Here is a 55,700-nt window from a genome sequence, read left to right as displayed (position 1 = left end):
CAGCGCGGCGCCGACACCCTGGCGAGTGAAGGCCGGATCGATCCAGAAATCAGAGATCGTTTCGTCGAATTTCTCCCGCGCTCCCCAGCCGACAATCTGGCCGTTGAGTTCGGCCACCGTAATCGTCAGCCAGCTGTTGCGTGTAAAGTTCGTAAAGGCACTCCGCGCCGCATCGAGCAGCGCGTCCGTCTCGCCCATGGCCACCATCGCCTTTTGCCAGGCTCTGAGGCCGATCTCACTCAGAAGGTCCGCCTCGCCCTCGCGGGCATTGCGAATGTGGATCATGGAACCCCCGTTCAATGATCAAAGTAGAACACCGAATCGCCTGCTTTTCTATCGGTTTGCGCGGCTTACGCACCGTTTTTGCAGGCGCGTTGCGAATCTGGCGCGCTTGACGGCAACCTGTGCGTGGGTTAGGCAAACCTTATGTTGAATTCGTCTGAGACCCGCTAAGGGCCCTGCCCGCAAGCTGCTTGCGCGCATGGGCCAGAGAAAACGAAACCCCGCCGTTCGCCTTGAACGCCGGATCGTTTTTTTGTGCGCTTTCGAGCGCCAGACCGGATCAACACAACAATGGACATTTCACGCGCCGAACAGCGCATCCTGCACCTGCTCGCCCAGGGCGGCCGGATCGAACTCACCCGCGGCGAAGACCGCGTCATCGAGAAGCTTCAACTTTTCACCAGAGAAGGCTGGGTCTTCTCCGGCATCGACATCCTTACCTTCCGCAAGCTCAAGCAGAAACGGGCCATCCGCTCGCAGGGCGGTAAGCCCTACCGGATTACCGAGCGGGGACTGGTGCTGGTGAGGGCGGAGCAGGATAACAGGTAGGAAACCGGAGGCTGGCTCTTGAATGGGCCAGTCTTTTTACATTGCCCTCATTCCTGTGCTCGCCACAGGAATCCAGCAGCGCCATGTCCGTGGCGCATAAGACTCTTTATCACGGCGCAGACGCGCCGTGGCTGGATCTCTGTGACAAGCACAGAGATGAGGGAGCTACGAAGTTGCCAACTCAGCCTTCATCGCCGCCCACTCTTCAGCCAGCGTTCCTGTTCCGCGAGCCCGTCCGGTACGGCGGTACCAGTAGTCGGCGTTCCAGTCGTCGCCCTCGATGCGATGGCAGAGAGCATGGCCCCAGTCGAAGGGGCGCTGACCTTCGTGGGCCTGGCAGATGTTGTGAACATCGGTCCATTCGGCGCCCATGACAAAGCCCGCAGCCGCAAGGCGGTCGAGGGCTTCGATCAGATTTTCGAGATCAGTTTTGGACATGGCCACCTCTCCCCGTTGCCTATCTGAGATGCATTTCGAGCTTCACCATTTCAAGGTCTACTCCCAGGCTCGCATCGCGTTCAAAGCCGCGCCTGACGATCGAGAAGCCGGCTCGCTCATAGAGGCGGATGGCGCCGGTATTGGTGGCGCGGGTGTCAATCCTGACGATACGGTAGCCTTCACCGGATATGACGCTGACGAAATGCGCAATCAGCACTGCCCCGATGCCGCGACCCTGGAAGGCGGGATCGACCCAGAGGTCTGAAATGTAAGCGGGCGCATCTTCACGGGCAGCCCAGCCGACGACCTTGCCGCCAATCTCGGCAACCGCGACATCTCCTTTGGCTGACGCGGGATAATCGACGAAGGCCTTTCGGGCGGCTGCGACGATGCTGGAATCGGAGAATACTTCCTTTCCCTTTATGCTCGACAACCAAGCCGCAAAACCAACTTCGCCGACCACGATGTGGTCGGCGAAGGTCATTTTCCGAATTGTCAGGCCGCTTACCACCACTTGGCAGGCGAGAACTTGCCGGCTGCCTGTTCGATGACATGTGCAGTCTTGAAGAGGGTTTCCTCGTCGAAGGGCTTGCCGATCAGCTGCAGGCCGAGCGGCAGGCCCTTGTGGTCGAGACCGGCGGGAACGGCGATGCCCGGCAGGCCCGCCATGTTGACGGTGACCGTGAAGATGTCGTTCAGATACATCGCGACCGGATCGGCGGCGAGGTTTTCGTCGGCGACACCGAAGGCGGACGACGGCGTGGCCGGCGTCAGGATCGCATCGACGCCGGCATCGAAGACGATTTCGAAGTCGCGCTTGATCAACGTACGGACCTTCTGGGCCTTGATGTAATAGGCGTCGTAGTAACCGGCCGACAGCACGTAGGTGCCGATCATGATGCGGCGCTTGACTTCCTTGCCGAAGCCCGCAGCGCGGGTCTTCTCGTACATGTCGGCGATGTCCTTGCCGTCGACGCGCAGGCCGTAGCGGACGCCGTCGTAGCGGGCGAGGTTCGAGGAGGCCTCGGCGGGGGCGACGATGTAATAGGCCGGAAGCGCATATTTGGTGTGCGGCAGCGAGATGTTGACGATCTCGGCACCGGCATCCTTCAGCCAGGCAATGCCCTGCTGCCAGAGCGTTTCGATCTCCTCGGGCATGCCGTCGACGCGGTATTCGTTCGGAATGCCGATCTTCATGCCCTTCAGCGATTTGCCGAGTGCGGCTTCGTAATCCGGAACGGGCAGATCGACCGAGGTCGTGTCCTTGGAGTCGACCGAGGCCATCGACTTCAGGAGGATCGCCGCGTCGCGGACGTCGCGGGCGATCGGGCCAGCCTGGTCGAGCGAGGATGCGAAGGCGACCGTGCCCCAGCGCGAGCAGCGGCCGTAGGTCGGCTTGATGCCGACGGTGCCGGTGAAGGCTGCCGGCTGGCGGATCGAGCCGCCGGTATCGGTCGCAGTCGCACCGGCGCAGAGATGGGCGGCAACGGCAGCGGCAGAACCGCCCGAAGAGCCGCCCGGAACCAGCTGCTGGTTGGAGCCGGAGGCGCGCCAGGGGTTGATGACCGCGCCATAATGCGAGGTTTCGTTCGACGAGCCCATGGCAAACTCATCCATGTTCAGCTTGCCGAGCATGACGGCGCCGTCGTCCCAGAGGTTCTGGGTGACAGTCGATTCGTAGCGCGGTTCGAAGCCGTCGAGAATGTGGCTGCAGGCCTGGGTGTGGACGCCGACGGTGGCGAACAGATCCTTGATGCCGAGCGGGACGCCTTCGAGATCACCTGCCTGGCCGGCCGCGATGCGCTCATCGGACTTCTTTGCCATGACGCGGGCGAGATCGGGCGTGGTCTTGATATAGGCGTTCAGCGCGCCGTTCGCGGCATCGATCGCCGAGATATAGGCTTCGGTCAGTTCGGTGGCGGTGATCTCTTTGCCGCGCAGCTTCTCGCGGGCTTCGGCAATGGTCAGGCTAGTGAGTTCGCTCATGGTGTCTACTCGGATCGTTTTAATGGCAGCGGGGATCGGAAAAAGCGGCAGCGCTTATTCGACGACTTTCGGTACCAGGAAGAAATTGTGGTCGGTGACGGGAGCATTGGCGACGACGTCGTCGGCCTTATTGCCATCGGTCACCTGGTCGGTCCGCTTCTTCATCGCCATCGGCGTGACCGAGGTCATGGCCTCGACGCCTTCGACATTCACTTCGGACAGCTGTTCGACGAAGCCGAGAATGCCATTCAGCTCGCCGACCATGCGATTTGCCTCGTCTTCGGAGACGGCAATACGGGCAAGGCGCGCAACGCGCTTAACGGTGGCAAGATCGACGGACATGGCATACTCCGAAAGGGAAATTTCCCACTCGCTATAAAGACCATGTCCGCCTTGTGCAACGGGCTTTCGTCAGATCGAGAAGCTCTCGGAAGGCTTGATCGCCTTCACTTTCGTCTTCGAACCTTCCATGCCGGAGACGAACTTGTCGGCAGTCTGGTCGATGATCGGGAAGGTGCCGTAATGGCAGGGGATGGCGCTCTTGAAGTTGAAGTAGCGCTGGCAGGCAAGTGCCGCCACCGCACCGCCCATGGTGAAGCGGTCACCAACAGGGACGAGGCCGATATCCGGCTGGTGCAACTCGTTGATCAGCGCCATGTCGGAGAAGATATCGGTGTCGCCCATGGCGAAGATAGAGGCTTCGTCGTCGAAATGCAGCATCAGGCCGTTGGCGTTGCCGAGCGCATGGGCGATACCGTCTTCGGTGACCTGTGCGGAGGAATGCAGCGCATTGGTGAAGGTCGCGGAGAAGCCGCCGAGCGCAATCGTGCCGCCGGTATTGCCCATTTCGATCTTCGAGACGCCCTTGGCGGCAAGCCAGGAGGCGAGATCGGCATTGGCAAGAACCGTGGCGCCGGTTTCCTTGGCGAGCGCGATCGTGTCGCCGACATGGTCGCCATGGCCGTGGGTCAGCAGAATATGGGTGATGCCTGCCGACACATCCTTGATGTCCTGACCCTCGAACGAAGCATTGTAGGTCAGGAAGGGGTCGAGGAGGATTTTTGCCTTGCCGGTTTCGATGCGGAAGGCGGAGTGGCCGAGCCAGGTGATCTTCATGAAAAGCGTCCCTTGATTATGTGATGCAAAAGCGGGTCTCGATTGTTATGGACATAGCCGATATGGCTGCAAAGAAAAGCCGCCACAGGCTTCAATTTGTTTTGACGGGATGAAACGCCGATGACAGTGATGACGATCGAAGAGATGGCTGCGTTCCTGCAGCCCGGACAGGCGATCGCCGGGCTCGATCTCGGCACCAAGACCATCGGCCTTTCGATGTCCGATCTCGGACGGCGCTTCTCGACGCCACGTCCCGTCATCCGCCGCGAGAAGTTCACCATCGACGCCGAGGTGCTGCTGGCTTTTTCCGAGAAGGAAAAGGTTGCCGGCTTCGTCATCGGCCTGCCGATGAACATGGACGGTTCGGCCGGTCCGCGCGTGCAGGCAACGCGCGCCTTCGTGCGCAACATGGAGCAAAAGACCGCCCTGCCGTTCGTCTATTGGGACGAGCGGCTATCGACGGTCGCTGCCGAACGCGCTTTGCTGGAAATGGACGTGTCGCGCGCCAAGYGGGCCGAGCGGATCGATTCCGCTGCGGCGAGCTTCATTCTTCAGGGCGCCCTGGACAGGCTGTCGGCGCTTTCGAGAGCTGATGATTTCGACGCCTGACGGGCGGCCCACCAGGCGGCAATCTTCTTGCGCTTGCGGAACGCGATGATCGCCAGAACCACGAGACTGTCGACAGCAATGGCGCGGGCAACGAGCGGCGGAATGCTTTCCGGCGGCACGCCCAGAACCTGGCCATAGACTTCGAAGGTCAGGTCATGGACCTGACGGCTCAGCATGAAGATGCCGAAATTCATGTCGTAGTAGGAAAGCCAGTACCAGCCGCTCAGGAAAACGATCGGGCCCAACCAGAAGATCAGGAACCACTTCATGCGGCCTCCCCTCGATGACGCCAGGCGGCCGGACTTTCGAGACCGATAACCCAGGTCGACAATGCCATCACGCTCAGGACGACCGCGGGAACGGTGATATCAAGGGCGAGCACCGCGAAAAACATCATCGCGGCAACAAGCAACGCAGCTTTGGCGGCTCTGGTTCCCATCATGGGTCCTGACAGCTAATAATTTAACTGCCCGTACCCTGTCGCCTTAACGCCGGGGGCGCAACGTAAACCATTTGTTAAGGTTAACAGCCGGGCGCCCGCCTGTGGATGAGCCGGCCGCCCGTCAGCCGTAGACGCCGCGAACGATGCGCTTCAACGCCGTTGCCGCCTTGTCCCAGTCCTTTGCGGTCTTCAGCGCCAGCCCGGCGCACTGCCCGCCGGCCGAGGCGGAAAGGACGAGATGCTGGATCGCGGCGAAGAGAATCGCATTGGTGGCGACGGGATCGACTCCCTTCGGCGGGGTCAGCGAACCGCGCATGCGCTCCAGCCACTGCGCCAGCGCCTTGGAGCGGGCTTCCGAGAGACGCCTCACCTGCTCGGTATTTTCCGAAACTTCCCAGGCGACGATGCGGCGGACGAGCGGATCGTCGCGCAGCGCTTCGAGAAAGAGCAGCGACAGGCGCTCCATCAGATCGCCGTAGGTCAGCAGGAACATGCCGCCGGTGTCTTCGGGGATGCGATCCTTGACCCAGGTGCCGAGATCGGCGCCGATCGCCTCGACCAGTCCGTTGAGGCCGCCATAGTAGCGATAGATCAGCTGTTTGTCGCAGCCGGCGCGGCGGGCGACGGCGTTGATGCCGAAATTCTGAAACCCCTCTTCGGCCAGCAGAGCCTTGGCGGCCTTCAGAATTGTCTTTTCGGTCGCGCCGCGGTCGCGGATGCGCTTCTCGGGTTCGGCGGCAACGGGTGCCAAAACCATGGTGTCGTCAAGCATATCGAAGCCGATTCTGTTCTTGTCACTACAAGGTGAGTAACAACGGCACCCTGCCCCGGCAACGGACAAGGCCTTGATAGATTGTGGATAATCCCATGGTTTTCAGGAGATTGGTGAGACCGTGATGCAACGATCACGGCCTCTCTTCCCTCAGCCGGCCTCGGCCGTTCGCATTCGGGGGAATGTTGAGGCCGAGGACGATCGGTACGGTGATCGCGTAAACGGCGATCGCCGACAGCCAGATTGCGCCCGGCCATTGCCGCTGCACGACGAAATAGAAGCTGGAGAAGCCAAGCGGCGCGACCATCGACGAGAGGCTGACGACCGAGGCGAGCAGACCCTGGAACTGCCCCTGCTGTTCGCCGCTCACCATGCGTGTCGCCATGGACTGCAGCGACGGCACGCCGATGCCGCCCAACACGAAGACCGGCATGACGGCAAAGATCATCCACGGCTGCGTGGTGAAGGCCATGACAGCAAGGGCCAGCGAGGTGCCGGCAAGGCCAGTCAGGATGGTGACGCGCTCGCCGAGCAGCTTCACGGCAGGCCCCGGCAGGAACATCTGCGCCAGAGCCTGGCAGGCGCCATAGGTGCCGAGTGAGAGGCCGATCCACAGGCCGTTCCAGCCGAACACGTCATGTCCCCACAGAGCCCAGCAGGTGCCATAGACCTCGCCGACGCCGCTGAAAATGAAGAAGACAGTGATGATCGGCAGCAAGCCGCGCATCGAGATCAACCAGCGGAACGGGCGAAGCGGGTTGAGGGCGGCGAGATCGATCCGCTCACGGCTCGGTTTGCGCGACTCCGGAAGCACCAGCAGCGCCAGGAGCAGATTGCCGGCGTTGAGAACTGCGGCAGCTATGAACGGCAGCCTCAGCCAGTAATCGCCAAGGATGCCGCCAAGAACCGGGCCGACGATAAAGCCGATGCCGAAGGTGGCGTTGAACAATCCGAAACGGCGGGCACGTGTCTCCTCCGCAGAGACATCGGTGATGTAGGCGCTGGCGACCGAGATGTTGGCGCTTGTCAGCCCGGCGACGGCACGGCCAATCAGCAGCATCCACAGATGAGGCGCGAAGGCCAGTATCAGATAGTTGACGGCAGCGCCTGTCATCGAGATCAGCAGCACCGGCCGCCGCCCGAGCCTGTCGCTGAGAGCGCCGAGCACCGGCGCACAGATGAACTGCATCGCCGCATAGAGCGAGGTCATGATGCCGATATAGGCGGCGACATTGCCTGCATGCGTCACTTCCGCGATCAGCCGCGGAAGAATGGGGAAGATCAGACCGATCCCGACCGCGTCGAGACCGATGGTGGTGAAGATGACGACAAGTGCCTTGTTCATGGCAGGCTCCACTATACCGAGTTTGAAAATGTACTCAGTACATATGCCTTACGACCACAGGCTGTCAATGCAAATATATACTCAGTATACAAACTGCGCTACGATGCGGACATGAACGCGACTTTCGATTCCAATCAGCCTGACGACAGGCGATCCCGCAAACGCCTCGCTACACGGCGGGCCATCTCTCTTGCCGCCGACCGGCTGTTTCTCGAGCGGGGCTTCGATCATGTGACGGTCGACGACATCGCGGCTGCGGCCGATGTCGGCCGGATGACGGTGTTCAATCACTTCCCGCGCAAAGAGGACATGTTCTTCGACCGCGATGAGGAAGGGCGGGAGACGTTGCGCCATGCGTTGCAAAACCGCGATCCGTCCGTCCCGCCAGTCGAGGCCTTGCGCCTGCTTGCCCACCAGCTGGTGGCCGAACGGCGGCCCTATGTGGAATTTTCCAACCGCAGCCAGAGCTTTATTGCGACGGTCGAGCGCAGCGAGACGCTGAAAGCGCGTGCCCGGGCGATCCGCGACGAGCTGGCGCAGACTGTCGCTGCTGGACTGGCGGAGACTGTGGGGCGCGAGTTGTCCGATCCGGATGCCGATCTCGCCGCCAACCTGCTGCTGGCAACCTGGAGCGTCGCCTTCCTTCAGGCACATCGGGCATTCCGGCAGGACGGGAATTCAGAGAAGGCGACCGCCCTCTTCCTTGCCATGATCGATCGGGGAAGCACCGGCGTGAAAGCGGCTATGGCGGAAACGCCCTACGCCTGACGGCGCAAGTCTCCATCCGGAGACATCAGAGATATTGGCCGAACCAGATCGAGCGATCCGAGGGATCGACGAAGGGCTGGGCGAGGCGTTCGAAGCCGCGCGAGGCCCAGAAGCGCTGCCCGCCGATATTGCCCGCATTGGTGCCGAGATGAACACCTTTGACCCCGGCCTGGCGGGCCGACGTCATCCAGCGATCGAGAAGCCTGGTGCCAAGCCCCTGCCCCTGCAGCCGCGGCAGCATGTTCATATGGATATGGGCCGGGAACTCGGCGGCGCGCGCCGCGAAAGCGCGCTGCGGATTGTGGATGGTGAAACTGCGGCGCTGGTCGGCATTCCAGCCTTCCGGATCGCCTTGCGGCGCCGGATAGCGGGCGCGCAAGGCGGGCCACCATTCGCTTTCAAGACGGTCTTCGAACGCAGGCGTATCGTAGGGGCCGACGACATAGCCGGCGACGCCATCGGCATCCTCGACGACGAAGGACGTCTCCGGGCTCAGCGTCACGTAAGGCGCCGAATAGATGTGGCCGATCATCTTGCGATCGTGATAGAGCGCCGAGGCATCCTGCCCGGCCTCTCCCGTCAGCAATGAAATCTCGTAGATCGCCTCGAGGTCATCGGGGCGTGCGTTGCGGATCGTTGCCATCGGTCAGCTTGCCGGCGGATACAGCAGATCGACGATATAGCTCGCGTCGAAGCGGGCATCGAGCATGCCGTAGGTGGCGCGCCAGCCGCCTGCCAGGCGGGTCTCGATAAAGGCATCGGCGATGCGGCCTGCACCGAGGCGATAGAGCTCGGCGGCAGCGGCGGCAAGCGCCAGCTGCTCGATCAGCAGGCGGGCAGCGCCCTCGTCGCGCTCGCAAAGCGCCATGGCGGCGCGCAGCACGTCGATGGTCTTCTTGCCGGCCGGGCCGAGATCGCGGGCGAGACCGGCGAAGACAGTCTCGAACAGATCCTTGCCGCGCGAGAGAACCCTGAGAAGATCGAGCGCCATGACGTTGCCGGAGCCTTCCCAGATCGCATTGACCGGAGCTTCGCGGTAGTGCCGGGCGATCGGGCGCTCCTCGATGTAGCCGCTGCCGCCGATGCATTCCATCGCTTCATAGATCAGCGCTGGGGCAATCTTGCAGCACCAGTATTTGGCTACCGGCGTCATGACGCGGGCATAGGCTGCCTCTTCTGCGTTGTTGCGTGCCTTGTCGAAGGCATCGGCCAAACGGAAGGACAATGCCGTCGCGGCGGCGACGTCGAGCGCCATGTCGGCGAGAACGCGGGTCATGATCGGCTGGTGGACGAGCATCTTGCCGAAAACGCTGCGGCCGCGGGTGTGGTGGACGGCTTCGGCGAGCGAAGCCCGCATGATCCCCGAGGAGGCCAGCGCGCAATCGAGCCGCGTCAGCGTCACCATGTCGAGGATCGTACGGATGCCGGCATCGGGACCGCCGAGTAGGAAGCCGAACGTATCGTTGAACTCGACTTCCGAGGAGGCATTCGAACGATTGCCGACCTTGTCCTTCAGGCGCTGGAACTGCAGGCCGTTGGCCGAACCGTCCTCCAGCAGGCGCGGCACCAGGAAGCAGCCCATGCCGTCCTTGGTCTGCGCCAGCATGATGAAGGCGTCGCTCATCGGCGCCGACATGAACCACTTATGGCCCGAGAGACGGTAGATGCCTTCGCTGACCTTCTCCGCGGTCGTCTTGTTGGAGCGGACGTCGGTGCCGCCCTGTTTCTCGGTCATGCCCATGCCGATCGTCACGGCAGACTTCTGCATGGCGGGCTTGTTCGAGGAATCGTATTTGCGCGACAGGATCTTCGGCGCCCAGTCCTTCTGAACGGCAGGCGACGCCGAGAGAGCGGCCACGGAGGCGCTGGTCATCGTCAGCGGGCAGAGATGGCCGGATTCCAGCTGCGCCGTCAGATAGAAGCGCGCGGCGCGGATCTTGTGCGACTGGTCCTTGGCGTCGGCATCGGCCTGCGGATCCCAGACGGAAGAATGCAGGCCGACGGACATCGAGCGGCGCATCAGCGCGTGCCATGCCGGATGGAATTCGACGACATCGAGACGCTCGCCGCGCGGCCCATGCGTGCGCAGCTTCGGCACGCCCTCGTTCGCCATGCGGGCCAGTTCCTGCGCCTCCGGAGAGGTGACGTAGCGGCCCATGTTTTCCAGGTCTTCACGCGTGCCGCGCGGCAGACCCGCCGTCAGGTCGACGATCAGCGGATCGGAGCGGTAGGCGTTGATACCGGACCAGAGGCCTGGCTGGTTCAGCTCGGCGAGTTTTTCTTCAGCGGGAGTCATGAGTCGCTTCTATTGCATGAGCCAGATAAATGGAAACCGGAACTTGACGATTTCAACTCCAGCTCTAGCGGATTTGCGGCAAAATTGCATGGGGACACAGAGCTTTGCCCACAGCACAAGCTTGCAGCCGCGGACGGCACTCATTATAGACCCAGCGACACAGCAAGAGGCAGGTTCATGGTCTTTTTCCCCCACCGCCACCTCATCGGTATCAAAGGTCTCACCGAGCAGGATATCACCCTTCTCCTCGACAAGGCCGACGAGGCCGTCAAGATCAGCCGACAGAGAGAAAAGAAGACGTCGACGCTGAGAGGTCTGACGCAGATCAACCTCTTCTTCGAAGCATCGACACGTACGCAGGCCTCCTTCGAACTGGCCGGCAAACGCCTTGGCGCCGACGTCATGAACATGTCGGTCGGCAACTCGTCGGTGAAGAAGGGCGAAACCCTGATCGATACGGCGATGACGCTGAACGCGATGCGCCCCGATGTGCTGGTGATCCGCCATTCGAGCGCGGGTGCAGCCGCGCTCCTCGCACAGAAAGTCTCCTGCTCGGTCGTCAATGCCGGTGACGGACAGCATGAGCATCCGACCCAGGCACTGCTGGACGCGTTGACGATCCGCCGTGCCAAGGGCAAGCTGTCGCGCATCATCGTCGCGATCTGCGGCGACGTGCTGCATTCTCGCGTTGCCCGCTCCAACATCCTGCTTCTGAACGCCATGGGCGCCCGGGTGCGCGTCGTCGCTCCGGCAACGCTGCTTCCCGCCGGGATCGCCGACATGGGCGTCGAAGTCTTCCATTCGATGAAGGAAGGCCTGAAGGACGCAGACGTGGTGATGATGCTGCGCCTGCAGCGCGAGCGCATGTCCGGCGCCTTCGTGCCGTCGGTGCGTGAGTATTACCATTTCTACGGCCTCGATGCCGAAACGCTGAAATCAGCAAAGGAAGATGCCCTGGTCATGCATCCGGGGCCGATGAACCGCGGCGTTGAGATCGCCTCCGAGGTCGCCGACGGTCCGCAAAGCGTGATCGCCGAACAGGTCGAGATGGGTGTCGCCGTGCGCATGGCCGTGATGGAAACCCTGCTTGTTTCTCAGAATCAGGGGCCGCGGACCGAAGGAGTGGGCGCATGAGCAACCTCGTCCTCAACAATGTCCGCATCATCGATCCCTCACGCAATCTCGATGAAACGGGCACCATCGTCGTCAAGGACGGCGTGATCGTTGCCGCCGGCAAGGACGCGCTGAACCAGGGTGCACCCGCAGGCGCAGAGATCCGCGACTGCAACGGCCTCGTTGCCGTACCCGGCCTCGTCGATGCCCGCGTCCATATCGGCGAGCCGGGTGCCGAACATCGCGAGACGATTGCTTCCGCCAGCCGCGCCGCCGCAGCCGGTGGTGTCACCTCCATCATCATGATGCCGGATACCGACCCGGTGATCGACGACATCGCGCTGGTCGAATTCGTCAAGAAGACCGCCAAGGACAAGGCGCTCGTCAATGTCTATCCGGCAGCGGCGATCACCAAGCATCTGGTCGGTGAGGAAATGACCGAAATCGGCCTTCTCATGGAAGCCGGTGCCGTCGCGTTTACCGATGGCCGCTCCAGCATTCATGACACGCAGGTGCTGCGCCGGGTGATGACCTATGCCCGCGAATTCGGCGCCGTGATCTCCTGCGAGACCCGCGACAAATATCTCGGCGCGACAGGCGTCATGAACGAAGGCCTGTTCGCCAGCTGGCTCGGCCTCGGCGGCATTCCGAAGGAAGCCGAGCTGATCCCGCTCGAACGCGACCTGCGCATCGCCCAGCTAACCCGCGGCAACTATCACGCGGCGATGATCTCGGTGCCTGAGTCGGTCGAGGCGATCCAGCTTGCCAAGCGCCGCGGCGCGAAGGTCACCTGCGGCATCTCGATCAACAACCTGGCGCTCAACGAGAACGACATCGGCGAGTACCGCACCTTCTTCAAGCTCTACCCGCCGCTGCGCATCGAAGACGATCGCGTGGCGATGGTCGATGCGCTGGCGAAGGGCGAGATCGATATCATCGTCTCCTCGCATGATCCGCAGGATGTCGATACCAAGCGCCTGCCCTTCGGCGAAGCGGCCGACGGCGCCGTCGGGCTCGAAACCATGCTGGCGGCGGCGCTTCGCCTGCACCACAGCGGCCGCGTCAGCCTGATGCGGCTGATCGATGCGATGTCCACCCGCCCCGCACAGATTTTCGGCCTCGAAGCCGGAACGCTGAAGCCCGGCGCCAAGGCGGACATCACGCTGATCGATCTCGAAGAGCCTTGGCTCGTTTCGAAAGACATGCTTCTGTCGCGCTCGAAGAACACGCCTTTCGAGGATGCCCGTTTCTCGGGCCGGGCGGTTGCGACTTACGTGGGTGGAACGAAGGTGCATTCGCTGGACTGAGGAGGTAGCGGCATGAATGAGAACGAGAACGACAGTCATCATGCCGCCCCGATCCGGAAGCAGCGAGGCTCAAAGCACTATTCGTCGACCATCGTGCTGAGCACCGTATTCGTGACGCTCTGCACGCTGGCCGCGCTGCTGCTCGGTGGCGCGGAAATCTGGGTCTTCGAGAACGGTTAAGACAGCGGCTTCGGGACAAGGCCGTAGAATATAAGGTGGAGGGGACATGATTTCGGAACTCACCAACTGGCAGATCACTCTGCCCATGGCGCTTGCTGCAGCCGTTGCCGGCTATCTGCTCGGCTCCATTCCATTCGGCCTGATCCTGACGCGGGCAGCCGGTCTCGGTGACGTCCGCAATATCGGTTCGGGCAATATCGGCGCCACCAACGTGCTGCGCACCGGCAACAAGAAGCTTGCTGCGGCAACCCTGCTGCTCGACGCGCTGAAGGCAACAGTCGCAGCCTGGATCATGGCCTATGTCGCAGGGCCCGAAGCTAGCGCCATTGCCGGCCTCTTTGCCTTCCTCGGCCACCTCTTCCCGGTCTGGCTGGGCTTCAAGGGCGGCAAGGGTGTCGCAACCTATATCGGCACGCTGCTCGGCGTTGCGCCGCTCTTCGTTCTGTTGTTCGCCGCCGTCTGGCTGACCATGGCCTTCGTCTTCCGCTACTCGTCGCTGGCGGCGCTCACGGCGATGCTTGTCATTCCGGTTGCATTGTGGATATTTGGATACGAAAAGGTTGCAGCCGTCATGGCGATCATGTCGGTCATCTCCTATTACAAACACAAGGCCAACATCTCCCGGCTCATCGGCGGGACAGAAAGCAAGATCGGGGCGAAGGGGTAGGATGGACGTCGAAAGCGCAAGGCCAAAGGGAATTGCGCTTTCGGACCGGCAACGGATCGCCTGGCTTCGGCTGATCCGCTCCGACAATGTCGGGCCTGCCACCTTTCGAGGACTCATCAATCATTTCGGTTCCGCCGAGGCGGCACTTGCCGCCCTGCCCGAGCTTTCGGCCCGCGGCGGCGCCACGCGGGCGATCAGGATCGCCACCGAGGCCGAAGCGCATCGCGAGCTGGAAACGGCCCGCCGTTTCGGCGCCCGCTTCATCGGCATCGGCGAACCCGACTATCCGCAAGCCCTTCGCCAGATCGATGGCGCTCCGCCGCTGATTGCCGTCAAAGGCGACGTTTCCGTTCTGCATCGGCCGACAACCGGCATCGTCGGCTCGCGCAATGCCTCGATCAGCGGCGCGAAGTTTGCGGCGATGATCGCCAGGGATTGCGGCCGGGCGGGCTATGCCGTCGTATCCGGCCTTGCCCGCGGCATCGATACCGCCGCCCACCGCGCCAGTCTCGATACCGGCACCATGGCTGCTCTCGCTGGTGGTCTCGACCAGCCCTACCCGCCGGAGAATGTGCCGCTGCTCGATGAGATCTGCAGCGGCAACGGACTGGCGATCAGCGAAATGCCGTTCGGCTGGGAACCCCGCGCCCGTGACTTCCCGCGCCGCAACCGGCTGATCGCCGGCATCGCGCTTGGGCTCGTCGTCGTCGAGGCGGCAACGCGGTCGGGCTCGCTGATCACGGCCCGGCTGGCCGGAGAATTCGGGCGGCTGGTCTTTGCCGTGCCCGGCTCGCCGCTCGATCCGCGCTGCCAGGGCACCAACGGCCTGTTGAAAGACGGGGCGATGATCGTCACCTCGCCCGACGACGTGATCGAGGCGCTCGCGCCGCTTTCGCAGCTCGACCTGTTTTCGGCACCGGTGGCGGAGGAGCCCGCCGGCAACGAGCCGGGCCTGTCGCCGCCCGACGATTCCGAGCGGGCGCGGATCACCGATGCGCTCGGTCCGGCACCGGTCGAGGTTGACGACATCATCCGCCATACCGGACTTCCGGCGCCTTCGGTCTATCTGGTTCTGCTGGAGCTGGATATTGCCGGGCGGCTGCACCGGCATCCCGGCGGCATGGTCTCCCTTGCGATGGGAGACTGAGCGCACTACATGCGGTTGTGAAGTTCGCCGGCCTCAACATAGGCCATCTCGATCAGATAGCAGAGCATGCTGGCGTCTTCCTTTTCGGCAACCTGACGCAACTCCGCCAGCATCTGCCTAACAAAGGCGATGTTTTCGCGCGAAGCCGATTTGTCGGTTCTCTTGTTGAAACCCTTGGGCGACATGGACAGTCTCTGAATGACGGACGGCGGCTTGGGAGGGGCCTTGACCACACCTGAAAAACGATAACGCAATTATCTTAAATTGCAATACGTTTATAATCCCTCTCAGGTTGCATCGCGTTGCAAAACGTAAAATTGAAGTAAACCCCTTGACCGAAGCCATTTCCCTGTCCATGTCGGAGAACCGGCAATCTGCAAGCGGCAAGTATTGCGCTCATCCTCCCGCCGGACGCGGCAGTTTTTAGAGAATCATCATGAATGTAGTCGTGGTAGAATCGCCTGCGAAGGCAAAGACGATCAACAAGTATCTGGGTCCTGGATACAAGGTGCTCGCCTCCTTCGGTCACGTTCGCGATCTGCCTGCAAAGGACGGATCGGTTCTGCCCGATCAGGATTTCGAAATGCTTTGGGAGGTCGATGGAGCCTCGGCCAAGCGTATGAAGGATATTGCCGATGCGGTGAAATCCTCCGACGGCCTGTTCCTGGCAACCGACCCTGATCGCGAAGGCGAAGCGATTTCCTGGCATGTGCTCGACATGCTGAACAAGAAGAAGGTGCTCGGCGGAAAGACCGTCAAGCGCGTGGTCTTCAACGCAATCACCAAGAAGGCCGTGCTCGATGCAATGGCCGATCCGCGCGATATCGACGTGCCGCTGGTCGATGCCTATCTGGCGCGCCGTGCTCTCGATTATCTCGTCGGCTTCAACCTGTCGCCGGTCCTCTGGCGCAAGTTGCCGGGCGCCCGCTCGGCCGGGCGCGTGCAGTCGGTGGCTTTGCGCCTCGTCTGCGACCGTGAATCCGAGATCGAGCGCTTCATTTCGGAAGAATACTGGAACATCTCGGCGCTCTTGAAGACACCGCGCGGCGATGAGTTCGAAGCCAAGCTGGTTGCGGCCAATGGCAAGCGGTTGCAGCCGCGCGCCATCGGCAACGGCGAGGAAGCCGGCAAGCTGAAGGCATTGCTCGACGGCGCTTCGTATGTCGTCGGCAGCGTCGAGGCGAAGCCCGTCAAGCGCAATCCGTCGCCGCCGTTCACGACATCGACGCTGCAGCAGGCCGCTTCCTCGAAGCTCGGCTTCTCGGCATCGCGCACCATGCAGGTGGCGCAGAAGCTCTATGAAGGCGTCGACATCGGCGGCGAGACCGTCGGTCTCATTACCTATATGCGTACCGACGGCGTGCAGATGGCGCCTGAAGCGATCGATGCGGCGCGCAGCGCTATCCTCGATCAGTTCGGCAGCCGTTACGTTCCCGACAAGGCCCGCCTCTACTCCACCAAGGCGAAGAACGCCCAGGAAGCTCACGAAGCGATCCGGCCGACCGATTTCAACCGCACGCCTGACGAGGTGCGCAAGTACCTGGATGCCGACCAGATCAGGCTTTACGACCTGATCTGGAAGCGCGGCATCGCCAGCCAGATGGCCTCGGCCGAAATCGAGCGCACGACCGCCGAGATCACCGCCGACAAGGGCGGCGAAAAGGCCGGTCTTCGCGCCGTCGGCTCGGTGATCCGTTTCGACGGCTTCATCGCCGCCTATACGGATCAGAAGGAAGACGGCGAGCAGAGCGACGACAACGACGACGAAGATGGCCGCCTGCCCGAGATCAATGCCCGCGAAAGCCTCGCGAAGCAGAAGATCAATTCGACGCAGCACTTCACCGAACCGCCGCCGCGCTATTCCGAAGCCTCGCTGATCAAGAAGATGGAAGAGCTCGGCATCGGCCGCCCGTCCACCTATGCTGCAACGCTCGCCACGCTTCGCGACCGCGAATATGTGACGATCGACAAGCGCAAGCTGATCCCGCATTCGAAGGGACGGCTGGTGACAGCCTTCCTCGAAAGCTTCTTCACCAAATATGTCGAATACGATTTCACGGCCGATCTCGAAGAAAAGCTCGACCGCATCTCGGCAGGCGAGCTGAACTGGAAGCAGGTTCTGCGCGACTTCTGGCAGGATTTCTTTGCCCAGATCGAAGACACCAAGGAACTGCGCGTCACCAACGTGCTCGACTCGCTGAATGAATCGCTGGCGCCGCTGGTGTTTCCGAAGCGCGAGGACGGCAGCGATCCGCGCATCTGCCAGGTCTGCGGCACCGGCAACCTGTCGCTGAAGCTCGGCAAATACGGCGCCTTCGTCGGCTGCTCGAACTATCCGGAATGCAACTACACCCGCCAGCTCTCCTCGGAAAACAATGGCGAAGGCGAAGGCACGGCGCTGAACGAGCCGAAGAACCTCGGCACCGATCCGACGACCGGCGAAGAGCTGACGCTGCGCTCGGGCCGCTTCGGGCCTTATATCCAGCGTGGCGATGGCAAAGATGCGAAGCGCTCCTCGCTGCCGAAGGGATGGAAGCCTGAAGATATCGACTACGAGAAGGCCATGGCGCTGATCTCGCTGCCGCGCGATATCGGCAAGCATCCGGAAACCGGCAAGATGATCTCGTCGGGCATCGGCCGCTACGGACCGTTCCTGCTGCATGACGGCGGCTACGCGAACCTCGAAACCGTCGAGGACGTGTTCTCCGTCGGCCTCAACCGTGCCGTCACCGTGATTGCCGAAAAGGCCGCCAAGGGACCGGGCGGCCGCGGCCGTGGAACGCCGGCGGCGCTGAAGGAGCTCGGTGAGCATCCGGATGGCGGCGGTGCGATCACCGTGCGCGACGGCAAGTATGGCCCCTATGTCAATTGGGGCAAGGTCAACGCGACACTGCCGAAGGGCAAGGATCCGCAGGCGATCACCGTCGAGGAAGCCGTCGAGCTGATCACCGCCAAGGCCGGCAAGGCACCGGCTCCGAAGGGCAAGGCCAAGCCGAAGGCAGCCGCTGCCGAAGGCAAGGCAACCAAGACTGCCGCCAAGCCGAAGGCCGCAGCCAAGACCAAGGCTGCCGCGAAACCGAAAGCGGCGAAGGCCAAGGCGCCTGCCAAAGCGAAGAAGAGCTGAGTGTGAGCAAGATACCGCGCGAGAAGACAAGAGGCCCGGGCAAGCGTCCGGGCAAGGTTGGCCGTGCGGGCAGCGAAGCCCAACCTGAAGCAGTGGACATCGTCCACGGCGCCATGCCGTCGCGCGAAGTGATACTGCGCTTCATCGCCGACCATCCGCAGAAGGCATCGAAGCGCGAGATCGCCAAGGCGTTCGGCCTCAAGGGCAATACGCGCGTCGAACTCAAGCATCTGCTGCGTGACCTCGAGCAAGAGGGAATGCTGCAGAAGACCCGCAAGTCGCTGATCCGCCCGGGCGCATTGCCGCCGGTGACCGTTCTCGACATCACCACGCGCGACAAGGATGGCGAGCTGATAGGCCGCCCGGCAGAATGGCCCGATGATCAGGGCGTCGCGCCTGCCGTTGCCATCCGCCAGTCCTCACCTGCGGGACGCCAGGGCAAGGGCAAAGCGCCCGTTGCCGGCATGGGCGACCGGGTTCTCGCGAAAATCTTTCCGGCTGCCGATCGCGGCGGCCCCTCCTATACCGCCCGCATCATCAAGGTTCTCGACAAGCGCCGCGGCGCCAGCATGGGCGTGTTCCGCGCAGCACCCGGCGGCGCCGGACGCCTGCTGCCGATCGAGCGGCGCGGCGAGGAAATGGTGATCGACCCTGAATATACCGGCAGCGCCAAGGACGGCGACCTGGTCGAGGTCGAGATCGCAAGGCTCGGCCGCTTCGGCCTGCCGCGCGCCAAGGTTCTCTCGGTCGTCGGCTCCGTCGGATCCGAAAAGGCGATCTCGATGATCGCCATCCACGCCCAGGGCATTCCGCATGTCTTCCCGCAGGCCGTCATCGATGAGGCGGAGGCTGCCAAGCCTGCTTCGATGTCGCATCGCGAGGACTGGCGCGACGTTCCGCTGATCACCATCGACCCCGCCGATGCCAAGGATCACGACGACGCCGTCTATGCCGAGACCGACCCCTCGCCCGACAATGCCGATGGCGTCATCGTCACCGTCGCGATTGCCGACGTCTCCTATTATGTCCGGCCGAAATCGCAGCTCGACCGCGAGGCGCTGAAACGGGGCAATTCGGTCTATTTCCCGGATCGCGTCGTGCCGATGCTGCCGGAACGCATCTCCAACGATCTCTGCTCGCTGCGCGAGGGCGTCGATCGTCCGGCACTTGCGGTGCGCATGGTGTTTTCGAAGGAAGGCCGCAAGATCGGCCACACCTTCCACCGGATCATGATGAAGAGCGCGGCGAAGCTCTCCTACCAGCAGGCGCAGGCGGCGATCGACGGCAAGCCTGACGACAAGACCGGCCCGATGCTGGAGCCGATCCTGAAGCCGCTGTGGAACGCCTATGCGGTGATGACGCGCGGCCGGGAGCGGCGCCAGCCGCTCGAGCTCGACATGCCCGAGCGCAAGATCCTGCTGAAGGCAGACGGCACCGTCGACCGCGTCTTCGTGCCGCCGCGGCTCGACGCGCACAAACTCATCGAAGAGATGATGATCCAGGCCAACGTTTCGGCTGCCGAGACGCTGGAGAAGAAGAAGCAGGTTCTGATCTATCGCGTGCATGACGGCCCGACGCTTGCCAAACAGGAGATCCTGCGCGAGTTCCTGGCAACACTCGGCATTTCGCTTGCCAAGGGCGGCAACATGCGCGCCAACAATTTCAACGGTATCCTTGCGACGGCAGACGGCACGCCGCATCAGACGATGGTCAACGAAATGGTGCTGCGCTCGCAGAGCCAGGCGATCTACAGCCCCGAGAATATCGGGCATTTCGGCCTGAACCTGATGAAATATGCGCATTTCACCTCGCCGATCCGCCGCTACGCCGACCTGATCGTGCATCGCGCCCTGGTCGGCTCGCTGGGTTTCGGCGAAGGCGGGATCACGCCCGAGGAAGAAGCAGCACTCGACGATATCGCCGCCGAAATCTCAACCTTCGAGCGCCGGGCGATGGCTGCCGAACGCGAGACCGTCGACCGCCTGATCGCCCACCATCTTGCCGGCCGCGTCGGCGAGGAGTTCGAGGGACGGGTTTCGGGCGTGACCAAGTCAGGACTATTTGTCGCCCTGCCCGAGTATGGAGCTGACGGCTTCATCCCTATATCTACACTGGGCAGCGACTATTTCATCTACGACGAAGCGCATCAGGCGCTGTCGGGAGAGCGGACCGGGCTCGGCTACCGTCTCGGCGACACCGTCACTGTCAAGCTTGCCGAGGCTATTCCGCTGGCCGGCGCGCTGCGCTTCGAGATGGTCAGCGAAGGACGGGCGATGCCGACGGCGGTGCGCTCGTTCCACAAGTCCGGCCGCCGCGATAACATGCAGGCCCGCAAGAAGGCAGGCACGAGACCGCCGCGCGGGCGGCGCTAACGCCAGAGGAAGACTGCGATGACGACGCCTGCACCCGATCACCCGGTCCAATTCGGCGGCACAGACGCGACCGAACGTCCGCTGACGCGCTCGATCATCCGCGGCATGCTGAACAAATGCCCGAACTGCGGCAGCGGCAAGCTGTTCCGGGCGTTTCTGAAGCCGGTGGACAACTGCGCGGCCTGCGGCGAGGCCATGCATCATCACCGTTCCGACGACCTGCCGCCCTATCTGACGATCTTCGTCATCGGCCACGTCATTCTCGGCGGCTACATGCTGACCGATCTCGTCTGGCCGCTGCCGATGTGGCTGACCTTCGCCATCTGGGCGCCGGCGACGCTGCTCTCGGCGCTCCTCATCATCCAGCCGATCAAGGGCGGCGTCATCGGCCTGCAATGGGCGCTGCGGCTGCACGGGTTCGGCGGTCATAGCGACGACCACGACGTCTATGAGATTCCCGGCAGGGACAAGCCCTAGGGCGCGTTTCGAGGCACCTTCACCATCCAGACATAATTCGCTTGTATTGGGCAACGCTCATGCGCGTGGCGGGCTTTTTTGCCTGCCTGTGTCTTTGTCCGGCGAATAAAGTGGTGCGCGTTTTCTTGACTGATCTGATGTTCGACTATTCGATCTCTTGCCATCAGCGCCGGACTTCCCTTAAAGCTCTGCCCGTCACCTGGATTTGGCATGTCTGTGCCCTTCTGTGTGGCACGAGACGGGTGATTCGTTTCAGTCATTCAAGGATGGATATATGTCTCAGCCGAGAAACGGCACGCCAGGCGATGTTGAAGAAATCCATTGGCCGTCGCTCGTTGCCGCCGTCTCGTCGATCTCTGCCGTCGGCATAGCGATCGGCCTTGGCCTTCCGCTGCTCAGCATCATCCTCGAGAAGCGCGGTATTTCGTCGACGCTGATCGGACTGAACACCGCGATGGCCGGCGTTGCCGCCATGGCTGCCGCGCCGATCACGACGAAGCTGGCGCATAAATACGGCGTTGCCTCCACCATGCTGTGGGCCGTGGTGATCTCGGCACTCAGCGCCATCGGCTTCTATTACGCCCAGGACTTCTGGATGTGGTTCCCGTTGCGCTTCGCCTTTCATGGCGCGACGACAACGCTCTTCATCCTGTCCGAGTTCTGGATCAACGCCGCATCACCGCGATCGAAACGCGGCTTCGTGCTCGGCATCTACGCGACAGTGCTATCGCTTGGCTTTGCCGCCGGCCCCCTGCTCTTCTCGATCCTCGGCAGCGACGGCGTGCTTCCCTTTGCCGTCGGCGCCGTCGCCATCCTGCTTGCCGCGATCCCGATCTTCATCGCGCGCTACGAAAGCCCGGTGCTGGAAGAGAAGCCGGAACTGCATTTCATGCGCTACGTCTTCCTGGTGCCGACGGCGACCGCCGCCGTCTTCATCTTCGGGGCGGTGGAAGCCGGCGGCCTCTCGCTGTTTCCGATCTACGCCACCCGCGCCGCCTTTACCGAATCGCAGGCTGCCCTGCTGCTGACGGTGATGGGCATCGGCAACGTGATCTTCCAGATCCCCGTCGGCCTGCTGTCCGACAAAATGAAGGACAAGCGCCCCCTGCTCGCAGCTATGGCTTTCATGGGCTGTATCGGCTCGCTGATGCTGCCGCTGCTCGTGCATAGCTGGGTACTCATGGCAGGCGTCCTTCTCTTCTGGGGCGGCTGTGTGGCCGGCCTGTACACGGTCGGGCTCAACCATCTCGGCTCGCGGCTGACGGGCTCCGACCTCGCCGCCGCCAACGCCGCCTTCGTCTTCTGTTACGCCGTTGGCACCGTTGCCGGTCCGCAGGTGATCGGCGCGGCGATCGACGTTGCCGGCAATAACGGATTTGCCTGGGCAATCGCCGGCTTCTTCGGCATTTATGCCCTGCTTTCAGGCATAAGACTGCTTTTCATTCGAAAGCGAGGTTGACATTTCGGGCGAGATTCGTATTTTCGCGCCAGAATTTGCCGTGGAGCCCATCCGGCTTGCCACGGCATTCATTTTATTAAAGGCAGGACGACCATGGCTAAGGCTACCACAATCAAGATCAAGCTGCTGTCGACGGCCGACACCGGCTTCTTCTACGTCACGACGAAGAACAGCCGTACGATGACGGACAAGATGACCAAGACCAAGTACGACCCGATTGCTAAGAAGCATGTCGAGTTCAAGGAAACCAAGATCAAGTAATTCTTGATCCCTTGGTTTTGAAAAAGGCGCGCGCCCAACGGCTGCGCGCTTTTTTCGTTTTCCGGTCTACCGTCACGATAAATGTTAGCGCAAACAAAAACACCGCCCTACCGGTTTATCGGCAAGGGCGGTGTTTTTACGAAAGGGGGTCGGCCAGCAAGCAACGCGGCACGAGGAACCGCTTAAAGTTGCGAACTAGCCGACCGACCCCACGACCCAGGAGATGCGGCGGACCTGAGCATCATGGGGTATCTCGGCATCCCATGTTCGGGAGCGCTTTTCTTATGGCTCGATAATTTGCCCGAAAATGAAAGAAAATCAACAAATTCTTAATGATTAGATTTGTGAGCTTGTCCCTATGGTTAAAAGTCCAATTTTGGGGCAGGTGCGAAATGAACGAATCACGTTTCTTTACTTGATGAAGAAAAACGCGATCGAAGAACACCGGAAATATATATCAGTACAATTATCGCGCACTTCCGTTACGTTAGGTAGCCGATTTACGCTCACGCGAATAGTAGCACCACCACAACTCTTGGCGAAAAACGATTTATGCTTGACGCTGACTTTTGAGAACGATTCTATTCGTGAAAACGAACACAAATCCCCCTCAAATTGGACGATTGTATCGGCTCTCCATTTTTGGGGTCTTAGTTGAAAAACAGCATGCGATATGGCAGCGGCATCATTAAAATTTGTTAATCTTTCACCGCTGCCGGTGGAAAACTGGGAAAACCACCCGCTAAACAGGCCTGGTGTAGTCAGGCCGCCGCGGCGACGACTCGGTTGCGGCCGGTGTTCTTCGCTTCGTAAAGCGCGAGATCGGCCTGCTTCATCAGCTGATCAGGCGTCAATACGCTCGATTGGCGCGAAGCGATGCCGAACGAGGCCGTGACCTTTAGCTCCTCGCCTGCCGATTTCAACGTGAAGCCATTGTCTTCGATCGAAGCCCGCAGGCGCTCCGCCACGGCTGCCGCGACCTCCGGGGAAGTATCGGGCATGACGACGACGAATTCCTCGCCGCCATAGCGGCAGGCAAGATCGGCGCCGCGCACGGTCGAGCGGATGCGGTTGGCAAACTCCTTCAGGACTTCGTCGCCGGCATCATGCCCGTAGGTATCGTTGACCTGCTTGAATCGATCGATGTCGGTGATCAGCACCGAGAGCGGCTTGCCCCGCGCCATCGAGCGGTTGAAGAGCACGTTCAGGTGATTGTCGAGATAGCGGCGGTTATTCAGCCCAGTGAGTGCGTCGGTAACCGCGAGCTCGATCGTGTGCTTGACGCTGGCGCGCAGACGGTCGTTGAAGCGCTTGCGGCGGATCTGGGTCAGGCTGCGGGCGACAAGCTCGTTCGGATCGAGCGGACGGATGATGTAGTCGTTGACGCCGAGATCCAGCGCCCGGATGACCATATCGTCGGCGCCCTGCTCGGTGATGATCAGGATCGGCAGGAAGCGTGTGCGCTCCAGTGAGCGGAACTGAGAGCAGAGCCGCAGCGGATCGTAATCGTCGAAATTGGTGTTTACGATCACCAGCTCGAACGCATTTTCCGCCGCTTCGAAGAGAGCCGCCTGCGGATCTGAGATCGCCGTCACATCGGCGATCGGCTTCAGCGTCTTGATGATGCGTTCCTGCGAATTGGCGCGGCCATCGACAAGCAGGATCTGGCCTGCGTCCTCGGCACGTCCCTCGCCTGCCCGCAGCAGATCGTCCATGCCCATGGTCTGCGCCGTTTCGGCGCGGATGCGAAGCTCGTCGCTCAGCGTCTTCAGGCGCAGCAGGCTCTTGACCCGCGAGATCAGCTGTAGGTCGTTGACCGGCTTGGTCAGGAAATCGTCGGCACCGGCCTTCAGGCCGCGCACGCGGTCGGCTGGCTGATCGAGCGCGGTGACCATGACGACGGGAATATGCGAAGTCTTCGGATTAGCCTTCAGGCGCTCACAGACCTCGAAGCCGTTGAGACCGGGCATCATGACATCGAGAAGAATGATATCGACCTGGTTGCGATCGCAGATCGCCAGCGCCTCATAGCCATCGGCAGCGGTCAGCACGTCGAAATACTCGGCGACGAGCCGCGCTTCGAGCAGCTTCACGTTCGCCGGAATATCGTCAACAACCAGAATGCGCGCAGTCATGAGCTTCTTTCCGATGCACTAAGCATCGCCGAGATACGTCTTGATCGTTTCGATAAATTTGGGAACCGAGATCGGCTTGGACACATAAGCCTCACAGCCGCCCTGACGGATTCGCTCCTCATCGCCCTTCATCGCGAATGCGGTGACCGCGATCACGGGAATGACATGAAGTTCGTCGTCCTCTTTCAGCCACTTGGTCACCTCGAGACCGGAAACCTCCGGCAGCTGAATGTCCATGAGGATCAGATCCGGACGGTGTTTTCGAGCAAGATCAAGCGCTTCCATGCCGTTCCGGGTCTGGATGGTCGTATATCCCGAGGCCTCGATCAGGTCGCGAAAGAGCTTCATGTTGAGCTCATTATCTTCTACAATCATCACCTGTTTGGGCATGGCAAGCTCGTTCCTATGTTCCGTCCCTGCAAATGTCCGCCTGACAAGAAGCGACCTGCGAACGCGCGGCTCGACGAAACCGATAGCGGCAAGCTACCGGTATTTGGTTGAAAAAAAGGTAACTTACCCAGCGAAATGCAAAGCAACTTCAAGACCTCTAAACAACTGGCCAGGGATCCGCATGAAACGGCGATCGCCGTACTCGGCTGGCTTGCAAATGAACCCGACATGTTTTCGCGTTTTCTTGCGCTGACCGGCATTGAACCGGCCCAGGTGCGCAACGCGATCAACGATACGGCCTTCCTTTCCGGCATGCTCGACTTCGTCATGCAGCATGAGCCGACGGCCTTGGCTTTTTGCCAGGCGAGCGGCACGCCGCCAGAGGCGCTGACGGCTGCCTGGCAGCATTTCTCGTCGCCCGGTCTCGATTCGGGGCAGTATTGACTGTGGCCGCGATCGAGCACCTCGACACATCGCATGTGCGGCTCGCCGACCGGCCGCTTATCGTCTGCGACGTCGATGACGTCGTGCTGCAATTCATCGCGCCGTTCGAACGCTTTCTTGAGAGCGAGGGCTACCGGCTGGTACCGCGGTCGTTCAAGCTGCACGGAAACATCGAAACGCCGGACGGGACAGCGGCTGACGAAGTCACTGTCAGCCGGCTGATCGAAACCTTTTTCGAGCGGCAGGAAGAGTGGCAGGCGCCGCTTCTGCTTGCAGAGGAAACTCTGGCGCGCCTTTCCGGCACCGCCGACATCGTGCTCCTGACGGCCATGCCGCCCGTCTATCGCGACCAGCGCCGCAGATTGCTCGACCGCTTCGAGCTGCATTACCCGCTGCTCGCCTCGCTGCAGCCCAAGGGGCCGATCGTGAAGGCGCTGCACGGCGCCCGCGATGTGCCCGTTGCCTTTATCGACGACATGGTCCGCAACCTTCATTCCGTCCACGAACATGTCGAGGATTGCCTGCTGCTGCATCTGATGCCTGAGTCGGACATTCATCGCTTTGCGCCTTCGGCAATGGAAGGCATCGCCCGGGTGAAGGGCTGGGAGGAGGCATCTGTTCATATCGGCGAACACTTTGGCGCCTCCGGTGGCAGTGGCCGCGGCTGATCCGCTATCTTCATCGATCCAACGGCCCCAAAATGCCGTTTGTTATCCAACGCCACGGCGCTCCTCTGTCTTGAGACTCAAGAACTTAGAGCGTAATGTCGCGATGTTCAATATTTGTTCCCGTGATGACTTTGGCTGCACCTGACAAGACACCCGGCTTCTGTCGCGACTGCCTTGCCGAGCAGAAGGCGGAGACGCGCCGTTGCGTCAGCTGCGGAAGCCCGCGGCTTGTCCGGCACAAGGAGCTCTATGGCCTGACGCTGGCGCATATCGACTGCGACGCCTTTTATGCGGCGGTCGAAAAGCGTGACAATCCCGAACTCGCCGACAAGCCGGTGATCATCGGAGGCGGCAAGCGCGGCGTGGTTTCCACCGCCTGCTATATCGCCCGCATTCATGGCGTGCGCTCCGCCATGCCGATGTTCAAGGCACTGGAAGCCTGCCCGCAGGCGATCGTCATCCGGCCCGACATGGAGAAATATGTCAGGGTCGGCCGCGAGGTCAGGTCGATGATGCAGGAGTTGACGCCGCTGGTGCAGCCGTTATCGATCGACGAAGCCTTCCTGGAACTCGGCGGCACCGAGCGCCTGCACAACGATCCCCCTGCCCGGACGCTGGCGAAATTCGTACGGCGGGTGGAGAAGGAGATCGGCATCAGCGTGTCGGTCGGGCTTTCCTACTGCAAGTTCCTCGCCAAGGTTGCTTCCGACCTGCAAAAGCCCCGCGGCTTTTCGGTCATCGGGCGTGAAGAGGCCGTCGAGTTCCTGGCGCCGCGCCCGGTGACGACCATCTGGGGCGTCGGCAAGGCATTCGCGGCCACGCTCGAATCCGATGGCATCCGGACGATCGGTCAGCTGCAGCAGATGGAAGAGACGGACCTGATGCGCCGCTATGGCAGCATGGGTCAGCGCCTCGCCCGGCTCTCGCGCGGCATCGACGATCGCGAAGTGCATCTCAACGAGGCAGCGAAAAGCGTCTCGTCGGAAACCACCTTCTTCGAAGACATTTCCCGCCACGAGGATCTCGTGCCGATCCTGCGGAATCTCTCCGAGAAGGTGTCCTGGCGGCTGAAGAAGGATGACATCGCCGGCCATACCGTCGTGCTGAAGATGAAGACTGCGGATTTCAAGCTACGGACGCGCAACAGGCGGCTGGAAGACCCGACGCAGCTTGCCGACCGGATATTCCGCACCGGCGTTGAGCTGCTTGAACGGGAGACCGACGGCACTAAGTTTCGGCTGCTCGGCATCGGCGTCACCGATCTTTGCGATCCCGGCCGCGCCGATCCGCCCGATCTGATCGACGAGCAATCGAGCCGCCGCGCGGCTGCCGAAGCGGCGATGGACAAGCTGCGCGAAAAGTTCGGTAAGAACACCGTCGAGACAGGTTACACGTTCGGCAGCGGCAAGCGCGACCGCTAGGCGACGGCCATCGCGTTGATCTGCGCCAGCACGGCCGCCTTGTTCAGCGCCGCCTGTGCGTGATCGGGCGCCAGTTCGAGGGCTCGCGAATAGCTTTCCGCCGCATCCTCCAACCGGCCCATCCGGCGCAGAACATTGCCGCGATTGTTGAAGGCCGCGGCATAGGACGGCGAAAGGGCGATGGCGCGCTCATAGCTGGCGATCGCCGCAGCATCCTCGGACAGAGCGGCAAGAATGTTGCCACAGGTGCAATGGGCCGCCGCATTGCCAGGCCCGGCGGCCAGCGCCTCAAGGATCGACGACTTTGCGGCATCGAGGCGGCCCTGCTGCAACAGCACGAGCGCCAGCTGATGCAGGGCGGCAAAGTGCCCGGGCACCGCTTCGATGATGCGGCGATAGCCGGATTCGGCGCGCGCCAGGGCGCCCTGACGGTGATCTGTGATCGCGGTGCGCATCAGCGCCTCCAGCTCGATATCCGCAGCAGGCCGGCGCCGTGCCGCTTCGAGGCTTTCAGCCAGCGCCAGCGCCTGGGAATGAGAAGGATCGGTGGCGAGGATCTGGCGGCAGCAGAGATCGGCATTTTCGATATCGCCTTTCGCCGCCATCTGCGCGGCGCGGTAACAGGCCGCCTCCAGCGAGCGCGGGTCGAGACGATCGCCGATATTGCGCTCGGAGACCGTCATCACCCTGCGACGCTCCACCAGCTGCTGTTCGCCGCCGAAAGTGAACTTGTAGGCAAAATCTCCGGTACCGAAATCGTAGTTCCGGTAGCCGTTCTCGATTGCCCAGCGCAGGCAATAACAATGCAGCGTGAATCCCGGGCTATGAGAGGCCGCGTTGCTATCCCGGCTGCCGATGAAGCAGATCATCGTGTTCTTCTTGTGATCGAGATAGAGGACCTGCATGGCGACAGGCCTGTCTCCTTCCCAAAGCACAGGCACCAGAAGCGATCCGTCATCAAGCGAACCGGGCAACATCCTGCGGCAACCGGCAATGATCCCGGCGGCATAATCCGGCTGACGCACACCCCATTGCGCATTCCACATCGCATAGAAGGTCTCGAGATTCTGCTCGAATGTCTCGGCGGTCGTATGGGTGACGTGCAGCCCATGCTTTCCGCTCGCCAAATCGCGCAGGGCGACCCGGGCGTTGCGGCGCGCCTTGGCGCTGAGGCGGGTACTGAGGAATGTCTCGAAGTCATCCGCCAGCGGAATATACACATAGGCGTCGTGATCGATGCTTTCGCCGGCATCGGTGATATGGTCAGCCCGGACGACCTTTGCCGGCACGAATTCCTGGCGCGGGAAACTGCCGATCAGTGTGGAAAGACGCTGGTCCGACAGATAGATCTCATCGAGATTGAACCGGCGCCAGTTGAAAGTCTGCAGACAGGCTGCGAAAGCCGCCATCGCCTCGTCGGAACATTCGGGGCGGGAAAGAATGCCGCTGTAAACGGAGAAGGGCATGCCGGCCATATGGATGGCATTGAAGAAACCCTTCCCCGGCTCGAAATCCAGGCGGATCTGCAGCGGCAGGAATGCGATGCAATGCTCGTCCGTTTCCGTGCGCTTTGCCGCCAGGACATGCCAGTTGGCGCGCGTTTGCAAATAGCGCCGCATCCAGTTCCAGGACATGAAATAGTTCGATTCCGGATCGGCGTCATAGACCGCCTCCCAGTCGCCCTGCAATTTCTCGAGTTCGTCGAACGCAGACACAATATCGACGTGCATAGCCGGGCTCCTCAACCGCCACGGCGTCGAGATTTGCATACATTCGTGCCCACTACAATAAGCGGCCACTTGATCACGAGTGCGTGACGGCCGCCCCGGAGGCTCGCGATCAAGCCTTCCTTAAACTTCGTTGAATATTGTTCCCCTCGAGTATTGCGTATTGGTTGGGTAACATGTTCTCGCGTTTTGTTTTCGGCCTCGGCTTGCTGTCGGCAACCGCACTGGTGAACCCTGCTCTGGCAGCGGATGCCAGGACGCTGCAAATCATCGTCTCCAAGGACAAGCAGTCGCTTGCGGTCTATGACGGCACCGAGGTCGTGGCGACCTCGAAAGTCTCGACCGGCAAGCCCGGCCACACGACGCCGAGCGGCATCTTCTCGGTGCTCGAGAAGAAGAAATATCACGAGTCCAATCTCTATTCGGCAGCACCAATGCCGTGGATGCAGCGGCTGACATGGTCCGGCATAGCCCTGCACGAGTCGAATTCGGTGCCGCGCTATCCGGCCTCGCATGGCTGCGTGCGCATGCCCGCCGCCTTCGCCAAAGAGCTCTACAAGATGACGGATCTCAGCGTTCCTGTTATCATCAGCAATGCTGCCGTCGTGCCTGAACCGATCGACCACCCGTCGCTGTTCCGCCCGAATGCGCCGGAACCGGCATTGCTGCTCTCCGACGTCCAGCTGCGCCCATCCATCGGCAGCACCGACGGCGAGCCGGTTCAACTGGCGATGAACACGGTGTCTGCATCGCTGATCCCGCCAACGGCAGCGCCTGCTGAAAACCTTGAGCCGATCCGCATCCTGATCACCCGCCGCGCCCAGCGGGAATCGATCATCGACATCCAGACCTTCCTCAATCAGCTGGGCTTCAATGCCGGCAATCCGGATGGTTTGCTCGGCCCATCGACGGTGCAGGCGATCAATGCTTTCAAGGCCTTGCGCCCCACTGTGTTCAAGGGCGACCGAACGCTGACCAGCGATACTCTCCTAAGGGAAGTTTACGCTGCGGTAGGCAAAGGCGAGCCGCCGAATGGCGTGCTGATGATCCGCCAGGATTTCAAGCCTGTCTTCGAGGCTCCCGTTACCATCGAGAACCCGCAACTGGCGCTCGGAACGCATTTCTTCACGCTGCACAACGTGGATCAGGAAAACGGCACGGCCGACTGGCTGGGCTTGACGCTTGATAACAACCTGCCGTCACAGACGATGAAGCGCCTCGGCATCAAGACGCAGGAAGGCTCGATCATCATGGGCAGCCCGATCGCCAACGCGCTGTCGCGGATCCAGATCCCCGACGACACCAGGCGCAAGGTGGACATGATGCTGGCCGCCGGTTCGACGATGACGATTTCCGATACCGGCCTCGGCCCGGAGACCGGCGCCGGAACCGACTTCATCACCGTAACGCGCTAGACGAGCTCGACATCGACAATGCCGGGTGCTGCGCGCAGCGCCGCGGCGATCTCCGGCGTGATGCGGTATTTCTGCTGCAGCGCCACCTCGACCTCGCGCTTGCCATCCTCCTTGATTACGATGAAGGACACCAGCCCCTCGCCCTTGGCATTCAGGTGGGCGGCAACCGCCTTCAGGGGGCCGGAATCGCGGACATAGACGCGCAGCGTCTTCTGCATCTGCAGCGACTTTTCTTCCAGCGACTGGATGGTCTGGATCCGCAGTCCGATACCCTCGGGGCGCTCTTCGCCGATGGCGGTAATGACGAAGGATTTTCCGGATTCCAGTATATCGCGATACTGGTTCAGCATCTCGGAAAACAGCACGGCTTCGTATTGGCCAGACGAATCCGAGAAGACGATGATGCCCATCTTGTTGCCGGTGCGCGTCTTGCGCTCCTGCTTGGAGATCACCGTACCGGCCAAACGGCCATTGGCCGCCCCCTGCCTGACGGCTGCCGAGAAATCCGCAAAAGTCTGCACGCGCATCTTGTCCAGCAGGCTGTTGTAGCTGTCGAGCGGATGTGCCGTCAGATAGAAACCGAGAACCTGGAATTCCTTCAGCAGCCGCTCGGAAGCAAGCCAGGGCGAATAGGGCGGCAGGGCGATCTTTTCCGGGCCCGATGACAGCGCGCCACCGAAGATATCGGACTGGCCGCTCAGCTTGTTTTCCTGGGCACGCTGCGCATATCCGAGCACGCGGTCGAGACCTGCCGAGAGCTGCGCCCGGTCGAGATTGAAGCAATCGAAAGCGCCGGCATAAATCAGGCTTTCCAGCACGCGGCGGTTCACCTGACGCGGATCGATGCGCAGGCAGAAATCCTCGATGCTGGCAAAGGGCTTGTCGCCGCGCACCGAGACGATGTGTTCGACGGCGTTTTCGCCGACGCCCTTGAGCGCCGCCAGCGCGTAAAAGATACGCTCCTCGCCGGTTTCGAAATGCCGGAACGACGTCTGGACCGAGGGCGCGATGACGTCGATGCCGAGGCGCTTGGCATCCTGGCGGAAGTCGTTGACCTTGTCGGTGTTCGACATATCGAGCGTCATCGAGGCGGCGAGGAACTCGACCGGATAATGCGCCTTCATATAGGCCGTCTGGTAGGAGACGATGGCGTAAGCGGCGGCGTGCGACTTGTTGAAGCCGTAATTGGCGAACTTGGCGAGCAATTCGAAGATATTGTCGGCCTGCGGCTTCGACACGCCGTTCTTGACGGCACCGCTGACGAAGCGCTCGCGCTGCTGGTCCATCTCGGCCTTGATCTTCTTACCCATGGCGCGGCGCAGAAGATCGGCCTCTCCCAGCGAGTAGCCGGAAAGCACCTGAGCGATCTGCATGACCTGCTCCTGGTAGACGATAACGCCCTGGGTTTCCTTCAGCAGGTAGTCGATGGTCGGATGGATCGACTCGACCTCTTCCTCGCCATGCTTTCGGGCATTGTAGGTCGGGATGTTTTCCATCGGGCCCGGGCGGTAGAGCGCCACCAGCGCGATGATGTCCTCGATGCAGTCGGGTTTCATGCCGATCAGCGCCTTGCGCATGCCGGCACTTTCCACCTGGAACACGCCGACCGTTTCGCCGCGTGACAGCATCTCGTAGGTCTTCTTGTCATCGAGCGGGATCGAGGCGAGATCGACCTTGATGCCGCGCTTGGCGACGAAATCGACGGCGACCTTCAGAACGGTCAGCGTCTTCAGGCCGAGGAAGTCGAACTTCACCAGACCGGCCTGTTCCACCCACTTCATGTTGAACTGGGTGACCGGCATGTCGGAGCGCGGATCGCGATACATCGGCACCAGCTTCGACAGCGGACGGTCGCCGATGACGATACCGGCGGCGTGGGTCGAGGCGTGGCGGTAAAGGCCTTCGATCTTCTGGGCAATGTCGAGCAGACGGGCGACAACGGGTTCCTTGGCCGCCTCTTCCTGCAGCTTCGGCTCCTCTTCGATCGCCTTCGACAGCGGCGTCGGATTGGCCGGGTTGTTCGGCACCAGCTTGCAGATCTTGTCGACCTGGCCATAGGGCATTTCGAGCACGCGGCCGACGTCGCGAAGGGCGGCGCGCGCCTGCAGCGAACCGAAGGTGATGATCTGCGCCACCTGCTCGCGGCCGTATTTCTTCTGCACGTAGCGGATCACCTCTTCGCGGCGATCCTGGCAGAAGTCGATATCGAAGTCGGGCATCGATACGCGGTCGGGATTGAGGAAGCGTTCGAACAGCAGCGAGAAGCGCAGCGGATCGACGTCGGTAATCGTCAGGGCGTAGGCGACCAGCGAGCCCGCACCAGAACCGCGGCCCGGGCCGACCGGAATATCCTGCAGCTTGGCCCATTTGATGAAGTCGGCAACGATCAGGAAGTAGCCGGGAAACTTCATCTTCTCGATGACACTGAGCTCGAATTCGAGCCGGTCGCGATAGTCCTTTTCCTCGTAGCCCGGCGACATTCCGAGCGTCGCCAGACGCATATCGAGGCCCTCCACGGCCTGGCGGCGCAGTTCGCCGGATTCGGCACGATCAGCCTCGTCGGCGTCGTCGCTGGCACCGGTGAAGCGCGGCAGGATCGGCTTGCGGGTCTGCAGCACGAAGGAACAGCGGCGGGCGATCTCCAGCGTGCTTTCCAGCGCCTCCGGCAGATCGGCAAACAGCTTGGTCATCTCCGTCCGGCTCTTCAGATAGTGATCCGGAGTCAGTCGGAAGCGGCTGTCGTCGGAGACGATGGCGTTGTGCGCCACGGCCATCAGGGCGTCATGCGCGTCATAATCGTCGCGCGCCGGGAAGAAGGCTTCGTTGGTCGCCACCAGCGGGAGATCGTGCTCGTAGGCAAGGCCGATCATCTTCTGCTCGTGGCGCTTGTCGTAGGTGCCGTGGCGCTGCAACTCGACATAGAGCCGGTCGCCAAACAACGCCTTGAGACGCAACAGGCGCGAAACCGCCGGCGCCATATGCCCCTGCTTCAGTGCCATATCGATGGGGCCGCCAAGCGAACCGGTGAGCGCGATCAGACCCTCGGTTCCGGCCTCCTCGAGCCAGGAGGCGCGGACGTGGACCGCCTGGTTGTCTTCGCCGCCGAGATAGGCGCGGCTCACCAGATCGACGAGACGCTCGTAACCGGCAGCTGTTGCCGCCAGCACGACGATCGCAGGCAGTTTGCCCATCATCTGCTGGCCGCCGCGTTTTTCAACTTCCAGCCCGTCTTCCATATCGACGGAGATCTGGCAGCCGATGATCGGCTGCAGCCCCTCGTCCATCGCCTTCTGGGCGAACTCGAGGGCGACGAAGAGATTGTTGGTATCGGTGATGGCAATCGCCGGCTGGCTGTCGCCCGAAGCCTTGTAGAGGATCTTCTTCAGCGGCAGCGCACCCTCGAGCAGCGAATAGGCCGAGTGTACGCGCAGATGAACGAAACCCGGCGTCCCGCCGATAAATCCGCCCTCTGCATCCGCCATGACACGTCCCTTCAATCGCCCGTATGAATCGGTGCCATTGTCGGTCCTGGCCGTGGAGATGTCCAGAAGAAGTCCCTGCCCGGAACCGCATGGCAGCCATGCGGTCCCCTGAAAAATTACATCGCCATCAGGATCAGAGAGAAGCTGGCAACAAACATTGCGATGGAGGTGAATGCTGCGACGTCACGGATCATGTCAGTCATTTGGCTCTCCTTTACTCGTTATGTTTTTAGTTTGTTCCGCTATTGTTCCGTTGTCAACAGAATTGTTTTCTGTTTGGTTAACGCGGAACAGGAGAGAAACATGCGCCTCACAATCCTTGCCGCCGCCCTGCTTTCGGCCCAGGCCGCTATTGCCGCAGACACCGGCCCCGCCCGCATCGTCGATGCGGCCGTGGGCGATTGGAACGGCGATGGGAAGCCCGATCTGGCTTTGCTTGCCGAGGCTGCAGCGGATGCCGAAGACGATCAGCTCGGCATCTACATCTATCTGCGCGACGACCACGATCTGCTGCGGCTTGCGGCCAGCGCACCTGGCAAGATCTGGGGCAGCACGGCTGTGGACGGGATCTACGGCCAGGAGCCGTCGATCAAGGCCGCCGGAAAATCGTCGATCGCCGTCCATTCGCAGAACAGCGCCATCGGCCGGGACCGCTGGGAGCAGACGCTGACGCTCGCCTATCGCAACGGCCAGTTCGTCGTCGCCGGCTATACCTACAGCGATTACGACACGCTCGACCCGGATGCCGGCGGCACCTGCGACTACAATGCACTGACGGGCAAATTGCAAAAAGCCGGCAAGGATCAGACATCGGAGCCGCGCGTTATCGCCATTACCGACTGGAAGGACGAAACCGGCCAGTCGATCTGCGGCAACTGACATATGTTCTCTTTTTGTTCTTTACAAATATCGTGGCGTCTGCGAGACATATCGCAGGAGGCGCGGCATGTATCTCACTCTCTTGAACGACTTCATCGTCGAGGCAAAATCGCAGACCTATGTCGGCGGCGGGGCAAAAATCGCTGCCTGCCGGCCGGGATCGCAGGATATCGGCTATGAACGCGGCGAATGGCGCTATCTCGACAGCTATTTCGGCGGCACCGATTTCGCCGGCCAGGAGACAGTCTGGCTGAACGGCGAGCCCGTCTGGGCGATGAACTACTTCGGCCATATCATCGAGCCGCGGCTGATCGACGGTAGCCGCGCCGGGGCCGTGATCAAGGCAGCGCTCTCGGCGCTTTATGGCGGTGAAAAACGCTTTCTCGGCGGCATGGAATATGAGCACGAGTTCGGCCTCTATATCGACCGAAGCGAGGGCGATTGCGGGCATTTCCGCGGCATGGAGATGATTGTCGTCGAAGAACGGCGCGCTTACGAGCTCGATTATCGCGGCGGCCTGATCCGCCTTTAGAATTCGACGACCTTGCCGTCGGTGATCGTCACACGGCGGTCCATGCGCGCGGCAAGATCGTGGTTATGCGTGGCGATCAGGGCAGCGAGACCGGACTGGCGAACCAGCGCTTCCAGCGCGTCGAAGACGTAGTTGGCGGTTTCCGGGTCGAGATTGCCGGTCGGCTCGTCAGCGAGAAGCAGGCTCGGCGCGTTGGCAACTGCGCGGGCGATCGCCACGCGCTGCTGCTCGCCGCCGGAGAGCTCGCCCGGGCGATGAGAACCGCGATGGCCAATGCGCATGTAATCGAGCAGCTGCTGGGCGCGCGCGGCAGCTTCCTTGCGCGCCAGGCCTGAGATCATCTGCGGCATCATGATGTTTTCCTGCGCCGAGAATTCCGGCAGCAGGTGATGGAACTGATAGACGAAGCCGATCTCGCTGCGGCGGATCGCGGTGCGCTTGTCATCGGAGAGCCCGTTGCAGGCATGGCCGTTGATGCTGACCTCGCCCTCGTCAGGATGCTCCAGCAGACCCGCCAGATGCAGCAGCGTCGATTTGCCGGTGCCCGATGGTGCAACGAGCGCGACGATTTCGCCGCTATGCAGCGTGAAATCGGCGCCCTTCAAGATCGAGAGCACCGTATCGCCCTGCCCGTAGTGACGCTCGACGCCGGAAAGCTTGAGAACGACATTGCGTTTCATGGAGTTCAGCATTCCTTATTCGTAGCGTAGCGCTTGCACCGGATCGAGGCGCGAGGCGCGCCAGGCCGGGAAGATGGTCGCAAGGAAGGACAGCGTCAGCGCCATGATCACGACGGACGTGGTCTCGCTGACGCTCATCTGTGCCGGGAGCTGGCTGAGGAAATAGAGCTGCGGATTGAAGAGAATGGTGCCGGTAATCCAGGAGAAGAACTGGCGGATCGACTCGATATTGATGCAGACGACGACGCCGAGCAGAACGCCTGCCAGCGTACCGACGATGCCGATTGCGGCGCCGGTCATGAAGAAGATGCGCATGATGGCACCGGAGCTGGCGCCCATGGTGCGCAGGATGGCGATATCGCTGCCCTTGTCCTTCACCAGCATGATCAGGCCGGAGATGATGTTCAGCGCCGCGACCAGAACGATCAGCGTCAGGATCATGAACATGACATTGCGCTCGACCTGTAGCGCGGAGAAGAAGGTCTGGTTGCGCTGGCGCCAGTCGGTGATGGCGATCTGGCGGCCAGCGGCAGCCTCCACCTTCGGCCTCAGATTGTCGATATCATCGGGATTATTGGCGAAGAGCTCGATCGACTGCACCAGCCCTTCCGAATTGAAATAGAGCTGCGCCTCCTCGAGCGGCATGTAAATGATGGCGGAATCATATTCCGACATGCCGATCTCGAAGATGCCTGAGATGGTGTAGGACTTGACGCGCGGATTGACGCCCATCGGCGTCACATCGCCTTCCGGCGAAATCAGCGTGATCGTATCGCCGGCCTGCAGCCCCAACTGGTTGGCCATGCCGGAGCCGATCAACACGCCCTGCCCGGACATGAAGCCGACCAGATCGCCGGACTTGATGTTGTCGGAGACGGTTTTCAGCTTGGTCAGATCTTCTGAGCGAATACCGCGCACCAGCGCACCGCTGCCCGCCCCCCCCTGGCCTGACGCCAGCGTCTGGCCCTCGACCAGCGGCAGCGCCATGCGGATACCGGGCACAGCGGCGAATTTCTCCGTCAGTGCCGCATAATCGGTGAAAGGCGCATCGACCGGCTGGACGATCATGTGGCCATTGATGCCCAAGATGCGGGAGATCAGCTCGGTGCGGAAACCGTTCATGACCGCCATGACGATGATCAGCGTTGCGACGCCGAGCATGATGCCGACGAAGGAGAAGCCGGCGATCACCGAAATGAAGGCTTCTTTGCGCCGGGCGCGCAGATAGCGCCAGGCGACCATGCGTTCGAAGGTGGAAAATGGCTTACTCGCCGAACCGAAACCGGATTTGGAACCCCGCTGGTCCACTGCTGCGTCTGCCATTTCGCCTCCGATATCAGCCCAAGAGCTTGTTGATCGCCGCGTCGATCGTCATCGTTTCGCGGGCGCCCGTCTTGCGGTCCTTGACTTCGACTTCGCCGTTCGCGACCGCACGCGGGCCGGCAATGATCTGAACCGGAACACCGATCAGGTCTGCCGTCGCGAACTTCGTTCCGGCGCGATCGTCGGTATCGTCATAAAGGACGTCCTTGCCGGCCTTGGAGAGCGCGGCATAGATCTTTTCGCAGGCGCTGTCGCAAGCGGCGTCGCCGGCCTTCATGTTGATCACGATCGCATCGAACGGCGCGACGGAGGCCGGCCAGATGATTCCGTTCTCATCATGCGATGCTTCGATGATGGCGGGAACAAGGCGTGTCGGGCCGATGCCGTAAGAACCCATGTGAACATTGTGTTCCTTGCCGTCGGGTCCCTGCACCTTGGCGCCCATCGGGTCGGAATATTTCGTGCCGAAATAGAAGATATGACCGACTTCGATGCCGCGCGCGGAGAGCCTGTCGCTCTCGGGGATGGCGTCGAAAGCGGCTTCGTCATGCATTTCCGAGGTGGCGGCGTAGACCGACGTCCATTTCTTGAAGATCGCATCCAGACCGGCGACGTCGTCGAAATCGGTATCGACAGAGGGGATGTCGAAATTCACGAAGTCCTTGTGGCTGTAGACTTCGGATTCTCCGGTGTCGGCCAGGATGATGAATTCGTGGCTGAGATCGCCGCCGATCGGGCCGGTATCGGCCCGCATCGGAATGGCACGCAGGCCGAGACGATCGAAGGTGCGCAGATAGGCGGCGAACATCTTCTTATAGGAGTGCTCGGCGCCTTCGCGCGTCAGGTCGAAGGAATAGGCATCCTTCATCATGAACTCGCGCGAGCGCATGGTGCCGAAACGTGGACGGATCTCGTCGCGGAACTTCAGCTGGATGTGATAGAGGTTCAGCGGCAGGTCCTTGTAGGACTTGACGTAGGACCGGAAGATGTCGGTGACCATCTCTTCGTTGGTCGGGCCGTAGAGCATCGGACGGTCCTGGCGGTCCTTGATGCGCAGCATTTCCTTGCCATAGGCGTCGTAGCGGCCGCTTTCCTGCCAGAGCTCGGCAGACTGCAGCGTCGGCATCGATAGTTCGATGGCGCCGGAGCGGTTCTGCTCCTCGCGGATGATATTGTTGACCTTGTCGAGGACGCGCTTGCCGAGCGGCAGCCAGGAATAGATGCCCTGCGACTGCTGGCGGATCATGCCGGCGCGCAGCATCAGCCGGTGGGAGACGATTTCCGCCTCCTTGGGGTTTTCCTTCAGGATAGGCAGGAAGTAGCGGGACAGACGCATGACGGATTCCAGAGCAGTTGGGATTCCACATCAATCGCGGAATCGACGGCAATCGTTAACAGTGGCAGCGTTCATATCTGCTTCGCAGCCGGAAAGAAACCCGCGCGATACGCAAGCAGCCTTCCGCAGACGCAAGTTAGCGTCCGGAAAACGCGAATGCAGAAAAAATCGCGTGTTTATAAGGGCTTGCATCAAAATCTTGTCAACAGGAATTTTTTACCCGACTGTAGCAAAAATGCAAAAAAAGCTGGTGACAAAGCCCATTCTTTGAGCTAGTTTCAGCTCACAAAACAGGCAAGGAGATAAATTCTTGCCAACTCGCGGTCAAGTCTTGGGAGGATCAGATCTTAGGCGCGCTTGTCGCAGCCCCGGTAACGGTTACGGATCACGCGATACTTAAAACAAGGCTTTTAGCCTTGTTTTTTTTTGGTTTTTCAGCCCCTTCCCTCACGTGAACACCAGAGAATTGACGTTGCGGCAGATGCTCTTGCCGCCGCGTGAGCTCTTTGCATCATCTTGATGACAGCCGTATGACGGCATTTCCTCGACAGCTAACACATATGCTCAAAGATTGAGCAAAAGCCCTATTCGATATTGAAGGCCGGGCCGATCTGCGGCAGGGCGTCGAACCCCCAGCCGAAGTAGGTCGACGAGAAGTACCAAGCGCCGTAGACGATCGCCGAAACCACCGTCGTCGTCGAGAATACGAAGAGCGCGCGGAAGCGCGTCGGCGCACTTGGAATGGTGYCGAGCACCACCTCGTTGTCATCCGCCTGCGTGCGCAGACCGATCGGCAGGACGGCGAAAAGCGTGATCCACCAGACGATGAAATAGACGGCGAAGCCCTGTAAGAAAATCTGCAGCATGGTGGGTTCCAAATCGCGTTACGACCATCGCAACGCTGCGCCTTATAGAGTGGATTGGCGCGAAGCTCAAATCACGCCGCGCGCTCAGCTGGGGAATAGGTCACTCTGCCGCAGCAGACTTAAACCTGCTCGAGTTCGATCAGCGTCCCGAAGAAATCCTTGGGATGCAAGAACAACACTGGCTTGCCATGGGCGCCGGTTTTCGGTTCGCCGTTGCCCAGCACCCTCGCCCCTGATGTCAGCAACTGGTCACGGGCAGCAATGATATCCGCCACCTCGTAGCAGATATGGTGCATGCCGCCGGCAGGGTTCTTTTCGAGGAAGGCTGCGATCGGCGAAGCATCGCCGAGCGGCTCCAGCAGTTCGACCTTGGTATTCTCGAGCTCGACAAAGACGACGGTGACGCCGTGGTCAGGCAGGGCCTGCGGCTGTGATACCCTGGCACCCAGGGTATCACGATAGCTGGCGCTGGCCGCAGCGAGATCGGGGACGGCAAGCGCGATGTGATTGACGCGGCCGAGCATAAGGTCAGACCTTGCTGAGGAAGACAGTCACAACCGGCTTCTTGCCCCAGGCATGGTTTGCGGCAGAGCGCACGGCGCGGCGCGCGGCCTCCTGCACCATGTCCAGATCCTTGCGGCGGGCGCGCGGAATGCTCTCGATGGCGCCGACGACGGCGTCATAAAGCGTATCCTCGAGTTCATCGCCTTCGTCGTCGTAGACAGGCAGGCCGATGGCCACGACATCCGGCTCGCCGATGATGTCGAAGCGGCTGTCCAGCAGCACGTTGACGGCAACATGGCCGACATAGGAGAGCTTCTTGCGATCGCCGATGCCCATTTCCTCGAAATCGCCGATCAGCGAGCCGTCCTTGTAGATCCGGCCATGCGGCGCTTCGTCGATAACCTGGGCCGGACCCGGCGCCAGGCGCAGCACGTCGCCGTTACGCACACGGGGAACGCTTGCGATGCCCGACTGTTCGGCCAATTCCTTGTGCGCCGTCAGATGCGTTGCCTCGCCGTGCACAGGCACGAGAATCTTCGGCCGCACCAGCTGGTACATCTTCTGCAGTTCGTTGCGGCGCGGATGGCCGGAGACATGAACCAGCGCTTCGCTGTCAGTGATGATGTGAATGCCCTGCTCGACGAGGCCGTTCTTGATGTCCTGAATGGCTTTCTCGTTGCCGGGAATGGCGCGCGAGGAGAAGACCACGATATCGCCGGCGGCCAGTGCCACATTGCGCATCTCGTCCCGCGACAGCTTGGCGAGCGCTGCGCGCGGCTCGCCCTGGCTGCCGGTCAGGATGACCACGACCTTGTCACGCGGGATATAGCCGTATTCGTCTTCGGCGATGAACGGCTTGACGCCTTCCATCAGGCCCAGCTCGCGGGAGACATCGACGACACGCTTCAGCGAACTACCGAGCAGCAGGATCTCGCGGCCGGCGGCTTCTGCTGCCTCGGCGACGGTACGGATACGGCCGACATTCGAGGAGAATGTGGTGATCGCCACGCGTCCTTCGGCATTCTCGATGATCTTGCGCAGGCTGGCGGAAACATCCTTTTCGGATGGCGAGACACCATCGCGCAGCGCGTTGGTGGAATCGCACATCAGCGCCAGGACGCCTTCGTCGCCGAGTTGGCGGAAGCGGGTCTCGTCGGTCAACGGCCCGAGCGACGGCTCGTGGTCGATCTTCCAGTCACCGGTATGGATGACATTACCGAGCGGCGTGCGGATCATCAGCGACATAGGCTCGGGGATCGAGTGGTTGACGGCGACGCCTTCGATGCTGAAGGGGCCGACATTGATCGTATCGCCCGCCTTGAAGATCGTCACCGGCACTTCGCCGATCGCGTCCTTCTCGAAATTGCGCTTGGCTTCGAGAAGCCCGGCCGTGAACGGCGAGGCGTAGACCGGGACGTTCAGGCCCGGCCAGAGATCGGCCAGTGCACCGTAGTGGTCTTCGTGGGCATGGGTGATGATGATGGCCTTGAGGCTCTTTCGCTCCTTGGCGAGAAAGCGGATATCGGGGAGCACCAGATCGACACCCGGCAGATCGGGACCCGGGAAGGTCACGCCGCAATCGACCATGATCCACTGGCGATGATCCGCGGGGCCGTAGCCGTACAGCGCGAGATTCATGCCGATCTCGCCGACGCCGCCCAGCGGAAGAAATACCAGTTCGTCCTGTTTCGCCATTAGGTCCTACTATCCAAAGAAAACATCACCGGCAGCGATCTGCAGTATCCTGCCTGCGCCGGTATCGAGCATCAACAGCCCATTATCATCAATTCCGGCGAATTGGCCGGAAATCGACCTGTCCGGCAAATTCACCGTAATCTTCTCGCCAATGCCGCAGGCGACATCGCGCCAGCGCGCGGTAATCTCCCGGATGCCGCGGCCCTCGTTCCAGATATCCAGAACCTCGGCCATCGAGGCATAGAGATGGGCAAACAGTTCCTCAGGGGAAGCCCTGCCGCCCTGTTCCCTGATGCAGGTCACCGGATACATCGGATTGTCGGGCATGACGGAGACATTGATACCGATGCCGATCACCAGCGCATAGCGGCCATCCGGCAGCTGCTCGCCCTCGACGAGGATGCCGCAGGTCTTCTTGCGGCCGATCAGAATGTCGTTCGGCCACTTGACTTCGAGCGGCTCGGCGGCCGGCGGCAGCACCATGCGAACGGCCTGATGCACGGCGACGGCAATCGCCAGCGGCAGAGAGCCCATGCGCTCCATCGGCGCCGGATCGATCAGAAGAAGAGAGGCGTAGAGATTGCCGGGTTCGGAAACCCAGGGGCGTCCACGGCGGCCGCGGCCGCCGGTCTGCCTGACGGCGGTCACCCAGAGGAGGCCGCTGTCCCCTGCCCGGGCCCGGGCAAGGCATTCCGTGTTGGTCGACGGGGTCTCCGGCAGCGCTTCATGCCGGAAATCGCCGAGCGATATCCGGCGGCGCATGGGAGACACCATCAGAACAGCGTCGCTGCCGCGAGCTCAGCCGCACCGCCGATCGGACCGCCGATGAGAACATAGGCGAGAACGAACAGGCCGGAGAGACCGTAGACCAGCTTGAGAGCGCCGGAGACGCGAGCAAACTCACCCTTGGCTTCATCGAACCACATCAGCTTGATGACGCGCAGATAGTAGTAAGCGCCGACGACGGAGGCGAGCACGCCGATGATCGCCAGCGCATAGAGCTTGGCTTCGATGGCGGCGACGAAGACGAAGTACTTCGCGAAGAAGCCTGCCATCGGCGGAATGCCGGCCAGCGAGAACATCAGGATCGTCAGCACGGTCGCCATGAACGGGTTGGTGCTGGAGAGGCCCGCGAGATCATCGATGCCTTCGACGACGGTGCCATCCTTGCGGCGCATCGACATGATGATCGCGAAGGAGCCGAGCGTCATCACCATGTAGATGACCATGTAGAGCATGACGCCGGAGACGCCCGTCTGGTTGCCGGCGGCGAGGCCGACCAGCGCATAGCCCATGTGACCGATCGACGAATAGGCCATCAGTCGCTTGATGTTCTTCTGGCCGATCGCGGCAAAGGAACCGAGCAGCATCGAGGCGATCGAGATGAAGACGACGACCTGCTGCCAGTCCGCCATGATCGGCTGGAAGGCGGTGATGACGATGCGGGTCATCATGGCCATGGCGGCAACCTTCGGGGCGCTGGCGAGGAAGGCGGTGACCGGGGTCGGTGCACCCTCGTAAACGTCAGGCGTCCACATGTGGAACGGCACGGCCGAGATCTTGAAGGCGATACCGGCGAGGATGAAGACCAGACCGAAGATCAGGCCCAACGACCGCGCACCTTCGACATTCAGCGCCTGGGCGATGTCGGCGAAATGCGTGTGGCCGGTGAAGCCGTAGACCAGCGACATGCCGTAGAGCAGCATGCCCGAGGAGAGCGCGCCGAGGACGAAATACTTTAGGCCGGCTTCGGTCGACTTGACGCTGTCGCGGTTGATCGCAGCGACGACATAGATCGCCAGCGACTGCAGCTCGAGGCCGAGATAGAGAGCGATCAGGTCGTTTGCCGAGATCATCAGCATGATGCCGAGCGTGCAGAGCACGAGGAGAACCGGGAACTCGAACTTGTCGAGCTGGTTTTCCTTGGCAAGGCCGAGCGACATGAACAGCGCCACGAAGGAGCCGGTCAACGCCGTAACCTTCATGAAGCGGGAGAAGCCGTCCGCCTGATACACACCGCCGAAGGCAAGGCCCGTGGACGGGATGAAGATCAGCCAGAGCGCCGAGGCGGCAAACAGGATCATGGCGAGCACGCTCACCATGCGCCCGGAACGCTCGCCCGCAAAGACGCCGATCATCAGAAGGACAAGGGCGCCTACCGCGAGGATCAGCTCCGGCGCGGCGAGATGCAGACTTGCAAGAATGGTTTCAGCGGTCATGTCCAAATAGTCCCGTCATCAATTCATCGAAAGCGCAACGTTCTGCGCTGCGTGTACGGCGGCCGTATAGTTATTCACCAGCAGATCCACCGAAGCGGCCGTCGCATCGAAGACCGGTGCCGGATAGACACCGAAGAGGATGGTCAGCGCAATCAGCGGGTAGAGCAGCAGCTGCTCACGCGGCGACAGATCGAGAAGCGCCTTCAGCTTTTCCTTCTCCAGCGCACCGAAGATCACGCGGCGATAGAGCCACAGAGCGTAGGCGGCCGAAAGGATGACACCGGTGGCAGCAAACAGCGCAACCCAGGTGTTGGCACGGAAGACGCCGATCAGGGTGAGGAATTCGCCGATGAAGCCGGAGGTGCCGGGAAGACCGACATTGGCCATGGTGAAGACCATCATCGCCACTGCGTATTTCGGCATGTTGTTGACGAGGCCGCCATAGGCCGCGATCTCGCGGGTATGGGTACGGTCGTAGACAACGCCGACGCAGAGGAAGAGCGCGCCCGAGACGATGCCGTGCGACAGCATCTGAAAGATCGAGCCCTGAACGCCCTGCATGTTGGCGGCAAAGATGCCCATGGTGACATAGCCCATGTGCGCCACCGACGAATAGGCGATCAGCTTCTTGATGTCGTTCTGCATCATCGCCACCAGCGAGGTGTAGATGATGGCGATGACCGACAAGGCAAAAACCATCGGCGCGAAGAAATCGGACGCCACCGGGAACATGCCGAGCGAGAAGCGGATCAGGCCGTAGCCGCCGAGCTTCAGGAGCACGCCTGCCAGGATGACGGAGCCAGCCGTCGGGGCCTGAACGTGCGCATCGGGAAGCCAGGTGTGGACGGGCCACATCGGCATCTTCACCGCGAATGAGGCGAAGAAGGCCAGCCATAACCACGTCTGCATCTGCGGCGGGAACTTGTAGGCGAGCAGCGCCGAGATATCGGTCGTGCCGGCCTGCCAGTACATTGCCATGATGGCGAGCAGCATCAGCACAGAGCCAAGCAGCGTGTAGAGGAAGAACTTGTAGCTTGCATAGACGCGGTTCGCGCCGCCCCAGACGCCGATGATCAGGAACATCGGGATCAGGCCTGCTTCGAAGAACACGTAGAACAGCACGATATCGAGCGACACGAAGACACCGACCATCATCACTTCGAGGATGAGGAAGGCGATCATGTATTCCTTCAGGCGCTTCTCGACCGAGAGCCAGCTGGCCAGCACGCAGAAGGGCATGAGGAAGGTCGACAGGATGACGAAAAGCATCGAGATGCCGTCGACACCGACGTGATAGCCGATGCCGGTGCCGAGCCAGGCGTGCTTCTCGATCATCTGGAATCCCGGATTGGCGTTATCGAAGCCGATCCAGATCAGAAGCGACAGCAGGAACGTGACGATGGTCGTGAACAACGAGATGTTGAGCACGTTCCGGCGGCCGTTCGGGCCGTTTTCATTCATCAGCAGCAGAAGCACCACGCCGACCAGCGGCAGGAAGGTGACCGTTGTAAGAATAGGCCAATCGGTCATCAGAAGGAACTCCCGAGCATCATCCAGGTAACGAGCGCTGCAATGCCGATCAGCATCGCGAAGGCGTAGTGATAGAGGTAACCGGTCTGCAGGCGGACCACGCGGTTCGTCACATCGACGACGCGGGCGGCAATGCCGTTCGGACCGTAGGTATCGATGACGCCGACATCGCCCTTCTGCCACAGGAACTTGCCAAGAGCCTTGGCCGAGCGGACGAAGAGGAAGTCGTAGAGTTCGTCGAAGTACCACTTGTTCAAGAGGAACTGGTAGAGCACGCGATGCTGCTGGGCGAGAACCCGCGGCGTCGAAGGCGACTTGATGTACATGTACCAGGCGATCACGAAGCCGACGACCATGGCAATGAACGGGCTCAGAGCCACCAGAGCCGGAACGTGATGGAAGTGTTCCAGCAGCTCGTTCTCCTTGGAGGTGAACAGCGCCCCCTTCCAGAACTCGGCATATTCTTCGCCGTAGAAGCGGCCTTCGAAGAGGAAGCCTGCGAAGACGGCGCCGATCGCGAGGATATAGAGCGGCACCAGCATGACCTGCGGCGATTCATGGACGTGATGCATGACTTCGTGGGAAGCGCGCGGCTTGCCGAAGAAGGTCATGAAGATCAGGCGCCAGGAATAGAAGCTGGTGAACAGCGCGGCGATGACGAGCATCGTGAAGGCGAAGCCTGCGGCCGGCGAATGCGACGCGTAGGCAGCTTCGATGATGACGTCCTTCGAGAAGAAGCCTGCAAAGCCGAACGGCGTGAAAGGAATGCCGACGCCGGTGATGGCGAGCGTGCCGATCATCATCATCCAGAACGTTACCTTGATGTGCGGACGCAGGCCGCCCATGTAACGCATGTCCTGTTCGCCATCGACGGCGTGGATAACCGAACCGGCGCAAAGGAACAGCAGAGCCTTGAAGAAGGCGTGCGTAAAGAGATGGAAGATCGCCGCGCCATAGGCCCCTACTCCGAGCGCCACGAACATGTAGCCGAGCTGCGAGCAGGTGGAATAGGCGATGACGCGCTTGATGTCGTTCTGGACCAGACCGACCGTTGCCGCGAAGAAGGCGGTGATCGCGCCGATAATGGTGACGACGGTCAGGGCATCATGCGACAGTTCGAACAGCGGTGACATGCGGGCGACGAGGAAGACACCGGCGGTAACCATGGTTGCGGCATGAATGAGCGCCGAAACCGGGGTCGGGCCTTCCATCGCGTCCGGGAGCCAGGTGTGCAGCAGGAACTGCGCCGACTTACCCATGGCGCCCATGAACAGCAGCAGGCAGACGGCCGTCAGCGCATGCGTCTTGTCGAGCTGCATGCCGAAGAGGTTCAGAACCACTTCGCTGGCAGCTTCCGCACCTTCATGCGGCGCGAAGTTCGCTGCGTTAGCGAAGATCGTGTCGAAGTTGATGGCGCCGAACAGCACGAAGACACCGGCAATGCCGAGCACGAAGCCGAAGTCACCGACGCGGTTGACGATGAAGGCCTTCATCGCGGCTGCCGAAGCGGACGGCTTCTTGAACCAGAAGCCGATCAAGAGATACGAGGCCAGACCCACGCCTTCCCAGCCGAAGAACATCTGCAGCAGGTTGTCGGAGGTCACCAGCATCAGCATGGCGAAGGTGAAGAGCGACAGATAGGCGAAGAAACGCGGGCGATGCGGATCATGATGCATGTATCCGATCGAGTAGATGTGCACCAGCGTCGAGACCGTGTTGACGACGATCAGCATGACGGAGGTGAGCGTATCGATGCGCAGCGACCAGGAGACGTCGATGCCGCCGGACTGGATCCAGCGCAGCACTTCCACCTTGATGGCGCCTTCCGGATGGCCGAGCGCCACCGTGAAGAACACATACCAGGAGAGAGCGGCGGTGATGATCATCAGGCCGCTGGTGACGTATTCCGATGCCTTGGCGCCGATCGCGCGGCCGAAAAGGCCGGCAATGATCGCGCCGATCAAGGGAAGAAAGACGATAGCCTTATAGAGGAACATGAGCCGCTCAGCCCTTCATCATATTGACGTCTTCGACCGCGATCGAACCGCGGTTACGGTAGAAGACAACGAGAATTGCAAGACCGATGGCCGCTTCTGCAGCCGCAACGGTCAGAATGAAAAGTGCAAAGACCTGGCCGACGATGTCGTTGAGGAACGACGAGAAGGCGACCATGTTGATATTGACCGCGAGCAGAATGAGTTCGATCGACATCAGGATGACGATGATGTTCTTGCGGTTCAGAAAGATGCCGAAAACGCCGAGCGTGAAGAGGATGGCGCTGACCGTCAGGTAGTGGGAAAGACCGATGACCATGTTCTTTGTTCCTTATACCTGTCCTTAGACACCCTGCCCCGGCTTGACGGTGACCACCTCGACGGCGGTCGCCGGCGTGCGGGCAACCTGCTGGGAAATATTCTGGCGGCGGATATTCGTGCGATGCTTGAGCGTCAGCACGATCGCGCCGATCATGGCGACCAGAAGCACCAGCCCGGCGATCTGGAAGAAGTAGACGTAATTCGTATAGAGCACGTCGCCGAGAGCCGCCGTATTGGTGCGTTCCGTCAGCGCCGGGATCGGCATGGCGACGGTCTTGGCGATCTCGGGCGAAATCACGCTGCCGCCGACGACAACGATCAGTTCGGCTGCGAGGATCAGGCCGATCAGTGCGCCGATCGGCGCATATTCGAGAACGCCCGCGCGCAGCTCCGTGAAGTCGATGTCGAGCATCATGACCACGAAGAGGAAGAGAACCGCGACCGCGCCGACATAGACGACGAGCAGGATCATCGCCAGGAACTCGGCGCCGAGCAGCAGGAAGAGGCCCGCGGCGTTAAAGAAGGTCAGGATCAGGAACAGAACCGAGTGAACCGGGTTCTTTGCCCAGATGACCATGAACGCCGACGCTATCGCGACGAAGGCGAAAAGATAGAAAAATAGAGCCTGCAGACCCATGTTGGTGCCTTTTTCATCTTCCCCCGGGCAGCCGGGAGTTTCCCTGCCCGATGAAGCTTCGTCACCCCTGAAGGGCCGGCAAAGCTCCGGTGCATGTTGACCGCGGGCGGCGAGTGCCAGCCCTGCGGCATTTCAAATTTCAATCAACGGTACGGAGCGTCGATCGCGATGTTGCGCGCGATTTCACGTTCCCACCGGTCGCCATTGTCGAGAAGCCGCTGCTTGTCGAAGTAAAGCTCTTCGCGGGTCTCGGTGGCGAATTCGAAATTCGGGCCTTCGACGATCGCATCAACAGGGCAAGCTTCCTGGCAGAAGCCGCAATAGATGCACTTCACCATGTCGATGTCGTAACGCACGGTGCGGCGCGTGCCGTCATTGCGGCGCGGGCCGGCCTCGATGGTGATCGCCTGAGCGGGACAGATCGCTTCGCAGAGCTTGCAGGCGATGCAGCGCTCTTCGCCGTTCGGATAACGGCGCAGTGCGTGTTCGCCGCGGAAACGCGGAGAGACCGGACCCTTTTCGAATGGGTAGTTGATCGTCGCCTTCTGCTTGAAGAAGTAGCGCATCGACAGAAAGAATGCGCCGACGAATTCCTTGAGGAACAGCGAGCTGACGGCGTTGGACAAGCTGGCCATCTTCAACCTCCAAATTTGCTGGAAACGAGGAAGGACATGATCATGCCCATCCCATCAGCTTCAGCACGAATGCAACAATGACGACCATGGCGAGCGACAGCGGAAGGAAGACCTTCCAGCCGAGGCGCATCAGCTGGTCATAGCGGTAGCGCGGCACGAAAGCCTTGACCATCGCGAACATGAAGAACACGAAACACGACTTCAGCATGAACCAGATGATGCCCGGGACCCAATTGATCAGCCAGAAATCGACCGGAGGCAGCCAGCCGCCGAGGAACAGGATCGTCGTCAGCGAGCACATCAGGCAGATGGCCGCATATTCGCCGAGCATGAACATCATGTATGGCGAGGAGCCATACTCGACCATGAAGCCGGCAACCAGTTCCGATTCCGCTTCAGGAAGGTCGAAGGGCGGACGGTTGGTTTCAGCCAGCGCCGAGATGAAGAAGATGATGAACATCGGGAACAACGACAGCCAGTGCCAGTCGAGGAACGAGCTGGGCAGGCCGAGCTTGGTRCCGAGGCCGGTCTGCTGCGACATGACGATATCCGTCAGGTTCAGCGAACCCACGCAGAGAAGAACGGTGACGATGACGAAGCCGATCGAGACTTCATACGAAACCATCTGCGCTGCCGAGCGGAGCGCGCCGAGGAACGGGTACTTCGAGTTCGAAGCCCAGCCGCCCATGATGATGCCGTACACTTCGAGCGACGAGATCGCCAGAATGTAGAGAATGCCGACATTGATGTTGGCGATAACCCAGCCGTTGGCAACCGGCACGACCGCCCAGGTCGACAGCGCCAGAAGCACGGTGACCAGCGGGGCCAGCAGGAAGACGACCTTGTTGGCGCCGGCCGGAATAACCGGCTCCTTGAAGACAAACTTCAAAAGGTCAGCGAAGGACTGGAAAAGACCGAAGGGACCAACCACATTGGGTCCACGGCGCAGCTGAACGGCAGCCCAGATCTTACGGTCGGCAAGCAGGATGTATGCGATGAAGACCAGCAGGCAGACGAGCATGAGCAGCGACTGACCGACCATGATGAGGCCAGGCAAGACATAAGTTGAAACAAACGATTCCATAGTCCCCTGCCCTTACTCTGCCGCGACTTTGAAGTTGTTGCGGGCCAATGCCGAGCACTCGGCCATGACAGCCGAGGCGCGCGCGATCGGGTTCGTCAAATAGAAGTCTTTGACCGGTGAAGCAAACCCGGATTTGTTCATCTTCCCGGCTTTTTTCGCAACTGCGGCAATTTTGGCGCTGTCGCTTTCGGCGATCTCGTCGATGGCTGCGAAATGCGGGAATGCCGCATAGAGCTTGCCGCGCAATTCGCTAAGCGAATCAAAGGGAAGCTTCTTGCCGAGCACGTCGGAAAGCGCACGCAGGATCGCCCAGTCTTCGCGGGCGTCGCCCGGTGCGAAACCGGCGCGGTTGCCCATCTGGACGCGGCCTTCGGTGTTGACCCAGGTACCGGACTTTTCGGTATAAGCAGCAGCCGGAAGGATGACGTCGGCGTTATGCGCGCCCTGGTCGCCATGCGAGCCGATATAGACCGTGAACTTCGCGGCTTTCCTGGTGAAATCGAGTTCGTCTGCGCCGAGAAGGAAGAGCACGTCCATGGAGGACAGCATGTCCGCAGCGTTGACGCCCTTGGCGCCCGGCACGAAGCCGAGGTCGAGGCCACCGACGCGGGCCGCTGCCGTGTGCAGGACTGCAAAACCGTTCCAGCCGTCGGCAACAGCACCGACCGTGCCTGCGAGCTTGGCGGCGCTGGCGAGAACGCCGGCACCATCAACACGCGAGAGAGCACCCTGGCCGATGATGATCAGCGGCTTCTTGGCATCAGCAAGAACCTTGGCGAAGGCATGGTTGCCGTCGACGAGATCCTTCAGCGTATCCGGGCCAGCGCCGAGATATTCGTAATCGTAGCGCATGTCGCCGGCTTCGCCGATCACACCGATCGGGAAACCGCCGCGGCGCCAGCGCTTGCGGATGCGGGCGTTGAGAACGGCCGCTTCGAAGCGCGGGTTGGCGCCGATGATCAGCAGCGCGTCGGCTTCTTCGATGCCCTGGATGGTCGGGTTGAAGATGTAGCTTGCGCGGCCGAGCGACGGATCAAGTGCCGCCCCATCCTGGCGACAGTCGAGGTTCTCGGAACCGAGCGACTTTACCAGTTCCTGCAGCGCGTACATTTCTTCGACTGTGGAGAGGTCGCCGGCAATCGCGCCGATCTTCTCGCCGGTCGTGCCAGCCACTGCCGTCTTGATGGCGCCGAAGGCTTCGGCCCAGGTTGCCGGCTGCAGGCGGCCGCTCTTGCGGACGTAAGGACGATCGAGGCGCTGCGTCTTCAGGCCGTCCCAGATGAAGCGGCTCTTGTCGGAGATCCACTCTTCGTTGATCTGGTCGTTGACGCGCGGCATGACGCGCATGACTTCGCGGCCGCGGGTATCGACGCGGATCGCCGAACCGAGCGCGTCCATGACGTCGATCGATTCCGTCTTGTTTAGTTCCCACGGGCGGGCCGTGAAAGCGAAGGGCTTGGAGGTCAGTGCGCCGACCGGGCAGAGGTCAACAACGTTGCCCTGCAGCTCCGAGGTCATCGCCTGCTCGAGATAGGTGGTGATTTCGGCATCTTCGCCACGGCCGATCAGGCCGAGCTCAGAGATACCGGCAACTTCGGTGGTGAAGCGGACGCAGCGCGTGCAGTGGATGCAGCGGTTCATGACCGTCTTGACGAGCGGTCCGATATACTTGTCCTCGACGGCGCGCTTGTCTTCCTGATAGCGCGAGGTGTCGATGCCGAAGGCCATCGCCTGGTCCTGCAGGTCGCACTCGCCGCCCTGGTCGCAGATCGGGCAATCCAGCGGGTGGTTGATCAGCAGGAATTCCATCACGCCTTCGCGGGCCTTCTTGACCATCGGCGTGTTGGTGAAAACTTCAGGCAGCTCGCCGTTCGGGCCGCCGCGAATATCGCGGACACCCATGGCGCAGGAAGCCTGCGGCTTCGGCGGGCCGCCCTTGACCTCGACGAGGCACATACGGCAATTGCCGGCGACCGACAGCCGCTCATGGAAGCAGAAGCGCGGAACTTCAGCGCCGGCTTCCTCACACGCCTGGATGAGCGTGTAGTGATCCGGGACCTCGATCTCGTTGCCGTCAATCTTCAGTTTTGCCATCGTCACTCAAGTCCTGTTTCCCGTTCGCCGGATGGCGGCAAACAAACCTATTCTGCAACATGACCGCTGCCAGGCGGGATTTCGTCCCCGCAGGCATCGGCGTCGCCCAAATTGTCTTTCCCCGGCCCCGGGGAACCCGAGACCCGATCGGCCTGCCGTGAACGAGGCCCCTGCCCCGTCATGCCTGCCTTATTCCCTCCGGCCGCTTGGGTCAGCCGGAAAAATTCAGCTTCGCTTGCGGCCCTTCGCCGCGAGCGCCTTTGCCTGGCCGCGCCAGTCGTCGCGGGCGATCCGGCCGTCGAAGCCGAGATCGGCATCAACGCCTGCCGCTTCCGCATCGCTCCAGGCGGCAATCGCCGCAAAGGTACGGATGCCCCTGGCGTTCAGAACCTGCTCCAGCTTCGGACCAATGCCCGAAATCAGCTTCAGGTCGTCGGCCTTCTTGGCACGGCTCACCGGCTTCTTCGCAACCTGGGCCTCAGGCTCCTCGGCCGCGACGATCGAGAGCTTCGCCTTGCGCACCGCGGCCGGACGGATATTTTCCGGCTTGATGCGAACCTCTGGCTTTGCAGCCTGCGGCGGGTTCTCGTCGAGGACCTCGGCAATCCGGCTGGTCGCCTCTAAGACGCCCTGCAGCGCTCCGAAGAAGGCGCCGGCCATCTGCGTCGAGAAACCGATGCCGACGGCGGTTGCCGCAGCCATCGCCGCGGCCGGATGGGCCATCAGCGGGTGGATCGGCGTTGCCTTGGCGTTTTCCAGCATCTCGGCAGCAAGACGGCCGAAGTCAGCCGAGAAATCGGCTGCCCCTTCCTTGTCATTGCCGCCAGATGCCTTGGCCATCATTTACTCCGCAGCTTCCAGAACAGCGCCGTGATCCATGGCGCTTGCCGTGTACTGGTCGATACGCGCTTCGATTTCCGGACGGAAATTGCGGATCAGACCCTGGACCGGCCATGCAGCAGCATCGCCGAGCGCACAGATGGTGTGGCCTTCGATCTGCTTGGTGACCTGGAACAGCATGTCGATTTCGCGCTTCTGGGCGTTGCCCTTGGCCATGCGCTCCATGACGCGCCACATCCAGCCGGTGCCTTCGCGGCACGGCGTGCACTGGCCGCAGCTCTCATGCTTGAAGAAGGCCGAGATACGGGCGATCGCCTTGATGACGTCGGTGGACTTGTCCATGACGATCGCGGCGGCCGTACCGAACGAGGAGCCGACGGCGCGCAGGCCATCGAAGTCCATCGGGCAGTCGATGATGTCCTTGGCCGGAACGATCGGGCACGATGCGCCGCCCGGAATGACGGCGAGCAGGTTGTCCCAGCCGCCGCGGATACCGCCGGCGTGTCGATCGACGAGCTCACGGAAGGTTATGCCCATCTCTTCTTCAACGGTGCACGGCTTGTTGACGTGGCCCGACAGCATGAACAGCTTGGTGCCAACGTTGTTCGGACGGCCGATCGAGGAGAACCAGCCGGCGCCACGGCGCAGGATGGTCGGCGCAACAGCGATCGACTCGACGTTGTTGACGGTCGTCGGGCAGCCGTAGAGACCCATGTTCGCCGGGAACGGCGGCTTCAGGCGCGGCTGGCCCTTCTTGCCTTCAAGGCTTTCGAGCAGCGCGGTTTCTTCACCGCAGATATAGGCGCCGGCGCCGTGATGGACGTAGATGTCCATGGGGTAGCCGAGCTTGTTGCTTTTGCCGAGCAGGCCGGCGTCGTAGCACTCATCGATCGCCGCCTGCAGGGCTTCACGTTCGCGGATATATTCGCCACGGACGTAGATATAGGCAGCATTGGCGCCCATGGCGAAGCTGGCGATGACGCAGCCTTCGATCAGCGTATGCGGATCGTGGCGCATGATATCGCGGTCTTTGCAGGTACCGGGTTCCGATTCGTCGGCGTTGACTACGAGGTAGTGCGGCCGGCCGTCGGATTCCTTCGGCATGAAGGACCACTTGAGACCAGTCGGGAAGCCTGCGCCGCCACGGCCGCGAAGACCGGAAGCCTTCATCTCGTTGATGATCCAGTCGCGGCCCTTTTCGAGGATCTGCTTGGTACCGTCCCAGTGGCCGCGGCTCATCGCGCCCTTCAGGGACTTGTCCTTGAGGCCGTAGATATTGGTAAAGATGCGGTCTTTATCTTGTAACATGCTTCACCTCTTACCGCGGCTTCTTGCCGAAGACCTTGATATATTCCGCTTCACCGCCCTTGGCGAGCGCCTTGGCCTGCTTGACCCAGTCGTCGCGCTCGATGCGGCCCTTGAAATTCAAGTATCCATCGACCCATTCGCGTTCAGCCTTCTTCCACGCGCCGACTTGCGCGAAGGTGAAGATGCCGAGTTCGTTCAAAATAGCTTCGATCTTCGGACCAACGCCGGAGATCAGCTTGAGATCGTCAGGCGCAGCAGGCTTTGCGATGCCGGCCGGACGGTTCTTGTCTTCCAGCGAAGGCTTGGCAGCGGCCGGAACAGCGGCAGCCTTGGCAGGCTTTTCAGCGGCAACGGGTGCAGCTTCAGCAGCGGCGTTCTTGGCAGCAGCCTTCGGCGCCGTGACAGGCGTCTTCAGCGCGGCATTGGTCTCTGCGTCGGTGCTCTTCGGACGCGCAGCTTCCGACGGCGGAACGCTGACGGCATCGGCATCGGCCTTCTTCGCAGAGGTCTTTGCCTTCGCCTTCGGCTCTTCGGTCAGAAGCGACGTCGGGCCACCTTCCGGCGACGAGAAGTGACGATCGATCTGCGGACCGGGCTTAACGCTCGCGCCGTTGCCGGCGTTGAACGTGTCGATGATCTCTTCGAGGCGCTCAGGCGTCAGATCTTCGTAGGTGTCCTTGCCGATCATGATCATCGGCGCGTTGACGCAGGCCCCGAGACACTCGACCTCTTCCCAGGACAGCGTGCCCTCGGCGTTGCGCTCGAACGGGTGCTGGTGGATCTTGCTGCGGCAGACGCCCATCAGCTTTTCCGAACCGCGCAGCATGCACG

At 61.4% G+C, this 55,700-nt stretch carries 54 protein-coding genes (2 of these 54 cut by a window edge); 19 read left to right on the top strand and 35 right to left on the bottom strand.

What is annotated here, in order from left to right; genetic code table 11:
- Positions 1-285 carry the 5' portion of an N-acetyltransferase family protein gene (locus AC1DJO_RS23755; protein ID WP_477973213.1) on the bottom strand. It extends 225 nt beyond the left edge of the window, so 285 of the gene's 510 nt are visible here — the first part of the coding sequence; the start codon lies at positions 283-285; its stop codon lies off the left edge, out of view.
- Between the two features lie 288 nt (positions 286-573).
- On the opposite strand from AC1DJO_RS23755, the gene AC1DJO_RS23750 reads away from it, so the two are divergent.
- A complete protein-coding gene (locus AC1DJO_RS23750; RefSeq protein ID WP_112389716.1) occupies positions 574-831 on the top strand; it encodes a YjhX family toxin in 258 nt (85 codons plus the stop codon).
- A 165-nt stretch (positions 832-996) separates the two neighbouring features.
- On the opposite strand, the gene AC1DJO_RS23745 is transcribed toward AC1DJO_RS23750, so the two are convergent.
- The 5 genes from AC1DJO_RS23745 to AC1DJO_RS23725 form a co-directional block, all read right to left on the bottom strand.
- Positions 997-1,269 carry a hypothetical protein gene (locus AC1DJO_RS23745; RefSeq protein WP_477973211.1) on the bottom strand — a complete coding sequence of 91 codons (273 nt, stop codon included), beginning with the start codon at positions 1,267-1,269 and terminating at the stop codon, positions 997-999.
- 19 nt (positions 1,270-1,288) lie between these two features.
- Positions 1,289-1,753, bottom strand: coding sequence for a GNAT family N-acetyltransferase (locus AC1DJO_RS23740; RefSeq protein WP_477973209.1), 465 nt, complete (start codon positions 1,751-1,753; stop codon positions 1,289-1,291).
- A gap of 20 nt (positions 1,754-1,773) precedes the next feature.
- Complete coding sequence (gene gatA, locus AC1DJO_RS23735; protein WP_477973207.1) at positions 1,774-3,255, bottom strand: Asp-tRNA(Asn)/Glu-tRNA(Gln) amidotransferase subunit GatA; 1,482 nt, start codon at positions 3,253-3,255, stop codon at positions 1,774-1,776.
- Between the two features lie 54 nt (positions 3,256-3,309).
- On the bottom strand, positions 3,310-3,597 hold the full coding sequence (gene gatC / locus AC1DJO_RS23730; RefSeq protein ID WP_112389713.1) for an Asp-tRNA(Asn)/Glu-tRNA(Gln) amidotransferase subunit GatC: 288 nt from the start codon (positions 3,595-3,597) through the stop codon (positions 3,310-3,312).
- A 69-nt stretch (positions 3,598-3,666) separates the two neighbouring features.
- Positions 3,667-4,371, bottom strand: a complete 705-nt coding sequence (locus AC1DJO_RS23725) for a metal-dependent hydrolase (protein WP_477973205.1) — start codon at positions 4,369-4,371, stop codon at positions 3,667-3,669.
- A gap of 120 nt (positions 4,372-4,491) precedes the next feature.
- Here AC1DJO_RS23725 and ruvX point away from each other — a divergent pair, with 120 nt between their 5' ends.
- The gene (gene ruvX / locus AC1DJO_RS23720) at positions 4,492-4,980 is read left to right on the top strand and encodes a Holliday junction resolvase RuvX (RefSeq protein WP_477973203.1); all 489 of its coding nucleotides are present in this window, start codon (positions 4,492-4,494) and stop codon (positions 4,978-4,980) included.
- Here the strand turns inward: ruvX and AC1DJO_RS23715 are convergent.
- The 4 genes from AC1DJO_RS23715 to AC1DJO_RS23700 form a co-directional block, all read right to left on the bottom strand.
- Positions 4,923-5,249, bottom strand: coding sequence for a DUF6105 family protein (locus tag AC1DJO_RS23715; RefSeq protein ID WP_310298600.1), 327 nt, complete (start codon positions 5,247-5,249; stop codon positions 4,923-4,925). The genes ruvX and AC1DJO_RS23715 overlap by 58 nt on opposite strands.
- On the bottom strand, positions 5,246-5,419 hold the full coding sequence (locus AC1DJO_RS23710) for a hypothetical protein (protein WP_477831517.1): 174 nt from the start codon (positions 5,417-5,419) through the stop codon (positions 5,246-5,248). Before AC1DJO_RS23710 ends, AC1DJO_RS23715 begins: the two co-directional genes overlap by 4 nt.
- A gap of 124 nt (positions 5,420-5,543) precedes the next feature.
- On the bottom strand, positions 5,544-6,194 hold the full coding sequence (locus AC1DJO_RS23705; RefSeq protein ID WP_112537391.1) for a TetR/AcrR family transcriptional regulator: 651 nt from the start codon (positions 6,192-6,194) through the stop codon (positions 5,544-5,546).
- Between the two features lie 133 nt (positions 6,195-6,327).
- Positions 6,328-7,539 carry a TCR/Tet family MFS transporter gene (locus tag AC1DJO_RS23700; RefSeq protein WP_477973201.1) on the bottom strand — a complete coding sequence of 404 codons (1,212 nt, stop codon included), beginning with the start codon at positions 7,537-7,539 and terminating at the stop codon, positions 6,328-6,330.
- Positions 7,540-7,650: 111 nt separating this feature from the next.
- Here AC1DJO_RS23700 and AC1DJO_RS23695 point away from each other — a divergent pair, with 111 nt between their 5' ends.
- The gene (locus AC1DJO_RS23695; RefSeq protein ID WP_477973199.1) at positions 7,651-8,307 is read left to right on the top strand and encodes a TetR/AcrR family transcriptional regulator; all 657 of its coding nucleotides are present in this window, start codon (positions 7,651-7,653) and stop codon (positions 8,305-8,307) included.
- A gap of 25 nt (positions 8,308-8,332) precedes the next feature.
- Here AC1DJO_RS23695 and AC1DJO_RS23690 read toward each other — a convergent pair whose 3' ends face one another.
- Both AC1DJO_RS23690 and AC1DJO_RS23685 read right to left on the bottom strand, forming a co-directional pair.
- Entirely contained in the window at positions 8,333-8,950 is a 618-nt protein-coding gene (locus AC1DJO_RS23690) for a GNAT family N-acetyltransferase (protein ID WP_477973197.1), read from the bottom strand.
- Positions 8,951-8,953: 3 nt separating this feature from the next.
- Positions 8,954-10,603 carry an acyl-CoA dehydrogenase family protein gene (locus AC1DJO_RS23685; RefSeq protein ID WP_477973195.1) on the bottom strand — a complete coding sequence of 550 codons (1,650 nt, stop codon included), beginning with the start codon at positions 10,601-10,603 and terminating at the stop codon, positions 8,954-8,956.
- A gap of 177 nt (positions 10,604-10,780) precedes the next feature.
- Between AC1DJO_RS23685 and AC1DJO_RS23680 the strand changes: the two genes are divergently transcribed.
- The 5 genes from AC1DJO_RS23680 to dprA are packed head-to-tail and all read left to right on the top strand — an operon-like array spanning position 10,781 to position 15,017.
- Positions 10,781-11,737 carry an aspartate carbamoyltransferase catalytic subunit gene (locus tag AC1DJO_RS23680; RefSeq protein WP_112389705.1) on the top strand — a complete coding sequence of 319 codons (957 nt, stop codon included), beginning with the start codon at positions 10,781-10,783 and terminating at the stop codon, positions 11,735-11,737.
- Positions 11,734-13,023 carry a dihydroorotase gene (locus tag AC1DJO_RS23675; protein WP_477973193.1) on the top strand — a complete coding sequence of 430 codons (1,290 nt, stop codon included), beginning with the start codon at positions 11,734-11,736 and terminating at the stop codon, positions 13,021-13,023. Before AC1DJO_RS23680 ends, AC1DJO_RS23675 begins: the two co-directional genes overlap by 4 nt.
- A gap of 12 nt (positions 13,024-13,035) precedes the next feature.
- A complete protein-coding gene (locus AC1DJO_RS23670) occupies positions 13,036-13,203 on the top strand; it encodes a hypothetical protein (RefSeq protein ID WP_162706061.1) in 168 nt (55 codons plus the stop codon).
- Between the two features lie 46 nt (positions 13,204-13,249).
- Positions 13,250-13,870 (top strand): glycerol-3-phosphate 1-O-acyltransferase PlsY, encoded by a 621-nt coding sequence (gene plsY, locus AC1DJO_RS23665; protein ID WP_477973191.1) that lies wholly within the window; start codon positions 13,250-13,252, stop codon positions 13,868-13,870.
- Position 13,871: 1 nt separating this feature from the next.
- Entirely contained in the window at positions 13,872-15,017 is a 1,146-nt protein-coding gene (dprA, locus tag AC1DJO_RS23660; protein ID WP_477973189.1) for a DNA-processing protein DprA, read from the top strand.
- A gap of 5 nt (positions 15,018-15,022) precedes the next feature.
- Here dprA and AC1DJO_RS23655 read toward each other — a convergent pair whose 3' ends face one another.
- A complete protein-coding gene (locus AC1DJO_RS23655; protein WP_112389701.1) occupies positions 15,023-15,202 on the bottom strand; it encodes a hypothetical protein in 180 nt (59 codons plus the stop codon).
- Between the two features lie 251 nt (positions 15,203-15,453).
- Here AC1DJO_RS23655 and topA point away from each other — a divergent pair, with 251 nt between their 5' ends.
- From topA to rpmG, 5 genes are all read left to right on the top strand, one after another.
- Positions 15,454-18,141 carry a type I DNA topoisomerase gene (gene topA, locus AC1DJO_RS23650; RefSeq protein ID WP_477973187.1) on the top strand — a complete coding sequence of 896 codons (2,688 nt, stop codon included), beginning with the start codon at positions 15,454-15,456 and terminating at the stop codon, positions 18,139-18,141.
- A gap of 2 nt (positions 18,142-18,143) precedes the next feature.
- Positions 18,144-20,513 (top strand): ribonuclease R, encoded by a 2,370-nt coding sequence (gene rnr, locus AC1DJO_RS23645; protein ID WP_477973185.1) that lies wholly within the window; start codon positions 18,144-18,146, stop codon positions 20,511-20,513.
- An 18-nt stretch (positions 20,514-20,531) separates the two neighbouring features.
- The gene (locus AC1DJO_RS23640; RefSeq protein WP_112516945.1) at positions 20,532-20,990 is read left to right on the top strand and encodes a DUF983 domain-containing protein; all 459 of its coding nucleotides are present in this window, start codon (positions 20,532-20,534) and stop codon (positions 20,988-20,990) included.
- A gap of 274 nt (positions 20,991-21,264) precedes the next feature.
- A complete protein-coding gene (locus tag AC1DJO_RS23635) occupies positions 21,265-22,449 on the top strand; it encodes an MFS transporter (protein WP_112517328.1) in 1,185 nt (394 codons plus the stop codon).
- Positions 22,450-22,542: 93 nt separating this feature from the next.
- Positions 22,543-22,710, top strand: coding sequence for a 50S ribosomal protein L33 (gene rpmG / locus AC1DJO_RS23630; protein ID WP_003587245.1), 168 nt, complete (start codon positions 22,543-22,545; stop codon positions 22,708-22,710).
- Between the two features lie 761 nt (positions 22,711-23,471).
- On the opposite strand, the gene AC1DJO_RS23625 is transcribed toward rpmG, so the two are convergent.
- Together AC1DJO_RS23625 and AC1DJO_RS23620 are read right to left on the bottom strand one after the other, a co-directional pair.
- A complete protein-coding gene (locus AC1DJO_RS23625) occupies positions 23,472-24,845 on the bottom strand; it encodes a PleD family two-component system response regulator (protein ID WP_112516946.1) in 1,374 nt (457 codons plus the stop codon).
- Between the two features lie 18 nt (positions 24,846-24,863).
- The gene (locus tag AC1DJO_RS23620; protein WP_003547430.1) at positions 24,864-25,235 is read right to left on the bottom strand and encodes a response regulator; all 372 of its coding nucleotides are present in this window, start codon (positions 25,233-25,235) and stop codon (positions 24,864-24,866) included.
- Positions 25,236-25,370: 135 nt separating this feature from the next.
- On the opposite strand from AC1DJO_RS23620, the gene AC1DJO_RS23615 reads away from it, so the two are divergent.
- From AC1DJO_RS23615 to AC1DJO_RS23605, 3 genes are all read left to right on the top strand, one after another.
- Positions 25,371-25,679 carry a DUF3572 domain-containing protein gene (locus AC1DJO_RS23615; protein ID WP_112389695.1) on the top strand — a complete coding sequence of 103 codons (309 nt, stop codon included), beginning with the start codon at positions 25,371-25,373 and terminating at the stop codon, positions 25,677-25,679.
- A gap of 2 nt (positions 25,680-25,681) precedes the next feature.
- Positions 25,682-26,347, top strand: a complete 666-nt coding sequence (locus tag AC1DJO_RS23610) for a hypothetical protein (RefSeq protein ID WP_477973182.1) — start codon at positions 25,682-25,684, stop codon at positions 26,345-26,347.
- Between the two features lie 125 nt (positions 26,348-26,472).
- Positions 26,473-27,768, top strand: a complete 1,296-nt coding sequence (locus AC1DJO_RS23605) for a DNA polymerase IV (RefSeq protein WP_477973180.1) — start codon at positions 26,473-26,475, stop codon at positions 27,766-27,768.
- Here AC1DJO_RS23605 and AC1DJO_RS23600 read toward each other — a convergent pair.
- On the bottom strand, positions 27,765-29,498 hold the full coding sequence (locus AC1DJO_RS23600) for a GNAT family N-acetyltransferase (protein WP_477973178.1): 1,734 nt from the start codon (positions 29,496-29,498) through the stop codon (positions 27,765-27,767). The genes AC1DJO_RS23605 and AC1DJO_RS23600 overlap by 4 nt on opposite strands.
- Before the next feature lie 173 nt (positions 29,499-29,671).
- Here AC1DJO_RS23600 and AC1DJO_RS23595 point away from each other — a divergent pair, with 173 nt between their 5' ends.
- Positions 29,672-30,910 carry a L,D-transpeptidase family protein gene (locus AC1DJO_RS23595; protein ID WP_477973176.1) on the top strand — a complete coding sequence of 413 codons (1,239 nt, stop codon included), beginning with the start codon at positions 29,672-29,674 and terminating at the stop codon, positions 30,908-30,910.
- Here the strand turns inward: AC1DJO_RS23595 and dnaE are convergent.
- Entirely contained in the window at positions 30,907-34,392 is a 3,486-nt protein-coding gene (gene dnaE, locus AC1DJO_RS23590; protein ID WP_477973174.1) for a DNA polymerase III subunit alpha, read from the bottom strand. The two genes, AC1DJO_RS23595 and dnaE, sit on opposite strands and share 4 nt — an antisense overlap.
- 303 nt (positions 34,393-34,695) lie before the next feature.
- Between dnaE and AC1DJO_RS23585 the strand changes: the two genes are divergently transcribed.
- Positions 34,696-35,271 (top strand): hypothetical protein, encoded by a 576-nt coding sequence (locus tag AC1DJO_RS23585; RefSeq protein WP_477973172.1) that lies wholly within the window; start codon positions 34,696-34,698, stop codon positions 35,269-35,271.
- A gap of 67 nt (positions 35,272-35,338) precedes the next feature.
- Positions 35,339-35,803: a DUF5680 domain-containing protein gene (locus tag AC1DJO_RS23580; RefSeq protein ID WP_477973170.1), complete on the top strand. Its 465-nt coding sequence runs from the start codon at positions 35,339-35,341 to the stop codon at positions 35,801-35,803.
- Here the strand turns inward: AC1DJO_RS23580 and AC1DJO_RS23575 are convergent.
- From AC1DJO_RS23575 to AC1DJO_RS23490, 18 genes are all read right to left on the bottom strand, one after another.
- On the bottom strand, positions 35,800-36,483 hold the full coding sequence (locus tag AC1DJO_RS23575; protein WP_477973168.1) for an ABC transporter ATP-binding protein: 684 nt from the start codon (positions 36,481-36,483) through the stop codon (positions 35,800-35,802). The genes AC1DJO_RS23580 and AC1DJO_RS23575 overlap by 4 nt on opposite strands.
- A 15-nt stretch (positions 36,484-36,498) precedes the next feature.
- Positions 36,499-37,806, bottom strand: coding sequence for a lipoprotein-releasing ABC transporter permease subunit (locus AC1DJO_RS23570; RefSeq protein ID WP_112389688.1), 1,308 nt, complete (start codon positions 37,804-37,806; stop codon positions 36,499-36,501).
- A gap of 13 nt (positions 37,807-37,819) precedes the next feature.
- Positions 37,820-39,142 carry a proline--tRNA ligase gene (gene proS / locus AC1DJO_RS23565; RefSeq protein WP_112389687.1) on the bottom strand — a complete coding sequence of 441 codons (1,323 nt, stop codon included), beginning with the start codon at positions 39,140-39,142 and terminating at the stop codon, positions 37,820-37,822.
- Positions 39,143-39,726: 584 nt separating this feature from the next.
- Positions 39,727-40,008, bottom strand: coding sequence for a DUF1467 family protein (locus AC1DJO_RS23560; protein ID WP_477973166.1), 282 nt, complete (start codon positions 40,006-40,008; stop codon positions 39,727-39,729).
- A gap of 119 nt (positions 40,009-40,127) precedes the next feature.
- Positions 40,128-40,532 carry a methylmalonyl-CoA epimerase gene (mce, locus tag AC1DJO_RS23555; RefSeq protein ID WP_477942101.1) on the bottom strand — a complete coding sequence of 135 codons (405 nt, stop codon included), beginning with the start codon at positions 40,530-40,532 and terminating at the stop codon, positions 40,128-40,130.
- A gap of 4 nt (positions 40,533-40,536) precedes the next feature.
- Complete coding sequence (locus AC1DJO_RS23550; RefSeq protein ID WP_112389684.1) at positions 40,537-42,207, bottom strand: ribonuclease J; 1,671 nt, start codon at positions 42,205-42,207, stop codon at positions 40,537-40,539.
- A 9-nt stretch (positions 42,208-42,216) separates the two neighbouring features.
- Complete coding sequence (locus AC1DJO_RS23545; protein ID WP_112537412.1) at positions 42,217-42,981, bottom strand: biotin--[acetyl-CoA-carboxylase] ligase; 765 nt, start codon at positions 42,979-42,981, stop codon at positions 42,217-42,219.
- Positions 42,981-44,426, bottom strand: coding sequence for an NADH-quinone oxidoreductase subunit NuoN (gene nuoN / locus AC1DJO_RS23540; RefSeq protein ID WP_112389751.1), 1,446 nt, complete (start codon positions 44,424-44,426; stop codon positions 42,981-42,983). Before nuoN ends, AC1DJO_RS23545 begins: the two co-directional genes overlap by 1 nt.
- 18 nt (positions 44,427-44,444) lie before the next feature.
- Complete coding sequence (locus tag AC1DJO_RS23535; protein WP_477973164.1) at positions 44,445-45,956, bottom strand: NADH-quinone oxidoreductase subunit M; 1,512 nt, start codon at positions 45,954-45,956, stop codon at positions 44,445-44,447.
- Positions 45,956-47,953 (bottom strand): NADH-quinone oxidoreductase subunit L, encoded by a 1,998-nt coding sequence (nuoL, locus tag AC1DJO_RS23530; protein ID WP_112516957.1) that lies wholly within the window; start codon positions 47,951-47,953, stop codon positions 45,956-45,958. The genes AC1DJO_RS23535 and nuoL overlap by 1 nt, the downstream gene beginning before the upstream one ends.
- 7 nt (positions 47,954-47,960) lie before the next feature.
- Positions 47,961-48,269 (bottom strand): NADH-quinone oxidoreductase subunit NuoK, encoded by a 309-nt coding sequence (gene nuoK, locus AC1DJO_RS23525; RefSeq protein WP_018900202.1) that lies wholly within the window; start codon positions 48,267-48,269, stop codon positions 47,961-47,963.
- A 24-nt stretch (positions 48,270-48,293) separates the two neighbouring features.
- Entirely contained in the window at positions 48,294-48,908 is a 615-nt protein-coding gene (locus tag AC1DJO_RS23520; protein ID WP_112389680.1) for an NADH-quinone oxidoreductase subunit J, read from the bottom strand.
- A gap of 143 nt (positions 48,909-49,051) precedes the next feature.
- Positions 49,052-49,543, bottom strand: a complete 492-nt coding sequence (gene nuoI / locus AC1DJO_RS23515; protein ID WP_112389679.1) for an NADH-quinone oxidoreductase subunit NuoI — start codon at positions 49,541-49,543, stop codon at positions 49,052-49,054.
- Between the two features lie 40 nt (positions 49,544-49,583).
- On the bottom strand, positions 49,584-50,627 hold the full coding sequence (gene nuoH / locus AC1DJO_RS23510) for an NADH-quinone oxidoreductase subunit NuoH (RefSeq protein WP_112389678.1): 1,044 nt from the start codon (positions 50,625-50,627) through the stop codon (positions 49,584-49,586).
- 12 nt (positions 50,628-50,639) lie between these two features.
- Positions 50,640-52,721, bottom strand: coding sequence for an NADH-quinone oxidoreductase subunit NuoG (nuoG, locus tag AC1DJO_RS23505; RefSeq protein WP_477973161.1), 2,082 nt, complete (start codon positions 52,719-52,721; stop codon positions 50,640-50,642).
- A gap of 225 nt (positions 52,722-52,946) precedes the next feature.
- Positions 52,947-53,564 (bottom strand): 5' DNA nuclease, encoded by a 618-nt coding sequence (locus AC1DJO_RS23500; RefSeq protein WP_477973159.1) that lies wholly within the window; start codon positions 53,562-53,564, stop codon positions 52,947-52,949.
- Positions 53,565-54,869 carry an NADH-quinone oxidoreductase subunit NuoF gene (gene nuoF / locus AC1DJO_RS23495; RefSeq protein ID WP_112389675.1) on the bottom strand — a complete coding sequence of 435 codons (1,305 nt, stop codon included), beginning with the start codon at positions 54,867-54,869 and terminating at the stop codon, positions 53,565-53,567.
- A 10-nt stretch (positions 54,870-54,879) separates the two neighbouring features.
- On the bottom strand, positions 54,880-55,700 hold the 3' portion of the coding sequence (locus AC1DJO_RS23490; protein ID WP_477973157.1) for an NADH-quinone oxidoreductase subunit E. 307 nt of this gene lie beyond the right edge of the window; 821 of the gene's 1,128 nt are visible here — the last part of the coding sequence; the start codon falls outside the window, past its right edge — the gene reads right to left on this strand; it ends in the stop codon at positions 54,880-54,882.

Source organism: Rhizobium sp. 05N430, from assembly GCF_056396985.1.
The sequence above is the reverse complement of the archived record's forward strand: the minus strand, read 5'-3'. Positions and strand labels throughout refer to the sequence as shown.

Excerpts from the sequence above, each read along its gene's own strand:
- AC1DJO_RS23715 (WP_310298600.1), bottom strand. The coding sequence starts at position 5,249 with ATGAAGTGGTTCCTGATCTTCTGGTTGGGCCCGATCGTTTTCCTGAGC.
- nuoI (WP_112389679.1), bottom strand. The coding sequence starts at position 49,543 with ATGGCCAGCTTGTCCAACGCCGTCAGCTCGCTGTTCCTCAAGGAATTC.
- AC1DJO_RS23745 (WP_477973211.1), bottom strand. The coding sequence starts at position 1,269 with ATGTCCAAAACTGATCTCGAAAATCTGATCGAAGCCCTCGACCGCCTT.
- AC1DJO_RS23595 (WP_477973176.1), top strand. The coding sequence starts at position 29,672 with ATGTTCTCGCGTTTTGTTTTCGGCCTCGGCTTGCTGTCGGCAACCGCA.
- nuoK (WP_018900202.1), bottom strand. The coding sequence starts at position 48,269 with ATGGTCATCGGTCTTTCCCACTACCTGACGGTCAGCGCCATCCTCTTC.
- AC1DJO_RS23600 (WP_477973178.1), bottom strand. The coding sequence starts at position 29,498 with ATGCACGTCGATATTGTGTCTGCGTTCGACGAACTCGAGAAATTGCAG.
- AC1DJO_RS23690 (WP_477973197.1), bottom strand. The coding sequence starts at position 8,950 with ATGGCAACGATCCGCAACGCACGCCCCGATGACCTCGAGGCGATCTAC.
- AC1DJO_RS23675 (WP_477973193.1), top strand. The coding sequence starts at position 11,734 with ATGAGCAACCTCGTCCTCAACAATGTCCGCATCATCGATCCCTCACGC.
- AC1DJO_RS23575 (WP_477973168.1), bottom strand. The coding sequence starts at position 36,483 with ATGAAACGCAATGTCGTTCTCAAGCTTTCCGGCGTCGAGCGTCACTAC.
- plsY (WP_477973191.1), top strand. The coding sequence starts at position 13,250 with ATGATTTCGGAACTCACCAACTGGCAGATCACTCTGCCCATGGCGCTT.
- proS (WP_112389687.1), bottom strand. The coding sequence starts at position 39,142 with ATGCGTCTGTCCCGCTACTTCCTGCCTATCCTGAAGGAAAACCCCAAG.
- AC1DJO_RS23710 (WP_477831517.1), bottom strand. The coding sequence starts at position 5,419 with ATGGGAACCAGAGCCGCCAAAGCTGCGTTGCTTGTTGCCGCGATGATG.
- AC1DJO_RS23705 (WP_112537391.1), bottom strand. The coding sequence starts at position 6,194 with ATGCTTGACGACACCATGGTTTTGGCACCCGTTGCCGCCGAACCCGAG.
- AC1DJO_RS23570 (WP_112389688.1), bottom strand. The coding sequence starts at position 37,806 with ATGGCAGACGCAGCAGTGGACCAGCGGGGTTCCAAATCCGGTTTCGGT.
- AC1DJO_RS23585 (WP_477973172.1), top strand. The coding sequence starts at position 34,696 with ATGCGCCTCACAATCCTTGCCGCCGCCCTGCTTTCGGCCCAGGCCGCT.
- AC1DJO_RS23740 (WP_477973209.1), bottom strand. The coding sequence starts at position 1,753 with ATGACCTTCGCCGACCACATCGTGGTCGGCGAAGTTGGTTTTGCGGCT.
- dnaE (WP_477973174.1), bottom strand. The coding sequence starts at position 34,392 with ATGGCGGATGCAGAGGGCGGATTTATCGGCGGGACGCCGGGTTTCGTT.
- AC1DJO_RS23580 (WP_477973170.1), top strand. The coding sequence starts at position 35,339 with ATGTATCTCACTCTCTTGAACGACTTCATCGTCGAGGCAAAATCGCAG.
- AC1DJO_RS23680 (WP_112389705.1), top strand. The coding sequence starts at position 10,781 with ATGGTCTTTTTCCCCCACCGCCACCTCATCGGTATCAAAGGTCTCACC.
- nuoL (WP_112516957.1), bottom strand. The coding sequence starts at position 47,953 with ATGTTCCTCTATAAGGCTATCGTCTTTCTTCCCTTGATCGGCGCGATC.
- mce (WP_477942101.1), bottom strand. The coding sequence starts at position 40,532 with ATGCTCGGCCGCGTCAATCACATCGCGCTTGCCGTCCCCGATCTCGCT.
- AC1DJO_RS23750 (WP_112389716.1), top strand. The coding sequence starts at position 574 with ATGGACATTTCACGCGCCGAACAGCGCATCCTGCACCTGCTCGCCCAG.
- AC1DJO_RS23725 (WP_477973205.1), bottom strand. The coding sequence starts at position 4,371 with ATGAAGATCACCTGGCTCGGCCACTCCGCCTTCCGCATCGAAACCGGC.
- AC1DJO_RS23695 (WP_477973199.1), top strand. The coding sequence starts at position 7,651 with ATGAACGCGACTTTCGATTCCAATCAGCCTGACGACAGGCGATCCCGC.
- gatC (WP_112389713.1), bottom strand. The coding sequence starts at position 3,597 with ATGTCCGTCGATCTTGCCACCGTTAAGCGCGTTGCGCGCCTTGCCCGT.
- AC1DJO_RS23545 (WP_112537412.1), bottom strand. The coding sequence starts at position 42,981 with ATGGTGTCTCCCATGCGCCGCCGGATATCGCTCGGCGATTTCCGGCAT.
- rpmG (WP_003587245.1), top strand. The coding sequence starts at position 22,543 with ATGGCTAAGGCTACCACAATCAAGATCAAGCTGCTGTCGACGGCCGAC.
- AC1DJO_RS23685 (WP_477973195.1), bottom strand. The coding sequence starts at position 10,603 with ATGACTCCCGCTGAAGAAAAACTCGCCGAGCTGAACCAGCCAGGCCTC.
- AC1DJO_RS23615 (WP_112389695.1), top strand. The coding sequence starts at position 25,371 with ATGCAAAGCAACTTCAAGACCTCTAAACAACTGGCCAGGGATCCGCAT.
- AC1DJO_RS23535 (WP_477973164.1), bottom strand. The coding sequence starts at position 45,956 with ATGACCGATTGGCCTATTCTTACAACGGTCACCTTCCTGCCGCTGGTC.
- AC1DJO_RS23655 (WP_112389701.1), bottom strand. The coding sequence starts at position 15,202 with ATGTCGCCCAAGGGTTTCAACAAGAGAACCGACAAATCGGCTTCGCGC.
- AC1DJO_RS23500 (WP_477973159.1), bottom strand. The coding sequence starts at position 53,564 with ATGATGGCCAAGGCATCTGGCGGCAATGACAAGGAAGGGGCAGCCGAT.
- nuoN (WP_112389751.1), bottom strand. The coding sequence starts at position 44,426 with ATGACCGCTGAAACCATTCTTGCAAGTCTGCATCTCGCCGCGCCGGAG.
- gatA (WP_477973207.1), bottom strand. The coding sequence starts at position 3,255 with ATGAGCGAACTCACTAGCCTGACCATTGCCGAAGCCCGCGAGAAGCTG.
- AC1DJO_RS23635 (WP_112517328.1), top strand. The coding sequence starts at position 21,265 with ATGTCTCAGCCGAGAAACGGCACGCCAGGCGATGTTGAAGAAATCCAT.
- dprA (WP_477973189.1), top strand. The coding sequence starts at position 13,872 with ATGGACGTCGAAAGCGCAAGGCCAAAGGGAATTGCGCTTTCGGACCGG.
- AC1DJO_RS23625 (WP_112516946.1), bottom strand. The coding sequence starts at position 24,845 with ATGACTGCGCGCATTCTGGTTGTTGACGATATTCCGGCGAACGTGAAG.
- topA (WP_477973187.1), top strand. The coding sequence starts at position 15,454 with ATGAATGTAGTCGTGGTAGAATCGCCTGCGAAGGCAAAGACGATCAAC.
- AC1DJO_RS23620 (WP_003547430.1), bottom strand. The coding sequence starts at position 25,235 with ATGCCCAAACAGGTGATGATTGTAGAAGATAATGAGCTCAACATGAAG.
- AC1DJO_RS23670 (WP_162706061.1), top strand. The coding sequence starts at position 13,036 with ATGAATGAGAACGAGAACGACAGTCATCATGCCGCCCCGATCCGGAAG.
- AC1DJO_RS23605 (WP_477973180.1), top strand. The coding sequence starts at position 26,473 with ATGACTTTGGCTGCACCTGACAAGACACCCGGCTTCTGTCGCGACTGC.
- AC1DJO_RS23520 (WP_112389680.1), bottom strand. The coding sequence starts at position 48,908 with ATGGGTCTGCAGGCTCTATTTTTCTATCTTTTCGCCTTCGTCGCGATA.
- AC1DJO_RS23700 (WP_477973201.1), bottom strand. The coding sequence starts at position 7,539 with ATGAACAAGGCACTTGTCGTCATCTTCACCACCATCGGTCTCGACGCG.
- AC1DJO_RS23550 (WP_112389684.1), bottom strand. The coding sequence starts at position 42,207 with ATGGCGAAACAGGACGAACTGGTATTTCTTCCGCTGGGCGGCGTCGGC.
- AC1DJO_RS23640 (WP_112516945.1), top strand. The coding sequence starts at position 20,532 with ATGACGACGCCTGCACCCGATCACCCGGTCCAATTCGGCGGCACAGAC.
- nuoF (WP_112389675.1), bottom strand. The coding sequence starts at position 54,869 with ATGTTACAAGATAAAGACCGCATCTTTACCAATATCTACGGCCTCAAG.
- nuoG (WP_477973161.1), bottom strand. The coding sequence starts at position 52,721 with ATGGCAAAACTGAAGATTGACGGCAACGAGATCGAGGTCCCGGATCAC.